Genomic DNA, 57671 nt, shown 5'->3' on the forward strand with positions numbered 1-57671 from the left:
GAGTAATCCCGCGCGGCCGCTTCCCGCGCAACAACCGTTACAGAGTTCTCACCTCCAGCGATACTTTTCATGACTCACTTTCCAAACGATCTGCGCTCAACCACCTGTGCAGAGGTTCCCTAGGTGGGCTGACAGATGCGCCTCAAGGCAATTCTTGCAGCGGTCTTGAGTGTCCCGCTGGGCGTGTTGCTTGCGTCGTTGGGGCACGCGCAGCAATCCTTGCCGGTGCAGGCAACGACGGCAGGCACCGAATCGCTACAAGATCTCGCCAAGGACACTCTGAATCCGTTTGCTGAATTCCTCAAGGTGCCACTTCAATTCACGACCGGGTTCGGCGTCGGTTCGCATGACAGGGTGGGAGAGAGCCTGAATATCGAGCCGCTCCAGCGGTTCGTGCTCAATGCGGACTGGGATATCTTCGCACGACCGAGTTTGAACGTGACCTACGCGCCCGGCCCGAATGAGCAATTTGGATTTCAAGATCTGCAGAGCTCTTTCTTTCTGAGCCCGGCAAAGGCCAAGACATGGATCTGGGGTGTCGGGCCGATCTTTCAGTTCCCGACCGCCAGCAGTGAACGATTGGGCACCGGCCGCTGGTCGGCCGGACCAACTGCGGCGCTGGTTTACGAGCAAGGTCCGTGGTTCGCCGCAATCCTGAGTTACCAGATGATGTCGTTTGCAGGCGATCGTGGCCGGGGAAGCGTCAACCAGACCTATATCGAGCCGGAAGTCAGCTACAGCTTGGACAGCGGCTGGTACGGACAGTGGGATCCCGCTATCACCTACAACTGGACGGCCGACACGGATAACGCTTGGACGATTCCAGTTGGCGTCGATATCGGCAAGGCATTCCGGATTGGAGAGCAGGCGATGAGCCTGCAAGTCGGCGGATACGACTATCCAATGCATCCGGATGGCGCGCCGCAGTGGATAGTTCGCACACAGATGACGTTTCTGTTTTCTAACAGGCGTTGAAAAGTAATTTTCAACGCCTGCTGGCCTTTGCTGACGAACCAGCCGGCTATGCGGCGGCCTGATTGCCCCAAGCACTCCAGCCTTCACGCTGTTCACTGCCCACGGGCGAATAGTTCAAGCTTGGGCAATGCCGGGTACATGCGCTCAATGATTTCGTAGACCAGTTGGGGCTTTTCACTATGCGCCCGGCGGCGCGACCGAATGACAGAGGCGACCCGATCCGACGACGCTGGCGCCGGCGGAGAGCCTCGCGCCGCCAGCAGCAAGAGTTCGTGCTGCTGACGGAAAAATTAACAGGGCCGATCACCTCTTTGTCCCCTACCGCGCAAGTGCGACGACGCCCGAGCAGGACTGATGCCGCTCGCCGGTGGGCGCTGAGCCGGACATCGAGGTCGAATACGCTCCCCACGATTACGCGTCCGGCCGCGATCTGCAACTCGAGCGCGCAGTCGCAGATCTCCCGTGAGCGCAAATCGCGCGCACACACGCGGATTTCGAGCGATTCTCCCAGATGTCCGAAAACTTAGAGACTGAATGGTGGATGTTTTGGGGCGCGCCAAAGGTGCGCGTTTGTGATAGGCTTGCCGGAGCAGAGGCCTCATCTCGCAGGAGGTCACCCGCCAATTTGGGGACGTTTTATTTTCACCGTGAATTTGATTTGATGGATCAGTTGGCAGGGACTTTGACCAGGCGGCGCGGACGGCAGGTGTTTAGGCGGGTGGCTGAATTTCGGCCGAAATTTATCGTCCGATAGTTTAGTATGGTCCGGCACTTGTCCTGCCTCATGACGCAAGAGTTTCGCTACATTCCAGGAGGAATGCATGGTTAAGAAGATCGCCGCCGTGGCCGGCGGCGTTTTCATCGGCCTTATCATTGCTTTTGCGCGCGTCGGCGCGTTCCCTTTCTGGGGTTCCGGCTCGGACGCTTCCAAGGCGCCACCTGCGCAGCAAGCACAGGCAGTGCCGGCGGAGCCCCTGCCGGCGCCTCCGGTGCCCGGGGTGCACGTGGCGCCGGCGCAGCCGAATACGCCTGAGCCGAACGAAAAGATCGGAGTAATTACCTCGTTCGCGCCGCTGGTCAAGCGAATGATACCGGCGGTCGTCAGCGTCAGGGTCGTTCAGGATGTGAAGCTTTCGGGAATCCCGTTTGGTGGCCCGCAAGCTGGACCCGGCGACGACAATGGCGGCGATAACGACAACGGCGGCGGTGGGGGTGAAGGAGGCGGCATGCCGCCTGGCGGCGATCCGTTCGACCAGTTGCGCCGCTACTTCGGCCAGGGCGGTCAACGCGAATTCAAACAGCGTGGGCTCGGATCGGGCGTGATCGTATCGGCCGACGGCTACATCCTGACCAACAATCACGTGGTCGGTAACGCCGAACAAATCCGCGTTACGCTGGAGGACAAGCGCGAGTTTACGGCCAAGGTAATCGGCAAGGACACCAAGACCGATCTCGGGCTGATCAAGATCGATACGAAGGACGCATTGCCGGTCGCGCTGCTGGGGGATTCCAATTCCACTGACGTCGGCGACTGGGTAATCGCAATCGGCAACCCGTTCGACGTCGGCATGACCGTGACGGCGGGAATCGTCAGCGCCAAGGGACGAATCCTCGGCGGCGACTACGACGATTTCATTCAGACCGACGCGTCGATTAATCCCGGCAACTCAGGCGGCCCGTTGATCAATACGCGCGGCGAGGTCATCGGAATCAACACCGCAATCTACAGCCGCACCGGCGCCAACAATGGCATCGGCTTCGCCATCCCAATCGACATGGCGCGCAACGTGATGGATCAGTTGAAGGCGCACGGGCGCGTGGTCCGCGGATGGCTGGGCGTCGAAATTCAGGAAGTGACGCCGGACCTGGCGCAATCGTTCGGATTGCCGAAGCCCGAGGGCGCGCTGGTCGCCAGCGCGGACAAGGATGGGCCTGCGGGCAAGGCTGGAATCGAACGCGGCGATATCGTGCTCAGCTTCAACGGCCATCCGGTCAACGATGAGCATGAGCTGCCCGCGCTGGTCGCGCAGACACCCATCAATCAGAAGGTGCCGGTCGAGGTGGTGCGCAACGGCAAGCACATGACCATCGAGGTCACGATTGGCGAGCGCAAGGAACCGCAGGTGGCGTCGGCCAAGTCCGAGGAGCCGGGCGGCAACTGGGGTATGCAAGTCGGGGACATCACACCCGAGATCGCGCAGGAGTTCCATCTCGAGAACACCAAGGGTGTGGTGATTCAGAAGGTGGCGCCGGACAGTCCTTCGGCGGAGGCAGGTCTTCAGCCGGGCGACGTCGTGTTGGAAGTGAATCACGACAAGGTCGCCGCGGTTTCGGATTTCGTCGCCAGGGCAAGAGAAGCGCAGACCAAGAAGAAGCCGGCGCTGCTGCTGGTTCAACGCGGCGGCGCGACGCTGTACACGGTGATCAAGCCGGCCGGCGAGGCGCAGGGCTGATCGAAAAGTAAGTCACATGCAGTCAACGCGCGGCGCATCGAGCATCTCGATGCGCCGCGCCTGTTTTGGACATTGCCGAGAGAGTCTCGGTGCGCTTTCGCGCGCGGAATCCGGATGCTAGGCGTTGAAGCGAGCGATGGAATGCTGGCGAAAATGCGACGTGCTGATCGCCGGCGCCGGTCCCGCAGGGCTGGCGACCGCGCTTTTTCTGGTGAAGAATCGGCCCAGCCTGGCGGGCCGAATCGTCGCGATTGAGAAATCGGCGCATCCGCGCTTCAAGGTCTGCGGCGGCGGCCTGATTCCCAAAACGATGCTCGCGCTCGACGAGCTTGGAATCCCGCTCGAGGTGCCCGCCGTCGAAGTGACTCGCGGCGAAGCCGCAACTCCCGTTGGCGGCGTCGATTTGTCGCGTGGTGGCGATGTCCTGTGCACGGTGATTCGCCGCGACCGGTTCGACGCGATGCTGGCGCGGACAGCAAGCGAGGCGGGAGTCGAAATAGTCCAGCGCGATCGTGTGCTCGATGCGGCTCAGGGCGCTGGCGGTGTGCGCGTCAGCACCGAGCGGGGCATTTACGAAGGGCAAGTGCTGGTCGGAGCCGACGGATCGGGCAGCCGGGTCCGTCGAGCGGTATTCGGCGCGCGCAAGGAAACAATCGGGCGCGCATTGATGACGGACATTGCGGTCGATCCCGAGCGCACGCCCGAATTTACCGGGAAGCGTTACCGGTTCGACTTCCGATGCGTGAGCGGTGGAATCAACGGCTACAGCTGGTCGTTCCCATGCCTTATCGGCGGCCGACCGCATCTGAATGTAGGCATCTATGATCAGCGCCCGCGCGAATTCGCCGAAAAGAGCGGCGAGCAATCGCGAATGATAGCGGAACTCGTCGCGGCCTTCCCCGAACTTCCACTCGACGGCCTCAAACGCCACGCGACGCGATGGCATTCGTTCCCGATTCGATGGTTCGACGCCAGGGACAGCTACGCATCCGGACGCGTCATTCTCGCCGGTGACGCGGCAGGTGTTGATCCGCTGATGGGCGAAGGCATCTCGTGCGCATTCGAGCACGGCAAGCTGGCGGCGAATGCAATCTGCAAGTATCTGGACGGCGACGGCAGCGCGCTGCAAGCCTACGATCGCGCCCTGCACGAAGGTGCGGTGGGGGCAAAGCTCGGCAAGCTCGCGTTTGCCGCGCGGCATTTTTACGGCCCGCACTACAGGCTCTTCTTCCGGCTCGCGCGGACGAGCCGCCGCGCACAGGAGATCGCCGTGGATTGGTACAACGGCGCGCGCCATCTCGACGAAGTACCCACTCGACGCCTGATCACTCGATGGGCTCGCGCGGTTCTATTAGGTGAGCCTGTGCGATAGCATTTCTGTTAGCGCTCGCAGTGGAGGGGAATCAGGTGGCGGATCGAGTACGAGTGGGGCCAGCGCAAAAGCGCGCAAGTGCGAGACGGCCGGCGAGAAAGAAGACGATGCGGCGGCCGGGAATCCTCGTGCTGGCCGCGCTTGGGGCGCTGATTTTGGGATTTTTGGCGAGACGACTGATGATCCCGTCGGCCGTCCATTACATCGCATATCGACCCCCTGATCAGCCGCAACCGATGAGAGAAGCAAATCCGCCCGCCGTTGCGGAAGGGGCTGGCAACGCGGATGACTCGGCGGCGGCGAACGGGAAGTCAAATGCGGATGCGCGCACCGGCTCGGAACAACTGACGCCGGCCGATCGCAGCGAGCTGGACGCGATTATCAAACGCAAGGCCAAGTGACGAATGGAGAGGGTAGGGTAGGTCACTTCTCAGGAACAATTCGATGGCGGCCCCGATGCAAATAGCGGACGACATGGGCTTTCGCGTCGAGCTCGAGCGCCCGCCGTCGCGAATCGTATCGTTGGTGCCGAGTTGGACGGAGACACTGTTCGCGCTGGGGTTCAATTCCGAAGTCGTGGGTGTAACAAAATTCTGCGTCGAGCCGGTCGCGGCGGTTGCGTCGATTCCAAAAGTCGGCGGGACCAAGAACCCCGACATCGGCGCGATCGTGAAGCTCGCGCCCGAGCTGGTGATCGCCAACGCCGAGGAGAACCGGCGCGAGGATGTGGAGCGGTTGCGCGCAGCGGGAATCCCGGTGTTCACGACTTATCCACGCACGGTGCCGGGTGCGGTCGAATCGATCATGCGGATGGGCCGGGCGCTCGGTCGCGAGGCGGCCGCCGCCGCGCTGGCCAAGGAGATCACGCTCAGCGTGAGCGGAATTGAGGCGGCGCTCGGAGTATGGGGCAAACTTCGCCTGCGCGTTTTCTGCCCGATATGGAAGAAACCGTGGATGTCATTCAACGCCGACACCTATGCGCATGACGTGCTGCGGATGCTCGGCTATAACAATATCTTTGCGTCGGCGGGCGAGCGGTATCCCATGACGACGCTCGAGGAGGCGGTCGAACGCCGCCCCGATATCGTGATACTTCCCGACGAGCCGTATGAATTCGATGAATCCGACGTCGCCGAGTTGAAGACTCTGCTCCCGCCCGCGCTCAGCCGCCGCCTGCTGACAGTCAGCGGCCGCGACCTGCACTGGTACGGCGTTCACATGGTGCGGGGGCTCAAGTCGCTGGCGGAGAGAATGGCGCGCGTGCGCGCCGCGATTCTATAATCCAGTCGTGCACAACGACGCCGTGCGGTGGATCAAGGTGAATGGGAGATTGGCATGACCGCACCACTGGACGGAATCAAAGTACTCGACCTGACCAAGCTCGCGCCGGGACCGTTCTGCACGATGCTCCTGGCGGACCTTGGCGCTGAAGTGATCAAGATCGAGGAGCCGGGACCTCCGACCGGAAGACGCGCACAGCAAGCCGGCGCCGCCGGCACACGGGGGCCGGCCAACAGCTTCAGCAGCTCGCCGTACAACGCGCTCGGCCGCAACAAGAAGTCGATCGGAATCAATCTCAAGAGCGGCGCGGGGATGGAAATCTACTTTCGGCTCGCCCAGCGCGCCGACGTGATCGTCGAGGAATACCGGCCCGGCGTCGCCAAGCGGCTCGGGATCGATTACGAGACACTCTCGTCGCGCAACCCGCGGCTGATCTATTGCGCCATCACCGGCTTCGGACAGACCGGGCCGTATCGCGACCTCGTCGGCCACGATATCAACTACATCGCGACCGCCGGCGTGTTGTCGCTGTTCGGACGGCCCGGCCAGCCGCCGACAATTCCGCACAACCTGGTCGCGGACTACGCCGGTGGCGGGATGCATGGTGCGATCGGAGTGCTCGCGGCTCTGGTCGCGCGCAATCAAACCGGACGGGGACAGTATGTCGATATCTCGATGATGGACGGCAGCCTGGCGCTGCTGGCGCAGTCGTTCTCGTCATTTTTTGCCACCGGGAAGGTGCCGCAACGCGGCGAGACGATATTTGACGGCGGGATACCGAACTACAATGTCTATCTGACCAAGGACGAAAAGTACATTACGATCGCGGCGATCGAGCCGTGGTTCTTCGCCAACCTGTGCCGCGCGCTCGGGCGCGAAGATTTTATTCCGCACGAATTTGATTCGAATAAACGAGCGGAAATAGCACGCGTGTTCACTGAAAAATTCAAAACCAAAACGCGCGATGAATGGTTCGCGATTCTAAGCAAGAGCGACATCTGCGCCGGCAGGATGCTCACGCTCGACGAGGTGCCGGGCGATCCGCAGGTGCTCGCGCGCGATATGATCGTCGAGATCGAGGGTCCCGGCGGCCAGAAGATCAAGCAGGTGGGCGTGTCGGTAAAGTTCTCGGATACGCCGGGATCGATAAGGTCGCTCGCGCCGCAACTCGGGCAGCATACCGACGAAATTCTGGGCGCGCTTGGTTACGGCAAGGACGAGATCGATCGCTGGCGCGAGGCGGGCGCCATCAAGTAGCGCGTCATCCGGCGGCGGCGCAAGGTTGGTCGCGTTGCCCGCGGCATCGAATCACGGTTAAGATTCCGCTATGCCACAGCCACCCCCGATGTTCATGCGCGGCCCGCACGACCCGCTTCGTATCGAGCGCGCCGAAGGTCCATGGCTCTACGCCTCCAACGGCCTCAAGATCCTGGACGCAGGCGGCGGCGCCGTGGTGGTGAACATCGGGCAAGGGCGCCGCGAAATCGCCGAGGTCGCCGCGCGCACGATTGCCAACCTCGATTACATCGTGCCGGTCTGGACCTCGCCCGAGCGCGAGAGGCTGGTCGAGCGGCTCTCGCGGTGGACTCCGGCGGGGCTGACGCGGTTCTTCTTCACCAGTGGTGGATCGGAGTCGGTCGAAGCGGCGCTGAAGTTCGCGATTCTCTACCACCACGCTCGCGGCCAACCATTGAAGAACAAGATCATCGGGCGGCGCTTCTCTTATCACGGCAACACCATCGCAGCGTTGTCGGCGGGTGGGAGCGGGCGGCGTGCGGACTACGAACACATTTTATTGGACTGGCCGAAGATCGATCCGCCCTACTGCTACCGATGCCCGTGGGGCAAAACCTATCCATCATGCGAGATTGACTGCGCGACGGCGCTTGAAAAAGAGATCCTGAAGAACGGCGCCGACTCGATCGCCGCGTTTATCGCCGAGCCGATGATGGGCTCGAGCGGCGGTGTGGTTCCGCCGGTCAAGGAATACTGGCCGAAAATCCGCGAGATCTGCACGCGCCACAACGTGCTGCTGATAGCCGACGAAGTGATGACGGGCTTCGGCCGCACTGGACGGCGCTTCGGCGTCGATCATTGGGACGTCGTGCCGGACATCCTGGTCGGCGGCAAGGGACTCACCGGCGGATACATGCCGATGGGAATGATCGCGGTCAAGGAATCGCTGGTCGAGGAACTCGAGCGCGCCAAGGCCGACTTCATGTTCTACACCTACAGCTCGCATCCCGTGGCGTGCGCGGTCGCCGACGAGGTGCTGGCGATCATGGAGCGCGAGCGGCTGGTGGAGCGCTCGGCAGAAGTCGGCGCCCGGCTCGGTTCCAGTTTGAAGGAAGAACTGTCGGGGCATCCGATGGTTGGCGACATCCGCGGCGCCGGGATGTTCTGGGGGATCGAACTGGTGCAGGACAAGGCGAGTCGGATGCCTTTTGCGCCTGAAAAAAAAGTGACCAATCGCGTGCTCGGCGCGTCGGTTCGAAGAGGGATGTTCTTTTATCCGGCGACCGGGATGGCGGGGAAGGCGGGCGGCGACGCGATGATGATCACGCCGCCGTTCATCATCGGTGACGCCGAAATCGAGTTCATCATTCGCACGGCGCGCGCGGCACTCGACGAGATACAGCCTAACCTGTAGCGTCTGACGCAGCACGTACTGGATTCGTGGAGAGACCGGCACATGGCCGATAGCATCATCGGGCCGACTTCGCATTACTTTTATTCGCAACGCCTCAAACTGCACTACGTCGATTGGGGCAATCTCGACAAGCCGCTGCTGGTGTTGGTGCATGGCGGTCGCGACCATTGCCGCAACTGGGATTGGGTCGCGCTCGATCTGCGCCGCTACTACCACGTTATCGCGCCCGACCTTCGCGGCCACGGCGATTCCGACTGGGCCGTGGGCAGCGGCTATTCGATGATCGACTACGTGCTCGATCTCGCACAGCTGATGAGCGCGGTGGGCGGCGAGTCCGCGACGCTTATCGGCCACTCGCTCGGCGGCGGAATCGTTTTGCAATACACCGGCACGCATCCCGACGCGGTCAAGCGCGTGGTTTCGATCGAGGGGATGGGTCCGCCGCCCGGAATGATCAAGGACTCGCCGGCCCACGATCGGATGAATAACTGGATCGGCCAGATGCAAACGCTCGCGCGGCGCAAGGTGCGCGAGTATCCCTCGATCGAGGAGGCTCTGGCCCGCATGATCGAGGCCAATCCGCAGCTGAGCCGCGAGCAGGCGCGCCATCTCACGATTTGGGGAATTCGCCGCAACGAGAACGGCACTTACTCCTGGAAGTTCGACAACTACGTTCACGCCACGTCGCCCTACATGTTCAACAACCGCGACGCGCGCGAAATATGGGGCCGCATCGCCTGCCCGACCCTGCTGATTCGCGGCACGGAATCGTGGGCGGGCGATTGGGTCAAGGATGGGCGCATCCAGGCCTTCAAGCATGCCGAATCGGTGACGATCCAAAAGGCCGGCCACTGGGTGCATCACGATCGCCTCGACGAATTCCTGGCAGTCACGCGCCGTTTCCTTGGCGTGTAGCGGCGACCGGCGGTGGAGAGCGCGTTCATGCGACGGTTTTGCTGATGCGACGACCTTCTCTTGCGCTGCGCGTCGACCAGTTCGAATACGTTCAGCTGATTATCCTCGCCGTGACGGTGGGCGTGCTCGCGGCGCTGGGAAATCTCGGCTTTCGTAAACTGATCGAATTCTTCTCGTGGCTGTTTCGCGTGCTTGAGTGGAACGCGCTCGGAATCGGGCTCGGCGGAACCCGTCGCGCACTGGTCCCGTTGATCCTGCTGAGCGGCGGCGTCGCAATACTGCTGCTTAACCGGATCTTTCCCGGAGACGTGCTCGGCTACGGCTTTCCGAATTTCCTGGAGATGGTCAACCTCGGCACCGCGCGACTGAAGCGCCGCTGGATCTTCGTCAAAGCTGCGGGCGCCGCGCTTTCATTGGGCGCCGGCGCGTCGGTCGGCCGCGAAGGTCCTATCGCCCAGGTCGGAGGCGCGATCGGATCGACTGTCGCGCAACTCAGAAAATTGTCGCCCGATCGGGCCAAGATGCTGGTCGCGGCCGGAGCGGGCGCCGGTATCGCGACGACGTTCAACGCGCCGATCGGCGGCCTGATGTTCGCGCAGGAAATCGTCCTGCTCGGCCACACCGAAATCGCCAACCTCACATTGCTGATCATCGCCACCTTCACCGCCGTGATCACCTCGCGTGCGATCGTGGGCAACGCGGTCGTCTTCGTCGTGCCTGAATTCGTGCTGCGCAGCTACTGGGAGATGGCCACGTATGCGCTCATGGGGGCGGCGCTCGGCGTCCTCGCGGCAGGCTACATCCGGTTTTTCAACGCAACCGAGGCATGGTTTCGCAGGCTGAAGCTCCCGGTTTGGGTCAAGCTCGAAGCGGGGCTTGCAGTCGTCGGTGTGATTGCGATTTGGCTTCCGCAAAACTTGTCCGACGGATATCCGGTGATCAACAGCGCGATGGCGGGCGAGTTCGGCATCGGAATGCTGGCGGCCTTGACCTGCGCGAAGTTTTTCGCCAGCAGCGTGTCGCTCGGATGCGGCGCGCCGGGAGGGTGCTTCGGCCCGACCTTTTTCATCGGCACGATGGCGGGCGGGTTTTTCCAGCGCCTGTCGGCGATGCTGATTCCCCACCTTACGGGGCCGCGCGGATCGTACGCGCTGGTCGGGCTCGGCGCGTTTCTGGCCGGCACCACGCACGCGCCGCTGACGGCGCTGTTCCTGCTCTGGGAGATGACGCACAGCAACACGATCGCATTGCCTGCGATGATCGCGACGATTACGGCGCTGATCGTGGCGCGTGCGATCGAAACCGAATCGATCGACGAGTTCGGGCTGGCGCGCGCGGGCAAGACGCTGCAGATCGGCCGCGAGCGCCTGGCGCTCGCGCTCATACCGGTCAGCGCCGTCGTAACCAGGAACGTGACCATGGTGAACGAGAACACTTCGCTGTCGGAAGTCCTGCGCACCGCGGGTGAGACGGCGCAATCGACCCTGCCGGTGGTCAACAGCGAAGGCGAACTCGCGGGGATGATCATAGTCCGCGATTTGTTGTCCATGATCAGCGGAGGACAGGAACTCGGTCCGCTGGCCAACGCATTCGACATCTGCAATGCGCATGGTCCTACCGTGCCGCTCGATGCGAATCTCGATGAGGCAAGCCAGTTGATGGAGCATGACGGCCTCGACGAGATTCCGGTCGTCGATAGCACCACCCGGCGCTTTCTCGGCCTCGTCACCGGCCAGCATATCGCACAGGCCCTCAACCGCGTGACGGTTTCTCTCTCGACGCTTGCGACGCGCGACCCGAATATCTATTGGGCGACCGGTTATCGAGTGACGCGCATCACGGTCCCCGCCAACGCGGCGGGAAAAACGGTACGTCAACTCGACCCGCGCGCGCGATTCAGCGTGACGGTTTTAGCCATTCAGGACGCGGGCAATCCGGGTGGTGGATTCGCGCCCATCGTGCCCGATCGCCCGCTGAAAGAAGGCGACGAGCTGATCGCGGCAGGGCGTCCGCAGGACATCCGGCAGTTCACGCACGAGTTGGAAGGCGCGGAACCCGCCGGCGCGGCGCGGGCCCCGGCTCAGTCCGAACCCGGAAAGACATAGGGACGAGCGCGTCCGGCGCGGATTTCAGCGCACAGTTGCTCCACCGCGTGCACGTCGCGCTCGAACTCCGTCGCGATCGTCATGAACCATTTTGCAGTCGCGAAATGAGCGTCGCTGCCGCCAACCGCCGTCAGCCCGAGCTTGAGCGCCGCGTCCTGCGCGCGCCGATTCTCCTCGATCGAGTTCTGGCCGTTGAGCACTTCGACCGCGCCAAGCGCCGCGCCATGGCGGCTGAGCAGTGCGTCCAGGCGCGAGCCGTAACCGGAGCCGCGAAACGGATGCGCTGGAATTGCGACGCCGCCTTCATGATGCAGCACTTCGATCAGGCTGTCGCTCTTGAGCATCCGCGCCGTCAGATCGAATCGGCGCATCACTTCATCGGTCACGCCGAACAGCAGCAGATGACCGAGATCGGTGTCGGCTTCGATGCCCTTGAAGATGGCAATTTGAAATTGCTCCGCGAGTTCCTCGTATAGCCGGCCGACTTCGCGATCGCTCGGAAACAGGCGATGCTCGGTGAAGCAAATCGCGCCGAGTCCGTGGCCGGAGCTTTTCGCGAATTCGAGATACTGCTCCGGCGCGGCGTTGGAGTCGGACGAAAGTCGCGTGTGGACGTGGAGGTCGGCGATCATCAGATGGATGCTACGGCGCGGCGAACGTGTAGCGCACTTGGATATGGTCTTCGATCGAGGAAATTCGCGCGAACATGAAAACCTGCGTCTGCACGATGAGACGATCGGCTTCCGTCGGCACCATGCCCCACAGCACGATCGTGTCACCCTCCATCCTGAAATGCACCGACGAGTAGCCCTGCGCGTTGAGCATGCGGCGCAGCGCGATCTCGCGCGGTTCCGTATGCACCGGTTCGGACGCATCGGGAGCGCCGCCATTCGGCGCCCCTGGCACCGCGCCGTAGTCGGGTCCGCTGTCGCCGTCGGAAGGCTGCGGTTGCGGCGAATGGAACATCAAGTATCCGATGAGAAAAAATCCACCGGTCACCAGCGCGAGCGTCCGCGCGCGATGCCGCCTGCGGGCGTGGGGATGAAAGATCGGACCCGGATATCCCCCCGGCGCAGCAACGTCGTCGAGCACGATCGTCTGCGCCTCATGCGCGCCGCGATCCGGCGCCGACAATCGTCCCGTTACGTCGGCGGCGCAGAACGAGCAGTAGTTCGAATCCACCGGGATATTTCGGCCGCATCGCGGACATTCCGTATGGATCTGGTTGCTCAGCATCGTCGGCGCCGATGCGTGCTGCTCTCCGGACCTGACCCCGCCGCGCGGCAGTTTGAGTTGTGGGCGCGCCGCCGGCCCGGTTGACGAATTGCGCTGCGGTATCGTCGCCGGCGAGACGCCCGACTTGATCGCCATCAGCCTCTGCTTGAATTCCGCGGCGTCGGCCATCCGCAAGACCACGTCGTACTTGAGCGCCTGATCGACCAGGTCGGCAAGCGCGGGAGTAATTCCAGGGCATAGCGGGCGCAACGGTGGAAAGCTGAAAGGCGGCTCGAGCGCTGGGTCGCGGCCCGACAGCGCATGATGCATCGTGGCGCCGAGCGCGTACAGGTCCGAGCGGAACTCGACCTTGCCGCGATATTGCTCGGGCGGCGCGTAGCCCTGCGTGCCAATCATCGTCGCGTTGCTCAGCGGTTGGAACAGGCGCGCGATACCGAAGTCGATTAGCTTGGCTTGCCCCGACGGCGTGAGCATCACGTTCGACGGTTTCAGGTCGCGATAGATCACCGGCGGCTCCAGGTTGTGCAGGTACTCGAGCGTGTCGAGCACTTGCAGGGCCACATCGATAACGGCTTCCTCGGGAAGCTTGCCGCCGGCGTCTTTGAGTTTCTGTTCCAGCGTGATCCCGTCGATGAACTCCATGACGAGATAGTGATGGTTCTGGTCGCTGAAGCGATCGAACACGCGGGGGATATGTTCGTTGCTGAGTTGCGCGAGCATGTCAGCCTCGCGCTGAAAAGCCGCCACCGCCTGCTTTTGCGTATCCGGGCTGGTGAAACTATCGACCATCTCGGCCAGCGCACACGGCCGCGCGGCAAGCCGCAAGTCCTCGGCGAGATAGACGAGTTTCATCCCGCCCCCGCCCAGAGGCTTCATCACGCGGTAACGGCCGCCGACGATGGTGTTCGGCGCGATCATGCGTTCAGTGAGAATTTAAGCATTTCTTCCAAGTTTATCGCGCCAGCATGTCCTCGTGCATCGTATCCGAGAAGGCTGCATTGGCGGCGCATATGAGATGAATCAGGACGCCGAGCGGCGGTCCCGCGCTGTACGCCAACGATACGCCAAAAAACCACAAGATTCCCCGGATCGGTTTGCCTCGATAAATCTGGCCGAGGCCCGGAATAATGCTTAGCACGAGCGCCAGGATCGGGCTGAACCCCCGATCTTTGCGCAGCAGCGGGAAACGAGTTACCGGCGCGCCGCACGATTTGCAGAAGCTCGCTTCGGCGACGACGATCGGCTGACCGCATCGCGAGCAAAACCTCGGCTTCTCGAACTCCGCTTCAGCCACGGAAGGTAAACTGCGCGTCGCCGAACCTTACGGCGTCGCCGTCGCTCACGCGCGTCGGTTCGGTCACGCGCCGGTTGCCGACGAACGTTCCGTTCTGGCTGCTCAAGTCTTTTACCGCGAACACGCCGTTGGAATTTTCGATGCTCGCGTGATGGCGTGAGACCGAGGAATGGCTGACCACGATTTCGTTGTCGAGCGCGCGCCCGATGCGGGTAACCGCACCGGAGCGGACGGGGTAGGGCTGCCCCGACGCATCGACCAGGCTCGGCGCGCCGATCTTCGCGTTCGCCCCGGCCAGCCGGCCGGCGACGTGCGCTGGATTCATCGCATCGACGGCGAGCGACGACTGTTGGCGGGCAGGCGCCGACATCCCGCGCAGATGGAACCTCATTTCGTAGCCGCCAATGTTGATTTGATCGCCGTCGTGCAGGTCAACGCTCTCGATTCGATTACCGTTGACGAAGGTGCCGTCCTGGACCGCGAGATTCCTGATCGCGTAGTCGGCGCCGCGCCGTTCGATTACGGCGTGTCGCGGCTGCACGGCCGGATCGCCGAACAGGCCGACCGGATTTTCCTCGGCGCGCCCGATCGACGCGTGCGCGCCTTCGATCCGGTACTGGCGTCCGCGCAGCCGGCCCTGCTCGACCGTGACCCACGCGGCCTTGGTCAGCTCTTGTACCAGCCCGATGAACAATCCGATCGCAAGACCGGTGACCGCTTCGCCGAAGAACCTTGAAGCCAGCCCGCCGCCGACGATCGCGCCGATCAAATCGAAGCCGATTCCACCGACTGCTCCGCCCACCAGTCCGCCCAGCGCTCCCTTGGGAACATTTTCCATCGTGAGCGTCGCCAGTCCCACGCCGCCGCCCACCAGCGCTCCGTCAATTGCCCATCCCAGGAGTCTTGCGATGACGAGAGTTACGATCGAGCCCGAAACCAGCTCGCCATTTGGGCTGAAGCCGACTCCACCTGCCGTGAGAACCAAGTTGAACACATAATTTCCGAAGTAAGTGGAGACCAGCGAGAGCAGCGCGCATATCGCGAAGCCGCGAATGAAGCGGCGCTTGGACTCCGGCGTCACGCGAACGTCGGATGTGTCCACGGCCGTGATGAATGCGCCGATCGCGCCCGCAGCAAACGCCATCGAGATGTAGTACGCGGCCATTTCGCCCGTCGTCTGTGCCTCGCCGAGATGAGCGTTGTGGGAAGCCAGCTCGACGGGGAGCCATCCGATCGCGCCGCCGAACAGGCCCGCAAGGGCCTTGAACGTCAGTTCGCGCCGGTTCAGAGAGTCGCTTTTGAATAGAGCTAGAGGTGAATTCACGCCGCCCCCGGCACACGCATCCAGGTTGGAAATATAATAGCCCGCAGCGGGCCGCTGGAAAACGCTCTCCGCAAACGGCCCGCGTTCGACGGTCGAGCGATGGGGCATCCGGTTTCCCGCGATTCGCGAACTTGATATTGAAGGGGTTGACGTCGGCGATATCGCCGCCGAGGACATTATCCCGGTGTTCCAGCAGGCTGTGAAGCCACGCAATTGAGGCGACGAAAAAATCAAGTCAGGACATTACCCTGGCCCGCGAGGAGGCCCCCCATGTCACCATTGCTATTGATACTAATCCTGTTGTTGCTGTTTGGCGGCGGCGGCGGCTATTACGCCTACGGACCCGCAGGCGGAATCGGTATCGGCGGAGTTATTTTGATCATTCTAATCGTCATGCTTGTCAGCCGACGACGAATATGAGCGTCGATTTGTCGGTCGAAAGCGGCCTTGCGGAGATTGTTCTCAACCGGCCTGACCAGATGAACGCGTTGAACGACGCGATGGCGGCCGAGCTCGATGGATGCCTGGAGCGCGCGGCGTCGCAAGGCGTGCGGGCGATGATGATCCGCGGTGAAGGGCCGGCGTTCTCGGTGGGACGGGACCTCGCGGAGGCCGAGGCTGGTATCGAGGACATTGACGCGATAATCGAGAACACCTTCAATCCGCTGATCAAACGAATCGTCGCGTTCCCGGCGCCTACCTTTGCCGCCGTTCACGGTGCGTGCCTGGGAGTCGGACTGGGGCTGGCGCTGGCATGTGACGTGGTCTATGCCGCCGACGACAACGACACGAAGATCGGTTCGCCGTTCGCGCGTATCGGCGCAGTGCTGGACTCGGGCGGCCATTCGTTTTTCGTGTCGTGCCTGGGAACCCATCGCGCGCTCGAACTCATCTACACGGGACGACTGCTCTCGGGCGCCGAAGCGGCCCAGCTCGGACTCGTGAATCGGAGTGTCGCGAAGGAATCGCTGGTCGCGGAGACGCGCAAGCTGGCCGCGCAGGTGGCGCTCGGTCCGACCGCGGCGTTTATGCAATCGAAGCATTTGGTACGCAGGATAGACGAGGAGGCGATGGGCCTGTTTGCGGTTATGAAATGCGAGGCCCAGGCGCAAGGCGCGGCGGGGCGGACGGCCGACTACAAGGAAGGCATCGCGGCCTTTCAGCAAAAACGCGCGCCGAGGTTCCGCGGGAAATAGCAGCGGCAGAGAGTGAAACCCACACTGGTTTCGCCTCTTCCTATGGCAGGGGCCAGTCCCTGCTTAGGAGCGGCGGCGCGAGGTGCCCGGCGCGGCCTTTGCCTCATTCCATAGAGCGTCGATTTCAGACGGCGTCATCGCTTTGAGATCGAGTCCGCGCGACGCGGCGATTGCCGCGACTTCGTCGAATCGCATGACAAACTTGTCGCAGGCGGCGCGCAGCGTCTGTTCGGCGTCCATCCCGATGAAGCGGGGCGCGTTGGCGACCGCGAGCATCAGGTCGCCGATCTCCTCGGCGGCGCCGGCGGTGTCGCCGCGATCGAGCGCATGCTCTATCTCCTGGATTTCTTCGCGAGCCTTTGCCAGCACCTCACGAATATCGCCCCAATCCATGCCGGCGCTGCGCGCCTTCTCGCCGAGTTTCTCCGCGCGCATCGTTGCCGGCAGCCCGCGCCCGACGTGCGCGAGACTCTTCGCGCCGTGCGGGTGCTTGCGCTCGCGTTCCTGCTGTTTGATCTGATCCCAATTTTCAAGCACTTGCTCGATCGTATCGGCGCGTGTTTCGCCGTAAATGTGCGGATGGCGCCGAATGAGTTTTTCCGCGGCGTTTTGCAGGCCGGTGGCGATGTCCAAATGTGACTGTTCGGCAAGAATCAAGGCAGCGAACAGGCTTTGCACCGTGAGATCGCCGAGTTCCTCCGCAACGTCGGGAAAGCTGCCGCGGGCGATCGCGTCGGCTACCTCGTACGCTTCCTCGATCAGATGGCGCGGTGTGTCGGCGAGTTTCTGTTCGCGATCCCACGGGCATCGAGCGCGCAGTTCGGTAACGACCGCGAGCAGTTTCGCAAACGCTTGCGTTGAAGTGGTGTCATCGCTCATGGCGCTACGCCTGGACGATCGGTTCGAGCACCTTCGAGGTCAAAAAGCTTGACAGATCGTTCAGGCCCTCGGCCGTTATCTCGTGACCGCAATCGTACTCGCGATAAGTCAGCGGTACCTTCAGCGCGCGCAGCGATTCCAGCGACGACCTCGCGCGAGCGATCTCGATCATCTCGTCAGCGCGGCCATGCTCAACGAGCGTCGGCAGCGCTTCGAGAGCGGCGGGATCGCTGACCTCATCCTTCAAGTCGGGCGGAAAGTATGTGGAGAGCGCCACCAGCGCCGCGAACTTCGAGGGATTTCTGAGCGCGAGCCGATAGGCGATCATGCCGCCCTGGCTGAACCCCAGCACCACCAGTTTTTTTCGATCGACCGGATACTTTTGCAGCGCGGCGTTGAGAAACCCGGTCACCATTTTGTTCGCGTCGTCGATCGCGCCGCGATCGGGTGAAGCGCCCATCCGAATCGGAAACCATGCGTAGCCGCGCGTGGGACCGATCGGCACTTCCATCGGACCCTGCGGACAAATCACCATGAAGCGGCCGTCGGCAATATACGGCGCGAGTCCCAGGAGGTCGAGCGCGTTGGCGCCGAACCCGTGCATCGCGATTAGCGTCGGATGAGGTCCTTCACCGGCGGGCTCATAGACGGTATGGATCAGTCGCATCGATGCGTTCTCCTTGGGGGCAGTCTCGCATCATAGACTGCGCCGCAACGGCGTCGCCAGCCAACTTGCGAGCCGCGCTGGCCGCCCGTTGCCCGGCCGGGCCTGACGCCGCGGGTGTTCATCGCAGCCCCAATAACCGCTATCTTAGCGGCGCGCGATATGGGCAATAGCAGGAAGATCGAGCGTTGAAGGTCGCGGGCGACAGGCATCGGCGGTGGATTACGGGGGCGCCATTTTTGCGGTGGGGCGCTGCCGCGTTGTCGGTATTTTCGATCGCGGCCGCATCGGCTCCCCAAGCGCCCAGCGGGAAATTGCCGGGGTTCATTGCCGGCGCGATTCTGATCGCGCTGGTCGCCTACGCGTTGATTGACTACCTCCGCCCGCTTGCCGGCGAGCGCGACTCCGGGCTTACAGGCGCGCTGCTGGTGCTCGCCGTTTTGGCCGCCGTGAAGCTCGCGGTGATGCCGTTCTTTCCCGGCTTCGGCCCCGACGTTGGCAGTTACCAGGCGTGGGCGGGCCAAATCGCGACCCTCGGTCCCGCGCATACCTATCAGGAGGGATATTTCCTCGATTATCCGCCCGGCTATCTGTACGCGCTGTGGGTCGCGGGTCTCGTCGCGCGTGCCGTGGGCGCTTCGGGAGATGTTTACCGAATCATAATCGAGAGTCCCGCGATCGTCGCCGACTTCGCTCTCGCGCTTCTGATGTACGCGTTCGTGCGCCGTGGCAGCCGGCCCGGGATGGCCTTTGTCGCGATGCTGATGGTCGCGCTGAATCCGTCGCTGTTGTTCGACACCGTCGTCTGGGGCCAGAGCGACTCGGTGCTGACGTTCGTCACCCTGCTCAGCATCGTGGCGATGCTCGGTCGGAAATACGAAATCGCATGGGGACTCGCTGCGATCGCGGTACTGGTCAAGCCGCAGGGGTTGATGATGCTTCCGGTGCTCGGCGTGTGGACGATGCTCGAGGCCGACTTCGCGACGTGGATCAGGTCGGGAGTCGCGCTGATTGCGGTCGCGATCATCGGCATCGCGCCGTTCCAAGTCGGCCATGAGTGGAACTGGATTATCAAGCTCTATACTTCCACCGCGGCGTACTACCACGAGACTTCGGTCAACGCATTCAACCTGATGGCGCTGATCGGCGGGCTTCGCCAGGCGGATTCGGCGACGCTTGCGGGAGTATCGTACTTTGCGCTCGGGATGAGCCTGCTGGTACCGCTTTACGGATTCGTGGCGTGGATCTTGTGGCGCGGCCGCACGCCCTCGCGCCTCCTGTTCGCCTCGTTCGTCGCGATTTTTGGATTCTTCATGGTTGCGCCCAGGATGCACGAGCGGTACCTTTACCCCGCGATCGTGCTTGCGGTGCCGTTGGCTCTGGAAGCGCCTGAGATGCTTGCCGTCTTCGTAGTTATCTCGATCACCGGCTTGATCAATTTGGCCTATGTCCTGCACACGCTTAACACCGTGGTGTTCCTGGACGCGCGCGATGGGATCGCGATGGCGACTTCGGCGCTCAACGTGGTCGCGCTTGGGCTGGCCGTTTACTACGGCGCAACGCGGCTGCAGGGCGCAAGCGGTGTGACCGACGCCGTCGGTGCGTTCTTCAGGAGATTCGCCATGCCCCGGCAGGTCGAGGATTACGTTGAAGAACCGGCCGCCGCGCCCGCGTGGATCGCCACCGATACGATCATCATCTCGGCTCTGTTGATCGCCGCCGCAATCACGCGCTTCTGGCACCTTGGGCATCCCGCCGAGATCGTTTTCGATGAGGTCCATTTCGTCGCGCAGGGACGCCATTATTTGCATGGCGAGTCCTTCCTCGATCCTCATCCGCCGCTGGCCAAGCTCGTGATCGCCGCAGGCATCCTCATTTTTGGCGATCATCCGTGGAGTTGGCGGGTCGGCAACGCCACGCTTGGGACGGCACTGGTGGGAATCACCTACCTGCTCGGGCGCCGGATGTCGGGCTCGCGGCTGGTCGGTGCGATCGCGGGCGCGATCATCCTTTGCGACGGGATGTACCTGGTCGATTCGCGCTTCGCCGTCATCGACATCGTCTATCTCACCTGCGCGGCAGTCGCGTACTTGCTCTTTTTCAAATTCGCGCAAACGCCCGATGCGGGCGCGCGCCGGCGCATCCTGCCGTGGATTGGTCTGGCGCTGGGTCTGTGCCTGGCCAGCAAATTCTACATCCCGGCGATAACCTTCTTGCTGGTGATGGGTTTCATTCTCTATGTGCTTGCGAGGGACCGTCCCAAGGCGGCGCCGGCCGCGCCGGCGGTCGTCGAGCCAAAGGCGCCAATCGACTCCAAGGCGAAGAAAATCAAAGCGCCCGCGCCGGTCCCGAACGCAATCAACCTCTTCGATCAAGCTTCGGTGCTCTCCATTGCAACGACCTGTATTGTCCTCGGATTGCTGCTTTTCCTGATCGGCGAAACATTCGCGCACATTCTGGTGACCGTTCTCGCAGTGCTGGCGATCCGCGTTGCAGAACTTTTCTGGCGCAGCCGCTCGTCATCGGCGGCGCCGCCGTGGCGGATGCCATCGCTGGCGAGCGTGCTGGAACCGATGAGCGTTGGCGCAGTCGCGCTCGTTGGATCGGTCGCCGCGATTGCCTACATCGCGGTGTTCTTTCCGCATTACTGGCTCGGCTGGTGGGGCGGAATCGCGGATCTGTTCAAGTACTACAGCGACGTCGTCGGGTACGAGAAGAGCGTCGCGTCCGCCACGCATCCGTACGCGTCGCCTTGGTGGAGCTGGCCGTTTATGCTGCGCCCGATCGCGTACTGGCAGAACTTCCCCAAGACGGGTGACGTGCAAACCGTGTGGGGCGGAGGAAATCCTCTCCTATGGTGGGGCGCGCTGACCGCGATCACGATCACCTTTATCAATGCGATCGAGCGCCCGAGCCTGACCCGCTCGTTTCTCGTCATCGGCTATATCAGCTTTCTCTTGATCTGGGCCTGGATCGGCCGCACGCTCTTCCTCTACCACTACATGGCCTCGGTTTACTTCGGATACCTCGCGCTGGCGATTTTGCTCGCCGAATGTTTCAAGGAGCGCGCTGAGCCGTGGGAGCATTCCGCGCTGTTGCTGACGATGATGCCGGTCTTTTTTCTCGGGATGCCGGCGACATGGGGATGGATCACTTTCATCGTGGTAATCGGCGCGTACGGATTTTTCCTGCTCAAGACTTCGTACGCGGGCCGATACGTTGCCGCCGTGTTCGTGCTCGCCGCGCTGGTTCTGTTCGTGTACTACTTTCCGATTTGGGTCGGCATGCCGATCAGCCGCAGCGGATATTACGCGCGGATGTGGCTGCAAGCCGCGGGACTGAGTAGTTGGATATGATCGCTTACCTGCATTCATATCGTGGCCGCCGCGCGATTTTGCTCTGCGCAGTTTTTCTGTGCGCGACGCTTGCCGCCGTATTCGCACCGCGTCGCGCCGCCGCCGCCGATCAGAAAAATCTGCTGCTCAACGGCGACTTCGCCAAAGGCTCCGAGGATCAGCCCGATTTGTGGCGTACCGAGGCCTGGATCAACAACCCCGACTCGTTCCAGGCCCATTGGCATTCCTACACCGATAAGCCCAGCGAGCTCGAGGTCGATAATCTCAAGGCCAACGACGCGCGATGGATGCAACCGCTGACCCTGGCGGCGGGATGGTATCAGCTCAGCGTCGATCTCCGCACCGAAAACGTCGGCGCCAAGGAAAGCGGCGCGACGATCTCAGTGATGGAAGACGGCATCATGTCGGCCGACATCCACGGCACCACCGACTGGCAGCGCGTGACGCTGTACCTCAAGGTGGGGGGACACGGCGCGGACATCGACGTAGCTCTGCGAATCGGCGGATTCGGCAGCCTCAACACCGGCAAGGCATTCTTCAGAAATGCGTCGCTGGTCCGGATTGACGCGCCGCCCCCCAGCGCGGCCCCCACTTACGACTTGAATGTGATTCGGCAACAGGCGGCGCCGGCGCCGATCGGCTCGCCGATCTCGCTGGCGTTCACGTTTGTGGCGCTGGCGGCGATCGCATGGGCGGGTTGGCGCATATTCGGCGACGACGACTTTCGCATCTTCAACACCTTTCGCGCCGCCATGTCCGGGCGCTCGAGCAAGCGATGAAGTGGGCCGCCGCCAACTCTCCTCGCGCGATCGCCCCGGAGGATCGCAGCCGGCAAATCGAGACTGCGATCTTCATGATCCCGTTCATCACATACGCCTACTTTTATCAGGGCTCCGACCAGAGCATCGCGTGCCGCTTCGACCTGCTGCGCTCGATGATCGAGAAAGGGGTGCTCTGGATCAACGACTTTTGCGGCTTCAACACCGCCGACATCGTCACCTTCCACGGCCGCATTTATTCCGTTAAGGCGCCTGGCACGTCCTACACGGCGCTCATCCCGTGGCTGATTTTCCGAATCGGGCTGATGCCTCTGAGCGCGGCTCACGAGCCGGCGTACTGGGCCTTTGTAACTTACCTGACCACCGTGTTCACGACCGGCTTGCTGATCTCGGCGCTGTGCGTCGTCATGTTTCGCTTTGCGCGATTTCTCGGCGCGTCGGAGGGCCGCGCGGCCGGCGTCGCGCTGATCCTTGGCCTTGGGACGATCGCGTTTCCGTACGCGACGGAACTCACCGGCGAACCCGTCGCCGCGGTATGCGTTTTCACCGCATTCTACCTGCTGGCGACGTTCGAGACTCTTCCATCCTCCACGCGCGCGTTTGCGGCCGGGTTTCTGGCGGGATGGGCCGTGCTCAACGATTATCCGGTCTTCCTGGTTGCCGCCGCGATCGGAATCTACGCCTTGTTCAAACTGCCCCGATGGACGCAGCTGGCGGCGTTCTCCGCCGGCGCCGCGATCACTGTCGCGATCATGCTTGCCTACAACTGGGGCGCCTTCGGAAATCCGCTCTTCTTCAGTTACCAGGCGTTCAAGCTCTCGCCCGCCGAGAATCGTCAATTTCCCGAGCAAGCGGTCGGATTCGTCGGTCTGACCTATCCGAAGGCCCGAATTCTCTGGAACGTGCTGGTCGATCCGCAGCGCGGATTGTTTTTCTGCAACCCTGTACTGTTGCTGTCGATCTTCGGCGTGGGTTATTTCGCGCGGCTGAAACGATGGCGCGCCGAATTCATCGTCACGGTTTATTCGTTTGTCGTGCTGGTTCTGTTCAACGCCTCGTACGGCGAATCGATTGTATCGTGGGGAGGCGGCACCGCGACCGGTCCGCGGCAAATTGTCGCCTCGATTCCATTCATGGTCCTCGCGCTCGCTTTTCTTCCCGCCGCCTGGGACTGGCTGCTGGGCGCGGTGGGCGCGCTGTCAGCCGCCATCATGCTGATGGCGACTGCGACCAATCCGCATTTCCCCTACGAATATGACAACCCGGTGCGCGACTTCGCCCTTCAGCAATTCATGCGCGGCGACTTCGCCACCAACCGCGACGCATTCTTCGGCGGCGGAATGGTCGTCGACGACTCGGTCGCCTTCAACCTCGGCAAACTCATCGGACTGCCCGGCCCGTTTCAGCTCTGGCCGCTCGCCGTGTGTTGGATCTTCGGCTCGTTCGATCTGTCGGAATCGCTCGGGCTATGGGGAATTGGCGCGTCGCGCCGCCTGACGCAAATCGCCGCGACGATGGGGATCGCAGCCGTGTTCCTGCTCTCGATGAATCAGCGAGTCATGCAGGGGTTCGTGGGTATCGGCGACCACGGATTGCTGGGCAGGTACTACGTGGGCGAGCAGTGCGGCAATAGCGCGCCGCATATAGTGCGAATCGATCGGCAGATCGACTTCTATGACATCGCCAGCATGGGCGCGATGCCGTTTCCGTCGTGCGACATCTGGCGCGGCAATCTGATCGCGCCAGCGACCGGCGACTACGAGTTTACGATCGACGTGGACGATTCGGGATGGGTCACGGTGGATGGCACGCAGGTGATTCACGATCCGGGCCTGGTAAGCAAGCCTCACGACGCCGGCAGTATCTACCTCACCGAGGGGCCGCATCGGATTGAAGTGGGCGAGCGAAATATCGCCGGCGGCTCGTACCTGCACCTGTATTGGAAAATCCCCGGCACAACCGACAACCTAATCGTGCCTGCTGAAGCCCTAATCCCCGACCGCCCCGGCGCCGGATAGCGACACCGCATTTTGTGGATTTGACTCTCAAACCGCCCCCTGCCACCCATTGCGCCGTCTTCTTGGAAATTGCCATCGGATAGGTCTAGTCTCTATCAGCCTTTGAGCAGCACCTGGTTTCTGAACATTCCGGGCGCGGTCGTTCCGCAGCAGCCCGGTTTAACAGCGGAGGGGACTTAAATGGACAGTCAGATCTGTGCCTTGGACGAGCGGGTCGCGCGGCTTGAGAAAGCTAATCGGGCGATGAAGGTGATCGTTGCGGTCACGGTGCTTGCCATGGCCGCGATGACCTCGACTCCGCAGTCGCTGGCGAAGGCGGTGAAGAAGTTGGTGTCACTCGACGCCGGAACTATCACCGCACAAACTATCACCGCACAAACTATCACCGCGCAGCAGATCGACCTGGTAAACGCAGCCGGTCAGGTTGCCGCTGTGCTCGGCACCAGCAGCAACGGCGCCGGGTTGGTGTTCATCGATAAAGGCAAGTGGTTGCTCGCGCTGGGTGTCAGTCAGAATGGAGGCACGTCAAGCGCCGGGCTGGCGCTGTATGACGGCAATTCCGTCCTGCCTGGAAACGGTGTGGTCCGCGCCGCCGTCGGAATCAACAGTCAAGGCGCGGGGCTGACGGCGCTTGATGGCAACGGAAACACGGTGCTGGTAAGCGGCGTCAGCGCGGACGGCGCCAGCGCCGGCTCAGATGTTATGGACAGCAACGGGTACTCACGTGCCGGTTTCGGAAATGCCGCCAACGGTTCGGGTTTCTTTGCCGGCGATTCGAACAACGTGACCCGCTATGTGGCTGGCGTAGCGCCTAATGGAACCGCGGCTGGGGCGGTTACCTACGACGCAACCGGCAAGCCGCAACTCGAGTTGGGCGGACTCGGCGACGGTTCCGTCAACGGGATGCTCGCGCTCGACGCAACCGGACAAGATCGCTTCGATGCGGGCTACTCGAGCACCGAGGGCGGTGGCGCGTTGGTGAAAGATTCAAGCGGAAATGTGATCTGGTTTGCGCCGCCCGCAGAGTGATCCGTCTTCGGTTTCAAAATGAACTGAAGGCGAAATTTCGCCATTGGGCCCGCATCAGCTGCCGCCGAACGAAATCTCGGCGGCAGCTTGTTCCTGCGCGCGTGACTTCGCGGCGTTCGCTTTTGTCCAGCGCCTCGCCGCGCGCGAGTGTCAAACCCGCGCGGACCTTGGGCATCAATTCGGCGGGGGCGCAGGCAGATTGGGCATATTGGAACGCCCGTTGAGCGAAAACCCCCGCATCGACGGCGGCACGTCGCTCTCAGCTTTATCGATCGAGGACGGGAGCTTGGGTTGATTGCGCACCGTCGCCGGCGCTGACGATCTGGCGCTGGCTGACGACGGAGCTGGTCGCGGCGAATTGGCGAACACCGGGCGATGGGTCTTCTTCGCCTGGACCAATACCTCGCGCAGCAGATCCGATTCCTGCACCCCATGCGATACGCAATCGACGTCGGTGGCCGGATGCAACGGGACCTTGACCGACGAATTGAACGTGGCGCGCACCTTGACGATACTCGCCTCAGGACCCCGTGGCCGCACCAGGAAATTGTACACCGACGACGAGTTCTGCTCCGGCTGGGCCGTGTAAGTGCCGGCGATACTCTTTATCTTTCCGCAATCGGCGTCGTGCAGCGTGAAGCGCGGACCGACCGCCTCGATAATCCCGTTGGTCATGTCCTGCGCCTGCACGTGGAACGAGTTTTCGGTGATGACCGCGTTCACCGCATCCCACGCGAGGTCGTACGGCAGCGGAATCACCACTTCCTGCTGTTCGTCCGGCGGCGGCTGTGTAACCGGCGGATAGAAGCATCCAGCGGCAAACAGCGCCGCAATCACGCCCAAAATCGAAACTCTCACCCCAAACATTGGCCCATTCATCGGATCGCTCGCCCCAGCATGATAACAGAAGCGGGCGGTGGTTAAGCCAAGTTTTTCACACTCGCCCGCCGCGACGCTATCGCCTCCGCGCCATTCCCCCTTGGGCGAATCTTTATGATAATCTCCGCTTCGTCGGGACCTGCCCGCCAAGGCGGCCCCGGAGAAGGTATTGGTCATGTCTGGTCATTCGAAATGGAGTTCGATCAAGCATAAGAAGGCGATTACCGACTCCAAGCGCGGACGCGCCTTCACCAAGCTGATCAAGGAAATCACGATCGCGGCGCGACTCGGCGGCGGCGACCTCAATTCCAATCCACGCTTGCGCACCGCCGTGACGGTGGCCAAGAAGCAATCGATGCCCAACGACAACATCGATCGCGCCATCAAGAAGGGTACTGGCGAAATAGCCGGCGCCTCGCTCGAGGAAATCACTTACGAGGGCTACGGCCCGGGCGGCGTCGCGATAATGGTTGACGTGCTCTCGGACAATCGCAATCGCACCGTCGCGGAGTTGCGCTTCATCTTTTCCCGGCGCAGCGGGAACCTGGGCGAGGCGGGATGCGTCGGTTGGATGTTCAAAAAGCGCGGCGTGATCGGAATCGAAAAATCCGCCATCGACGAGGACAAGCTGCTCGAACTCGCGCTCGACGCGGGCGCCGACGACGTGACCAGCGACGGCGATACCTTCCAGGTCCTGACTTCGCCCGACAAATTGAACGTCGTGCGTGACGCGCTGGAAAAAGCCGGCCTTGCGATCGCGCATTCGGAACAAACGCGGATTCCCGAAAATACGGTTGCGGTTTCCGGCCATGCGGCCGAGCAGGTGCTCAAGCTGATGGAAGAATTGGAGGATCATGACGACGTGCAGAACGTCGCCGCGAACTTCGACATCAGCGACGAAGAGATGGCGCAGTTCTCGGCAGCCTAGCGGCGCGCGGGTTCTGCTGCGGAGGTGGGGTATGCGGATACTCGGGGTGGATCCCGGGAGTGCGGTATGCGGTTACGGTGTCGTCGAAGGTCCCGGCGAACGTTACGTCACCGCCGGTACGATCCGATGCGCATCGCTCGCGCCGGGACCCGGGCGCTTGCGCCGCATCCACGAAAATCTTCTCGCCATCATCGATGAGTTCTCTCCCGAAGCGCTGAGCCTCGAGCGTCATTTCGTCGCCGTCAATGTGCAGAGCGCGTTTCGCATCGGCGAGGCCCGCGCGATGGCGATGCTCGCGGCGGCGGAGCGCGGCCTCGCGATGTTCGAATATCCCCCCAACGAAGTTAAGCTCTGCGTCGCCGGTCACGGACACGCCGACAAGGCGCAGGTGAAATACATGGTGCGCAAGACGCTGAAACTCGACCCGGCGATCGATCTCGCCGACGACGCCGCCGACGCGCTCGCGCTGGCGCTTTGCCATCTTGGCCGCGGACGCGTCCCCAACCTGGTCGAGGCGATCGAGCGCATTCGCCCGCGCGCGCCGCGCCGAAGCAAGCCCCGGATGGCGCCGCAATGATCGCGTCGCTGACGGGCTCGCTGGCGGTTCGCGATGCGGGCCGGATCGTAGTCGAGACCGGCGGCGTCGGCTACGAAGTGCTGATTCCGCTGAGCACCTACTATCGATTGCCGCAACTCGGCGACCCCGTCGCGCTCGAAATACGCCAGGTCGTGCGTGAGGATGCGCTCACGCTTTACGGATTCTCCAGCGCCACCGAGAAACGCGCCTTCGACCTGTTGATGAGCGTGCAGCACGTCGGCCCGAAACTCGCGCTCGCGATCCTGTCGGCGCTTGCGCCCGAAGAACTGGCCGCTGCAATCGGCAAAGGCGACGTCGACAGAATCGACGCGGTGCCTGGGGTCGGTCCCAAGGTCGCGGAGCGGGTCGTGCGCGAACTGCGCGACAAAGTCGCTGACTTGAAGATGGCAGCGCCGTCAACCGCCGCGCCCGACGGCTATCTCCGGCCCGCGCCGGATGGAGCCGCAAGACCGGCCGGCCCGGCCGACGAAGCAGTTTCAGCGCTGGTGAACCTCGGCATGAAACCCGTTGAAGCCAAACGCACGGTTGACGCGGTCGTCGCCGCGGACGCCGGCGCGGCGGAAAATCCCGAAGTGATAATTCGTAAGTCATTGGCGGTGCTGCTTGGCGAAAAATAAGCCTCGCGAAGATGCCGGCCCGGCTGCGCCCGCCCAAGGACGGCCCACCGCGCGCGTCGGTCACGAAGAAGAACGCCGGCTCGATCTCGCGCTACGCCCGCGCGCGCTTGCCGAATTCATCGGTCAGGAGCGCACCAAAAAAATTCTCGGCATGTCGATCAAAGCCGCCCGCGGACGCGCCGAAGTGCTCGATCACGTGCTCTTCGCCGGACCTCCCGGCCTCGGCAAGACCTCGCTCGCACACATCATCGCCCGCGAGCTCGGCGTCAATGTCCACGTCACCTCGGGTCCCGCTATCGAACGCGCCGCCGACCTGGCTGCAATCGTGAACAACCTTGAAGCGCACGACGTGCTCTTTATCGACGAGATTCATCGTCTCCAGCGGGTCGTCGAAGAGCGGCTCTACTCCGCGATGGAGGATTTCGAGTTTCATATCGTGGTGGGCGAGGGGATGGGCGCGCGCACGATGAAGCTGTCGGTCAATCCGTTCACTCTCGTGGGCGCGACCACGCGCTCGGGGTTGCTGAGCTCGCCGCTGCGCGACAGATTCGGCCAGCATTACCACCTCGACTTCTACGATCACGCTGAACTGGGCGAGATAGTGCGCCGCTCCGCCGACTTGCTGAAGGTGGCGATCGACGAGAAAGGAGCCACTGAAATAGCCTCGCGCTCGCGCGGCACGCCCCGCATCGCCAACCGCCTGCTGCGCCGCGTGCGCGACTTCGCGCAGGTCGGCGAAGCGCCGGTCGTGACGCGCGAAATCGCGCTGGCCGCTCTCGATCTGCTCGAAATCGACACCGCCGGCTTCGACAAGATGGACCGCGCGATTCTCGGCGCGATAATCGACAAGTTCGACGGCGGACCGGTTGGCGTCGAGAGTCTTGCCGCTGCGGTCGGCGAGGAATCCGACACCATCGAGGAAGTTTACGAGCCCTACCTGCTGCAGGAGGGGTTTCTGGCGCGCACTTCGCGCGGCCGCGTCGCGACCCAGCGCGCCTATACGCATCTCGGCCGCATCCGCCGCGGCACGATGCTTTAGCGATTTGTTTCGATCACGTCGAAGAGTGAAAAGGCATTTCGGTCGATGGCGAAGATTTATGTTTTGCAGCATCACCCGGTCGAGAATCTCGGCGCCATAGCTCACGCGCTCGAAGGCGCCGCGCTCGCCTGGCAATACGTGCGCGTTTACGACGGCCAGCCCGTACCCGCGAGCATGAAGGGCGCTGGCGGCTTGATCGTGATGGGCGGTCCGATGGGCGTCTATCAGACTGACCGGCATCCGTGGCTGCGCGACGAGATGCGCCTGATCGAGGACGCGATGAAATTGAATCTACCCGTGCTCGGCGTATGCCTGGGCGCGCAGATTCTTGCGGCCGCGCTCGGCGCGAAGGTAGATCGCAACCCCAACGGCAAGGAAATCGGATGGCATCCGATCCGGCTCGACGCTTCGGCCAAACACGACCGTCTAATGCGCGATTTGCCCGCGACGCTGACGCCGTTTCATTGGCATGGCGACATCTTCGATCTGCCTCCGGGTGCGGCCTTGCTCGCGTCGTCGGAGAAGACGCCGTGCCAGGCGTTTCGTCACGGCGACAAGGCGTACGGCTTCCAGTTTCATTTCGAGGTGACCCGCGAAGGGGTCTCCGCGATGGCCGATGCGTTCGCGAAGGAATTAAATCGCGAGAATATCGCGGCCGATCGAATGATCGCTCAGGCGGCGGAGTTCATGCCGTCGCTGGAAAAAATTTCCGATACCGTCTTCTCACGCTGGGCCTCCCCGATCCAGGGCACGTGATAAGCGCTCCCTTTTTTGTGTCCTCCTCAGCCTCAGTCACTTGCAGACACGCTGGAGAAATGGCCGGGACGCCGGAATCGCGCGGGCTCCTCAACCCTTGGGCAGCTTGAGGACCCGCTCGCCAATGATGTTGTGCTGAATCTCGCTTGAACCCGCCGCGATCGTAAGCCCGCGCGCCGCCAGCGTCCGATGCATCCAGCGGCCGCCCTCGACCGCGCCGAGGCTGCCGCCTTCGACGTTGGCGAACGCACCAAGCATCTCATCGGCGAACATCGCGACTCTCAAGTTCAGTTCGGTGGCGAAAAGTTTGCCGAATGAACTCTCCACGCCGGGCACCTTGCCCTTGAGCTGCGCCGACAGCGAGCGGTAGCGCGACAGGCGCAGGCATCGCGCCTCGGTCGCGAACTGCGCGAGTTTCTGGCGCACGTAGGGATGCTTCCACGCGGGGCCGCCCTGGAAATCCACTTTCTTCGCGAGCTCGAGCAGCTCGCCGATCGTGCGTTCCACCGGATGCCGCGTGCCGCCGGAAACTCGTTCGTACATGAGCGTCGCAATCGACACCTGCCATCCCGCGTTCAGCTCGCCGACCAGGTTTTCCTTGGGCACGCGCACGTTGTCGTAAAAGACCTCGTTGAATCCGGCGTCGCCCGTGATCTGAACCAGCGGACGCACCGTGATTCCGGGGCTATGCATATCGACCAGCAGGTAGGAAATCCCCTTGTGCTTGGGCGCCGCCGGGTCGGTGCGGACCAGCAGCACCTGCCAGTCCGCGCGATGCGCCAAACTCGTCCATACTTTCTGCCCGTTGATGACGAAGGTGTCGCCGTCGAGCACCGCGCGCGTCTGCAAGGCCGCGAGATCGGAGCCCGCGCCGGGTTCGGAATAACCCTGGCACCAGATTTCCTCGCCGGTCAGCATCTTGAGCAGGTAGCGCTTCTTCTGCTGCTCGGTGCCGAGATGCATGATGGTCGGGCCGATTCGATCGATCGCCAGCTGATTGGCGCCGTAAAGCGGCAGCGCGAGCCGCAAGACTTCGTCCTGGTAGATGGCCTGGTCGATCATGCTCGCGCCGCCTCCCCCCCATTCCTTGGGCCAGTGCATCGCCACGTAACCGGCCTGGTAGAGCCGGCGATGGTAGTCGAGCAGTTGATTCCATCGCCCGTCGTCCCGAACGTCGAGCAGGCTGGCGGTCGAGCCGCCGAGACCCTCGCCCTTGCGCCCGAAGGCTTCGGCGGAGTTCTTTTCGAGCCAGCGCCGCAGTTCGGCGCGAAATTTTTCCTGTTCCGGCGTGTAGGTGAAATCCATCGGATGCTCCGCTTGATTTGCCCGCGCAAAGTATAGCGCGTTCGAGGCGCTCGCGTTAACCGCGGCTGCTTGGCGGGTCGGGAGCTGGACCTGGAAAGGCTTTCCGCGAGGCAATAATTAACTAAGGTCAACGAAGTTTCGGGTTCTGGCCGCGAGCATTGATGCCAACGCGTAGTGTATCGGATTGATACACTACCGTTCACCGCTGGCACTGGCGTCGCAAACCCATTGATGTATGATGGCCGGATAAATCCGAGTGGCTGCGCGACGCCCCGTAAAGTGGAAATGTGGAAATGCGCGTCGCGTCCGCGCTCAATCACTCAACATAAGAGAGGCTAAACGAGAGACCGATGGCATATCAGCACATCAAAGTTCCGAGCAACGGCGAAAAGATTACTCTTGGCGCCAATCACACCCTGAAAGTTCCTGACCGCCCGATCATTCCGTTTATCGAAGGCGACGGCACCGGCCCTGACATCTGGCGCGCGTCGCAGTACGTCTTTGACAACGCGCTGAAGAAAATCTACGGCGGCAAGCGCCAGATCGCGTGGATGGAAGTGTACGCGGGCGATAAGCCGTTCAAGAATTGGAAGACCTGGCTGCCCGACGAAACCGTCGAGGCATTCCGCGAATTCCTGGTCGGCATCAAGGGCCCCCTCACGACTCCTATCGGCGGCGGCATCCGCTCGCTAAACGTCGCGCTGCGCCAGATGCTCGATCTCTACGTATGCCTGCGCCCGGTGCGCTACTTCGCGGGCGTGCCGAGTCCGGTCAAGCATCCCGAGAAACTCGACGTCGTAATCTTCCGCGAGAACACCGAAGACATCTACGCGGGAATCGAATGGCCGGCGGAGTCGCCCGAGGCAAAAAAGGTCATCAAATTTTTGCTCGAGGATATGGGCGTCAAGAATATGCGCTTCCCAAATACCTCGGGAATCGGAATCAAATGCATTTCGCGCGAGGGTTCCGAGCGCCTGATTCGCGCCGCGCTTGATTACGCGATTAGCCACAAGCGCAAGAGCGTGACCTTTGTCCACAAGGGCAACATCATGAAGTACACGGAGGGCGCCTTCCGCGATTGGGGCTACGAACTCGTAAAACGCGAATACAAAGGCAAGGCCGTGGGATGGGACGATTGCAACGGCAAGCCGCCTGCCGGCCAACTGCTGGTCAAGGATGCGATCGCGGATATCACCCTCCAACAGGTGCTGACGCGCCCCGATGAATTCGACGTCGTCGCCACGATGAACTTGAACGGCGACTTTCTCTCCGATGCGCTCGCGGCGCAGGTCGGCGGACTCGGAATCGCTCCCGGCGCCAACATCAACTACCTGACCGGCCACGCGATCTTCGAAGCGACCCATGGCACCGCGCCCAAGTACGCCGACCAGGACAAAGTGAATCCGGGCTCGGTTATCCTGTCGGGTGTGATGATGTTCGAGCACATGGGATGGCAGGAAGTTGCCGACGGGATCGTTCGCGGCCTCGAGAAGACCATCGGCAAGAAAGAGGTGACCTACGACTTCGAGCGGCTGACGACCGGCGCGAAGCTGCTCAAGTGCTCGGAGTTCGGCAAGGCGATCGTGGACAATATGTAGCGCTCTTGCCTCTCCCTAAGCTCGAATCCTTGACGGGGCTGCCGCGCGCGATGCGCGACAGCCCCGTTCTCTTTTGCGGCAATCCGGCGTAATCATTCAATCGTTGACTCCAACTGTCGAACTGCTCCGGGTCCGAAAGTCGTACGGCGGCTTTACCGCGGTTGACGATCTCTCGTTCGAGATTCCGCCCGCGCATATTTTCGGCCTGCTCGGACCCAACGGCGCCGGCAAAACCAGCACCATCCGCATGATGATCGGCATCATCGCCCCCGACTCGGGATGCGTGCGGATATTTGGCGAGCCATTCCGCCGCCGCGTGCTACGCCGGGTCGGTTATCTGCCGGAGGAACGTGGCTTGTACCGCCGGATGACCGTCGGCGACAACCTGATTTTTCTCGGGCGGCTTGCGGGGCTGTCGGTCGCCACCTCGCGGGAGCGAATCGGCGCATGGGCGCGGCGGCTCGAGATTGCGGACTGGATCGATCGCCGGGTCGAGGAGTTGTCGAAGGGGATGCAGCAGAAGATTCAGTTCATCGCGGCGCTGTTGCACGATCCCGGCTTGATCGTGATGGACGAGCCGTTCGCCGGCCTCGATCCGGTCAACACGATGCAGCTCAAAGATGTGCTGGTCGGGCTTCGCACGGCGGGAAAGTCGATCCTGTTCTCGACCCATCGGATGGACCAGGTGGAAAGGCTGTGCGACTCGATTTGCCTGATCGATCGCGGCAAATCGGTGCTGCAAGGGAGCCTGAGCGAGATCAAAGCCGGTAACGGCCGGCGCTTCGTGCAAATTGACTATGAAGGCGATGGCGGATGCCTTTGCGGCCATCCGCTCATCGATTCCTTGAATGACTACGGCAACCACGCCGAAATTCGCTTGAAGCCGGGCGCCGACCCGCAGGAACTGCTGCGCACGGCAGCGGCCGGGTTGCGCGTGATCCGATTCCAGGTGATGGACCCGTCGCTCGAACAGATTTTTATCGATCGAATAGCCGGCACAGATGACTGAGTTCTCGATTCGCAAAGTCTGGATCATCGCAAAACGGGAATACCTCGAGCGGGTCAGGACGCACTCGTTTATCCTCTCCACGTTCGCTACTCCGCTGTTGATGGCGTCATTTTTGATCCTGCCCGCGATGATCGGCGCATCGACGGCGCGCGGTATCGTGCGCGACAGCGAGCGCCCGGCGCGAATCGTGATCGCATGCGACAATCGCGCGCTGGCCGAGCTTGCGCGCGGCGAATTGATTCGCCAGCGGGGTGCGCGCTACGAGCCATCGGTCGTTTCTCCCGCGTCGCCGGCCGAGCACGAGCAACTCGACAGGCGGCTCGATGCGGGCGACATCGAGGGCTACGTGTGGCTCGACGGCCCGGCGCTCGCTTCCCGCCGCGTCGTCTTTGCGACCGCTCGCACCGGCGATTTCCTTCTTCAGCGCCGGCTCGGCGACGCGCTGTCGTACGCATTCGCCGCGCAACGCATGGTGAAGCAGGGCAGCAGCGCCGGGGACGTGGCCGCGACGCTACAGCCCGTCGATCTCACCGCGGTCCGCGGGGGCGAGACGTTTTCGGTGTACAACGCGGTACGCGGCGCCGCGGTCGTGTTGATTCTCATGTTCGTGATGCTTTTTTCGTTGCTGTCTTACGGCGTGATGGTGATGCGATCGGTCATGGAAGAGAAGAGCTCGCGCATTACCGAGGTGTTGCTGTGCGCGGCGAGCGCGCAGGAACTGATGACTGGCAAGATTCTCGGCACCGGCAGCGTCGGCCTGACCCAGATCGCGATATGGCTTACGATGGCGGCGTTCGGTGTGTCGCGAAGCCTGTACCTCCGCACCGCGATCGAGGTGCTCGGCGTGGGGCCATCGCTGATCGTCTACTTCGTCATCTTCTACATATTGGGTTACCTGCTCTACAGCGCGATCTTCGCCGGCGTCGGCGCGATCTTCAATTCGATCGACGAAGCGCAGCAATGGACCTTCGTGGTCATCCTGCCGTTGATCGCTGCGTCGGGGATGATTCTGCCGGTGGCTACGTCGTCGGATTCGCCGCTCTCGGTGCTGGTTTCGCTATTTCCGTTCTGCTCGCCGATCCTGATGTTCGAGCGCCTCGCTGTCCACGATCCGCCGCTATGGCAGCTCGCGCTGTCGTTGCTGTTGCTGGTCGCGACGATTGGCGTGGTGATGTTCATCAGCGGGCGAATCTACCGGACCGGAATTTTGATGTACGGCAAGCGCCCCACGATTCGTGAGCTCTCGCGATGGCTCCGCCACGCTTGAGTACCGGCGGGGCGGGCATCCCGCCCGCGCCGTCACAAACAGCCCGATCCGATTGCTTCACAATCTCAACCAACGCTGCTATCTATCGCACGTTCGGGCGGCCCGCATGATGAGTTCACGGTGCCGTTCCGGGCGCCTCATCATTTTAGTATTGCTCATTAGGAAAGATGCACATATAAGGTAGGCTTCAGGGAGTGACCGGAAGGAGGTAGCAAACTGTGGCTCGAAAAAAAATTGCGTTCATCGGGGCGGGTAACGTCGGCGCGACCTGCGCCCATCTATGCTTCCTGCGCGGACTCGGCGATATCGCGCTCTACGACATCATCGACGGACTGCCGCAGGGCAAGGCGCTGGATATGCTCGAATCGGCGCCGGTGCTCGGCATCGACGTCAACGTCACCGGCGGCATCGACATCAAGCTCATCGAGGGCGCCGATTGTTGCGTCGTCACGTCGGGCTCGCCGCGTAAACCCGGCATGAGCCGTGACGACCTGCTCAAGATAAACGCCGCGGTGATGACCGATGTCGGCGCCGCAATCAAGAAACACGCGCCCGGCGCTTTCGTGATCGCGGTGACCAATCCGCTCGACGCGATGGTTACGCAGCTCAAGCGCGTGACCGGTTTCGCGAAAAGCCGGATAGTCGGGCAGGCGGGCGTGCTTGACTCGGCGCGCTACCGCGCCTTTCTGGCGTCGGAGCTGGGCGTGTCGGTGGAAAGTGTTTCCGCGATGGTGCTCGGCGGGCACGGCGACGACATGGTGCCGATTCGCAGCTACACTACCGTCGGCGGACAGCCGGTCGAACGCCTGGTCGGGGCGAAGCGGCTGGAGGAAATTGAGAAGCGCACCCGTGGCGGTGGAGGCGAGATCGTCCAGTTGATGAAGACTTCATCGTATTACGCTGCCGGAGCCGCGGCTTACATAATGGTCGAGGCGTACATGCTCGATCGCAAACAAGTGCTGCCGTGCGCCGCGTTTCTTGACGGCGAATACGGCGTGAAGGGACTCTTCGCCGGGGTTCCGATCGTGATCGGCGCGGGCGGCGTCGAGCGCGTCGTCGAAATCCAGCTGAGTGCCGCCGAAAAGGCAGCCTTTGACAGTTCGGTGGCGCATGTGCGCGAACTGGTCGAGGCGATGGACAAAGTAATCGCGGCCGGAAAACAGGGCTAGCGATTCAGGAAAGGCTTATGGCTGAAGCAGATGCAGTTGCGGCGCCGGCGATTGCGGCCGGGATGACGGCAGACGAGAGGCACTGGCTGCTGCGCAGGTTGCACTCGCTGTCGGGAATCATTCCCATCGGCGGATTTTTATTCTTCCATTTCTTCGAAAACGCCTTCGTCCTGAAGGGCGGCGCGATGTGGTGGAAGGAAACCGAGTTCACCCGCAATATTCCGTTTCAGATCGCGGTCGAAGCGTTGGTCCTGTGGATTCCGATTCTCTACCATGCGATTTACGGATTGGTCATCACGGTCGGCGCGCAGCCCAACGACTACCCGTACCAGCGCAACTACCAGTACACTCTGCAGCGCATCACCGGGATAGTCGCGTTCCTGTTTATCGGCTTTCACGTCCTCTCGACGCGCGGGCTCTACTACGCCACCGGCGTCGAGACGAACTATCTGCGGATGCATAACTTCATGATGAATCCGCTGATTCTGACGGCCTACCTGGTCGGGACCCTGGCCTGCGTCTATCACCTGACCAACGGCATTTTTACGTTCACGATCACCTGGGGAATTGCGGTCGGGCCGAGGGCGCAAACGCTGGTGAACCGCTTGTGCGTTGTGCTGTTTATCATCCTGGCCATCGTCGGCGTTTCAATTCTGGTCGCATTTCGCGCACCCGCCTGAGGAGAAAACCAATGCCAGGGCATCACATAATCGTAGGCGGCGGGCTGGCAGGTTTGACCGCGGCGATGAAACTCGCGGAGCAGGGCGAGCAAGTCGATCTCTTCTCCATCGTCCCGGTCAAGCGTTCGCACTCGGTGTGCGCGCAGGGCGGAATCAACGGCGCGGTCAACACCAAAGGCGAGGGCGACTCGCCGATGATTCACTTTGACGATACGATTTACGGCGGCGACTTCCTGGCGCATCAGCCGCCGGTCAAGGCGATGTGCGAGGCGGCGCCGGCGATCATCTACCTGTTCGATCGGATGGGCGTGATGTTTAATCGCACGCCCGAAGGTCTGCTCGACTTCCGCCGTTTCGGCGGCACCAAGCATCATCGCACCGCATTCGCGGGCGCCACCACCGGGCAGCAGCTCCTGTACGCATTGGACGAGCAGGTCCGCCGCTACGAGGCGGCGGGCCTGGTGCGCAAGTTCGAAGGCTGGGAGATGCTGAGCATCGTGCAGGACGAGTCGGGGAACTGCCGCGGGATCGTTGCGATCGACACGCGCTCGCTCGAGATGCGCGCGTTTCCCGCCGACACCACGCTTGTCGCGACCGGCGGCCCGGGCCTTGTCTTCGGTCGCTCGACGCAGTCGCTGGTCTGTACGGGATCGGCGGTCAGCGCCTGCTACCAGGCGGGCTCGACCTACGCCAACGGCGAGTTCGTCCAGGTGCATCCCACCGCAATGCAGGGTGAGGACAAGAATCGGCTCATCTCGGAGTCGATTCGCGGCGAGGGCGGGCGCGTGTGGACCTATCGCGACGGCAAGCCGTGGTACTTCCTTGAAGACATGTACCCGGCGTACGGGAACCTGGTGCCGCGCGACATCGCGACCCGCGCGATTCACAAGGTCGTGTTCGAGATGAAGCTCGGCGTTGACGGCAATCCGGTGGTTTACCTCGACGTGAGCCATCTGGACCCCGTAGAACTCGAGCGCAAGGTCGCAGGCGTGCTCGAAATCTACGAGAAGTTCGCCGGCCAGGACCCGCGCAAGGTCCCGATGAAGATTTTTCCGGCGATGCACTACTCGATGGGCGGTCTGTGGGTCGATTACCATCAGCAGACCAACGTCCCGGGGCTGTTCGCAGCGGGCGAGTGCGACTTTCAATATCACGGCGCCAACCGGCTCGGCGCGAACTCGCTGCTATCGTGCATACACGCCGGAAACATCTGCGAGCCGGCAATGATCGGCTATGCCAAGTCGCACACGAGCGCGGCCAGTTCGCAGATTTACGATCAGGAGCTGAAGCTTCAGCGCGAATCATTCGACAAAATTTTCAAGATGAGCGGTCCGGAGAACGCCTTTACGGTGTGGCGCGAGCTCGGCGAGATCATGACCGAGAACGTCACCGTCGTGCGCTACAACGACAAGCTCAAGGCGACCGACGACAAGCTGCTCGAGTTCAAGGATCGATGGGGCCGAATCGGGCTCAACGACAAGGGCAAGTGGGCGAACCAGGAAGTGTTATTCGTCCGCCAGCTATGGAACATGCTCGAGATCGCGCGGCCGATGACGCTCGGCGCGCTCAATCGCAACGAATCGCGCGGCGCGCACTACAAGCCGGATTTTCCCGAGCGCGACGACGTGAATTTCATGAAGACCACCATGGCTGCGTGGTCGTCCGACGGCCCGCGTTTCAGTTGGGAGCCGGTTGACGTGAGCCTCATCAAGCCGCGGCCGCGGCGCTACGACATCGAGAAATCCGCCGCGTAGTCCCGCAGGAGCATCCCAGTGTCAGAACAGACGCAAGTATTGAGAATCAAGCGCCAGGAAACGTCGAACTCGGAGCCCTATTACGAGGAGTTCGAGTTGCCGTATTTGCCGCATCACAACATCGTCTCGATGCTGATGGAGATTCGGCGCAACCCGGTCACTCGCCAGGGCAAGCGCGTCGCGCCGGTCGTCTTCAACGCCAACTGTCTGGAGGAGGTTTGCGGCGCGTGCACGATGGTGATCAACGGGCGCGTCCGCCAGGCGTGCTCGCAGCTTGCCAACGGGCTCAACGGGCCGGCGACGGTCGAGCCGATGACGAAGTTCCCGGTGGTCCGCGATCTATGGGTCGATCGATCGAAAATGTTCGACTACCTCAAGAAGGCGCGCGCGTGGATTCCGATCGACGGCACTTACGACCTGGGTCCGGGCCCGCGAGTCGCGGCCGACGCCCAGCAGTTCGCCTACCCGTTCTCGCGATGCATGACTTGCGGATGCTGTCTCGAGGCGTGCCCGCAGTTTAACTTGCACTCGAAGTTCATGGGCGCGTCCGTGATCGGGCAGGTCTATCTGATGAGCCAGCATCCGACCGGCAAGATGAACCTCGACGAGCGGCTCGCTGCGATGATGGGGGAGGGCGGTATAGCCGACTGCGGCAACGCGCAGAACTGCGTCGAGGTTTGCCCCAAGGATATTCCGCTCACGAGCGCAATCGCCGCGGTCGGCCGCCAGACGACGATCAAATGGCTCCGCGATTTGTTCATGAAATGACCTTGCCGCCGCGCTAATGTCGTCGTGAGCGAGCGGGTCGATTCGAGGGATTCCCGATCCTTATCCAAAATGAGGTTGATGCCTGGGTAACTGAATGAACATCCACGAATATCAAGCCAAGCAGGTGCTGGCGCGCTTCGGCGTTCCCGTTCCCAAGGGGCAGTTCGCGACCACACCTGACGAGGCTGCTGCTGCATTCACGGCGCTGGGCCAGCCAAAAGCTGTGGCCAAGGCGCAGATCCATGCCGGCGGCCGCGGCAAGGCCGGCGGTGTCAAACTGCTGACTGCTGCCTCCGAGGTGCGCGATTTCGCCGCCAAGCTGCTCGGCAAGCCGCTGGTGACTCATCAGACTGGCCCCGAGGGCCGGGTGGTGCGCCGCGTTTACATCGAGGAAGCAAGCGACGTCGCTCGCGAGCTTTACCTTGGGATGCTCGTCGATAGAAAGGCGGGAATGGTTTCCGTGATCGCGAGCACCGAGGGCGGCATGGATATCGAGGAAGTCGCCGCCAGGACGCCCGAAAAAATCTTCACCGAGTCGATCAATCCCCTGCTCGGTGTGGCCGGCTTTCAGGCGCGCAACATCGCATTCGCGCTCGGCCTCAAGGACAAGCAAGTCGGCCAGTTCGCGGCGCTGCTCGCCTCGCTCTATCGGGCGTTCATCGAAACCGACGCGTCGCTTATCGAGATCAATCCGCTGGTGGTGACGACCGACGGCCGCCTCATCTGCCTCGACGCGAAAATGTCATTCGATGACAACGGCTTGTTCCGCCATCCCGACATCCGCGAGCTGCGCGACGCCAATGAGGAAGATCCCGCCGAGACCGAGGCGGCGAAGTACGATCTCAGCTACGTGCATCTCGACGGCAACATCGGATGCATGGTCAACGGCGCGGGTCTCGCGATGGCCACGATGGACATCGTCAAGATTTACGGCGCCGAGCCGGCCAACTTCCTCGACGTCGGCGGTGGCGCCAGCACCGAGAAGGTCGCCGCTGCATTTCGCATCCTGCTCGCGGACAAGCGCGTCAAAGGCGTGCTGATCAACATCTTCGGCGGCATTATGCGATGCGACGTGCTGGCGCAGGGCGTCGTCGAGGCTGCCCGGCAGGTCAAATTGAACGTGCCGTTGGTGGTCAGAATGGAAGGCACCAACGTCGTCGAAGGCAAGAAGATCCTTGCCGACTCGGGGATCAAGGTGGTTACCGCCACCGACATGGCCGACGCCGCCCGGCGCATCGTAAAAGAAATCGGAGCCTAGAATTTTCAGATGAGTATTTTAGTCGACAAGAACACCCGCGTCCTGACGCAGGGAATTACCGGCGCGACCGGCCAACTCCATACGCGCGCGTGCAAAGAGTACGGCACCAAAATGGTCGGCGGCGTCGTGCCGGGCAAGGGCGGTACCGACTTCGAAGGCATCCCGATCTTCGACACCGTCGAGCAGGCGCGCAAATCGACCGGCTGCAACGCGACCGTGATCTACGTGCCGCCGGCGTTCGCCGCCGACGCGATGCTGGAGGCCGCCGCCGCCGGCATCGAGCTCGTCATCTGCATCACCGAAGGCGTTCCGATCCTTGACATGGTCAAAGTGAAGGCCTACCTGGCGGGAACCAAGTCGCGCCTGATTGGTCCCAACTGCCCGGGAATCATCACGCCGGGTGAATGCAAAATCGGCATCATGCCGGGCTACATCCACAAGCCGGGCGACATCGGCGTCGTGTCGCGTTCGGGCACGCTGACATACGAGGCGGTGTATCAGCTGACCCAGCTTGGAATCGGGCAATCGACTTGCATCGGAATCGGCGGCGATCCGATCGTCGGCACAACCCATATCGACGCGCTCAAGCTGTTCAACGAGGATCCCAAGACGCGCGCGGTCATCATGATTGGTGAAATCGGCGGAACGGCGGAGGAAGAGGCCGCCAAATACATAAAGCAATACTTTAAGAAACCCGTGGTCGCGTTTATCGCCGGCCAAACCGCGCCCAAGGGGCGGCGGATGGGTCACGCCGGGGCGATTATCTCAGGCGGACGCGGCACTGCGGCCGATAAAATCGCGGCGCTCAAGGCGGCGGGAATCACGGTCGCGATGAGCCCGGCTGACCTCGGCTCGACGATGAAATCAGTACTGGCAGGCAAGAATTAATTCGATGGAACGAACCCTGGCAATCATCAAACCCGACGCGGTGCGGCGCGGGCTCACCGGCGACATACTCAAACGCATCGAAGCTTCGGGGCTGGCGATCGTCGCGATGCGCAAGATTCATCTCTCGCGCGCCGACGCCGAGAAATTTTACGACGTGCACAAAGCGCGGCCGTTTTTCCGCGGGCTGTGCGACTATATGAGTTCCGGCCCGGTGATTATTGCGGTGCTGCAGGGCGAGAACGCGATCAGCAAGTGGCGTCAACTGATGGGCGCAACCGATCCCAAAAAGGCCGACGCCGGCACGATTCGCAAGGACTTCGGAATCGACGTCGAGCAGAACGCCACGCACGGCTCGGATGCGCCCGCGACGGCGGCCGAGGAAATCGCCTTCTTTTTCCCCGCTCGGGAAATTCTTTCCTGAAAAAACCGTCCTGCTTTCACGGCGACGTTTCGATTAGAATAAGTGGCTGTGAACGCGAATAGCCAAACCTCGGCCGAGCCTGCCCCCACCGGCGCGGATTTCCGCGATTTGACGCTCGATGAGGTCGAGCAAATGGTCGCCGGCGCGGGTGAACGTTCATATCGCGCCCGCCAGATTCTGCATTGGGTACACGCTCGCGGCGCTGAGTCATTCGACGAGATGCGCGATCTGCCGGCGGCCCTTCGCAATTATTTGAAGCAAAACTTCACTATCGGGCATCCGGTGTCGTCGTTCGTCTCGCGTTCGTCGGATGGCGCCCGGAAACTGCTCATTCGGCTCGACGACGGTGAAGCAATCGAATCGGTGATAATCCCCACCGAAAAACGCGTCACACTTTGCATGTCGAGCCAGGTGGGATGCGCGATGGCCTGCGAATTCTGCGCGACGGCCCACATGGGACTGCATCGCAACCTCACCACTTCCGAGATGCTGGTGCAGATCCCTGCCGCTCGACGCGAGCTGGCCGGAGGCGAGGAACTCACGAACTTCGTTTTCATGGGGATGGGCGAGCCGCTGGCAAATTACCCGCGCCTGGTGCGCACGCTCACGATAATGACTTCCGATTGGGGGATGGGCATCTCACCGCGGAGGATCACGGTCTCCACCGTTGGTTTGGTCCCGATGATGGAGCGGTTGCTGGGCGAGACTCCGGTCAATCTGGCGGTCTCGATCCACGCCACGACCAACGAGCTTCGCGACCGCCTCGCGCCGATCAACCAGCGCTATCCGCTGGAAGTTTTGCTCGACGCATGCCGGAAGCTGCCGATCAAGCGGCGCAGCCGGATCACCTTCGAGTACGTGATGCTCGCGGGGGTGAACGATTCGCTGGCGGACGCGCGGCGGCTGGTGAAGTTGCTTGCGCCTTTGCGCGCCAAAGTGAACCTGATTTTTTACAATCCGCTGGCGGGCTCCCCGCTTCGGGGCAGCTCACGCGCCGCGGTGGAGGCCTTTCAAGCGATCCTGAACAACGGTAATTTGACCGCAACAATCCGCGAAAGCCGGGGGCTCGATATTGCGGCGGCATGCGGCCAGCTTTACGCCGAACAGCACAATCCGGCCTGACCCCGGTTCAGAATTAGCGCCAGAAGAAAAATGCTACAAAACATACTCGGAGTGATCGGAGGCAGCGGCTTCTACCAGATGAAGGGCCTGGACAAGGTCGAGCCGATAGAGCTCCAGACACCGTTCGGGCCTCCGTCCGATCCGTTTTACCAGGGACGAATCGGAGACATCGGGGTCGTTTTTCTCGCGCGACACGGGCGCGGCCATCGATTGTTGCCGTCCGAAATAAATTATCGCGCCAATGTGTTCGGGATGAAGCGGCTCGGCGTGACCCATCTCGTTTCGGTATCGACGGCGGGCAGCCTGAAAGAGGAAATTCATCCGGGCGAACTGGTAATTCCAGATCAGTTTATCGATCGCACGATCAAGCGTCCGATGACATTCTTCGGTGACGGTCTGGTGGCGCACGTTTCGATCGCCGATCCCGTGTGCGCAAATCTCGCGAGCGATCTGGCCGTCGCAGCGCGCGCGGGCGGCGCGGTCGTTCACGACCGCGGAACCTATCTATGCATGGAAGGTCCGCAATTCTCGACGCGCGCCGAGTCGAATCTTTTCCGGAGTTTTGGCGCCAGCGTCATCAGCATGACCGCGATGCAGGAGGCGCGCCTCGCTCGCGAGGCGGAGATGTGTTACGCGGCGCTGGTGCTGGTGACGGATTACGATTGCTGGCACGATACGGCCGCCGCGGTGGATATCGGCGAGATCCTGCGCGTGATGAAGCTGAACGTGGACAAGGCGCAAAGCGCCGTGTCGGCGCTTGCGCACGCGCTTGGCAATCGTGCGCGGACGTGCAGATGCCAGGACGCGCTCAAGAACACGATAATTACCGATCGCGCGGCAATTCCGCAGCGCCTGATCGACGACTTGCGGCCGCTGATAGGCAAGTATCTCCAGGATCATCGAAATCCGGGCGCGCTGAAGGGGCAATAGATGAGTATCGTTGTGGTCGGATTTCTAGCCTACGACACGGTCGAAACGCCCAACGGAAAAGTCGAGGAAGTGTTGGGCGGCGGCGCCAGCTATTTTTCGATAGCAGCGCGATTTTTTTCCCCGGTCAGCATAGTCGCGGTGGTCGGTACGGATTACAGGCCCGAGGATCTCCAATTGTTCACCGATCGGAATATCGATGTGCGCGCAGTAGTCAAACGCGAGGGGCTGACCACGCGATGGCACGGCCGTTATCACGAAGACCTGAACACGCGCGACACGGTCAAGCTTTCGCTGAACGTCCTGGAGAACTTCACGCCGGAATTGCTGCCTGACCAATGCCGCGCAGACTACCTTTATCTGGCGCCAAACGATCCTGCGCTTCAGGAACACGTGCTGGACCAGGTGCTTAGTCCCAAACTAGTCACGGCCGATCTCTATGACTATTGGATCCAGAACACCCGCCCCGGCCTGGCCAGGGTGCTCGAGCGAATCCAGATACTGCTTTGCAGCGATAGCGAGGCGCGTACCCTTACGGGCGAGCACAACCTCGTCAAGGCGGGGCGCGCGATCCTGAAAATGGGCCCGGCCACCGTTCTGATCAAGCGCGGCGAGTATGGCGTGCTTCAGTTCAGCGAGGAAGGCATGTTCGCGGTGCCCGCGTATCCGCTGGAAGAGGTGGTCGATCCTACCGGAGCGGGCGATACGTTTGCGGGCGGCATGATGGGGTTTCTGGCGCGACACGGGCGGGTAACGGAATCCTCGCTGCGCACGGCGGTCGTGTACGGCAGCGTGATGGCGTCGTTCGTAGTCGAGCGTCTTTCGCTGGAGAGGCTATTGGCTCTGACTTGGGAAGAGATAGATAATCGCTATCGGGAGTTTATCAATCTGATCGACTCTCATCATTCAAGATGGACTACTCAGTAGTTATTCCGCTCTACAACGAGCGGGATAGCCTCGCCCCGCTGCATGCAGAGTTAAGCCGCGTGATGCAGGCGTTGGGACGCGCCTACGAACTTGTGTTCGTGGACGACGGCAGTACCGACGGGAGCATCGAGGTACTGCGTCAGATTAAGTCCGCGGACCAAAATGTGCGCGTGATCTCGCTGGCGCGCAACTCCGGACAGACGGCCGCGCTGGCCTGCGGCTTCGCGCACGCCACCGGCGACGTGGTAATCGCGATGGACGCCGACGGACAAAACGATCCCGCCGACATCCCGCGGCTGCTGGCCAAGCTCGACGAAGGCTACGACTTGGCCAGCGGCTGGCGCACTGAGCGCTGGCAGGCGGAACGGTTTACGCGCCGGCTGCCTTCAATGGCGGCAAATTCACTGATTTCGGCCATGACCGGCGTCAAGCTTCACGACTACGGCTGCACCTTCAAGGCCTACCGGCGGGAGCTTGCACGCAGTCTGCAGCTCTACGGCGAGATGCATCGATTTGTCCCCGCGATTGCGGCGGAGCAGGGTGCGCGAATCGCGGAAGTCGAAGTCGGATTTCGGCCGCGCCGCGCGGGCGCCTCCAAGTATGGACTGTGGCGCGTAGTGCGCACCTTGCTTGACCTTATCACCGTCAAATTTCTTTCCGGTTATTCCACCGCGCCGATACAGGTGTTCGGCCTGATCGGAATCGTGCTGGGCGGACTCGGCGGTCTATGGACGTTCATCCTGGTGATGGAGAAGATACTACTGGGACGCGAACTGGGTAATCGGCCCGCGTTGCTATTGGCGGTTTTGTTGGTAGTCGTCGGAGTACAGTTTGTGAGTATCGGACTGCTGGGCGAGATGCTCGCGCGCACCTATCACGAATCGCAGGGAAAGCCGATCTACGTAATCAAGGAAGAATTCTAGAGGCTATCGATGAACATCGCAGTCGTGGGGAGCGGATATGTCGGACTGGTGAGCGGCACCTGCTATGCCGAAAGCGGCAATGAAGTATTCTGCGTTGACATCGATAAGCAGCGAATCGCCCAGCTTTGCGAGGGCAGGATTCCGATCTATGAGCCGGGACTCGAAGAACTGGTGCGCCGCAATCTGAAGGAAGGCCGGCTTCATTTCACCACCGACATCGCCGAAGCGGTCAAGCAATCGATGGTGTCGTATATTGCCGTGGGCACTCCGATGAGCGCGTCGGGCGCGGCGGACTTGACGGCGATTTTCCAGGCGGCCGAGGATATCGCAAAAGCGATCACCGGCTATCACATCGTGGTGATCAAGAGCACCGTTCCGGTCGGCACCAGCGACCGGGTGCGGGAAATCGTCGGCCGCTTCGCCAAACATCGCGCCGACGTGTGCTCGGTCCCGGAGTTTCTCAAAGAAGGCTCCGCCATAGAAGATTTCATGCGGCCGGACCGGGTCGTGATCGGAAGCCTGAGCGAGCGGGCCACGGCTATCCTCAAGGAAATTCACAACCCCTTCGTGCGCACTGACAATCCGATCCTCGTGATGGATCCGCGCTCGGCGGAGCTGACCAAGTATGCGTCCAACGCGATGCTCGCGATGCGCATCTCGTTCATCAACGAGATGGCGAATCTGTGCGACGCCGTCGGCGCCGACATCAACGCCGTCCGCCGCGGACTCGGCACCGACAAGCGCATCGGCTCGTCGTTCTTGTTTCCCGGTGTCGGTTATGGCGGTTCGTGCTTTCCCAAAGACGTGCGTGCGGTGATTCACACGGCCGGCGAGCACAATCTTGATTTCGCGCTTTTGCGCGCGACGGAAGAGGTGAATTCCCGCCAGAAGCGGCTGATCCCCGCGCGCGTGAAACAGCATTTCGGACAAAACCTGAGCGGCCGCGCGTTTGCGATTTGGGGGCTGGCCTTCAAGCCGCGCACCGACGACATGCGTGACGCGCCGGCGCTGGTGGTGATCGAGGAACTTCTGCAGGCGGGTGCGAAATGCCGGGTGCATGACCCCGAAGCGCTGGAAAATGCGCGCAAGATTTTTGGCGATCGCGTCACCTACCACAAAACCAACTACGAGGCGCTCACGGGCGCCGACGCGCTGCTGATTCTGACCGAGTGGAACGAGTTCCGGCATCCCAACTTTCAGCGCATCAAGGCCGAGCTCAAACAGCCGGTGATATTCGACGGCCGGAACCTGTATGATCCGGATCTGATGAAGGCGCTCGAGCTGCGGTACTACTCGGTCGGACGCCACCCGGTTTAGGACGGTTTTGGACAAAGACGCTTCGATGAGAATTCTGGTGACCGGCGGCGCCGGCTTTATCGGCTCGCACACGGTGGATGCGCTGGTCGCGTCCGGCGCCGGTGAAGTGTCGGTGCTGGACGATTTGTCCACCGGCAAGCGCATGCAGGTGAACGCGAAAGCCGCGCTCTATCAAACCGATCTGCGCGACGCCGCGGCAGTTGCGTCCGTCGTCGAGCAGGCGCGCCCCGAGATTATCTTCCATCTCGCGGCGCAGATGGACGTGCGGCGTTCGGTCGCCGATCCTGCGTTCGACGCGCAAGTGAACCTGGTCGGATTTCTCAACCTGATCGAATCGGCGCGCAAACACGGCCTCAAGCGCGTGATCTTTTCTTCGACCGGCGGCGCGATTTACGGCGAGCAGGACGAGTTCCCGTGCACCGAGGACCATCCGCGCCGGCCGGTAAGTCCCTACGGCGTCGCCAAGCTGGCGACCGAAGCCTATCTGTTTTTCTACAAGGTCGAGTACGGAATCGACTACCTGGCGCTGCGATTCGGCAACGTTTACGGCCCGCGCCAGGATCCGCACGGCGAAGCCGGCGTAGTTGCGATCTTCTGCGGACGAATCCTCGACGGCAAGCCCGTGACGATTTACGGCGACGGCACGCAGTCGCGCGACTACGTTTACGTCGGCGACGTGGTGCGGGCCGTGGTCGCGGCCGGGAAATCGAGCGCGTCGGGAATCGCGCTCAACATCGGCACCGGCATCGAGACCAACGTGAACGATCTTTATTCCACGCTCGCGGGCATCGCCGATTTCCCGACCCGGGCGGAGCACGCGGCAGCGCGTCCCGGCGAGCAAAAGCGCTCCGTCATATCGCCGGCGCGCGCGGAGCGGGAGCTTGGCTGGCGTCCCGAAAAGAAGCTCGCAGACGGACTCGAAGAGACGTTCAAATATTTCAAGCAGCAGCGCGCCCGTTCGAGTTGAAATGACCGAAGCCGCCTCGATTCGCAATTTTTCGATCATCGCGCACATCGATCACGGCAAGTCCACGCTGGCCGATCGAATCCTCGAGCGCACCGGCGCGCTCACGATGCGCGAGTCGAAGGATCAGTTTCTGGACTCGATGGACCTCGAGCGCGAGCGCGGAATCACGATCAAGGCGCGCTCGGTGCGGCTGAACTACACGGCCAAAGATGGAAAGGGCTACGTGTTGAACTTGATCGATACGCCCGGTCACGTCGATTTCGCCTACGAAGTTTCGCGCAGCCTGGCCGCGTGCGAGGGTGCGCTGCTGGTGGTCGATGCGAGCCAGGGCGTCGAGGCGCAAACGCTCGCCAACGTCTATCTCGCGCTCGATCACGGGCTCGAAATTATTCCAGTGATCAACAAAATCGATCTGCCCAGCGCAGATGTCGAGGGCACCAGGCATCAGATCGAGGAAATCATCGGGCTCGATGCCTCCGAGGCGGTTCTTACCAGCGCCAAGGAGGGCGTGGGGATCGACGATGTCCTCGAAGCGATTGTCGCGCGAATCCCCGCGCCCAAACCCACCGGCGAGGACGCCGTCCGCGCGCTCATCTTCGACAGTTGGTACGACGTGTACGAGGGCGTGATCGGTCTGGTCCGCGTCTTCGGCGGCGAAATCCGGGTGGGGATGAAAGTTCGCCTGATGGGCACCGACAAGCTGGGCGAAGTGATGCGCCTGGGGCATTTCACGCCGCACGAGCGGCCCACCGACGCACTCGGTCCGGGCGAGGTCGGCTTTGTCGTGGCGGGGATCAAAACCGTCGCGGACATGCGGGTGGGCGACACGATTACCGATGCGGACAATCCCGCGGTGGCGCCGCTGCCGGGCTTCAAGACATTGAAGCCGATGGTGTTCGCGGGCCTGTATCCGACCGAGGCGAATCAGTACGGCGCGCTGCGCGACGCGATCGAAAAGCTGCGGCTCAACGACGCGAGCCTCATCTGCGAACCGGAGACCTCGCAGGCGCTCGGCTTCGGCTTTCGCGCCGGATTCCTGGGCTTGCTGCACATGGAAATCGCGCAGGAGCGCCTCGAACGCGAATTCGGAATCAACCTGATCGTAACCGCGCCGACGGTCGCCTACCAGGTGCGCACGGTTTCGGGCGAGCTGACGACGGTGGACAATCCCGCGCATCTGCCCGATGAGAACACGATCGAGGCGATCGAGGAGCCGTTCATTCTCACTTCTATCCACATGCCCGAGGAGTATCTGGGCGCGGTGATGAAGCTGTGCGAAGACCGGCGCGGCCTCCAGCGCGATTTGCGTTTCCTGGGTGAAAAGCGCGTGATCCTGCACTACGAATTGCCGCTTGCCGAGATCGTCTTCGATTTTTACGATCGGCTGAAATCGGTGAGCCGGGGCTACGCGTCGTTGGACTACGAGTTTCTGGACTTCCGTGCCGGGCCTCTGGTTAAATTGGATATTCGAATTAACGGCGAGGTGGTGGACGCGCTTTCGATTATCGTGCATCGCGACAAGTCCTACGAACGGGGCCGGGCGTTGTGCGAAAAGATGCGCGAGCTGATTCCCCGCCAGATGTTCGAGGTCGCGATTCAAGCCGGGATCGGCTCCAAGATTATCGCGCGGGAAACCGTGAAGGCGCTGCGCAAAAACGTCACCGCCAAGTGCTACGGCGGCGACATCACGCGAAAACGAAAGCTGCTCGAGAAGCAAAAGGAAGGCAAGAAGCGGATGAAGCAGGTGGGACGGGTCGAGATTCCGCAGGAGGCTTTCCTGGCCCTGCTCAAGGTCGGGGAGTAGGGACTGCAGTGGCCGAACCAGCGCGCAACATTTCCAAAGCACAGCCGCAAAACGCCGGCGAGATTGCCAATCACGCGCCGGCGCAGAAGTCCGTCGCGCGCGAGTATGGCGAGGCGATGCTCATCGCGCTCGTGCTCGCGATCTTCATCCGCACGTTCTTCATACAGGCGTACAAAATTCCGTCGGGCTCGATGGAACCGACGTTGCTCATAGGCGACCATATTTTGGTCAACAAGATTGTTTACGGGCTGCGGATGCCGGACTCGATTTTTGGCCTCGAGATCCCCGGCCTCCGATTGGGCGAGTACGTCTTTCATCTCGCGCCGGTGCATCGCGGCGACGTCGTGGTGTTCGTCTTTCCGCCCGATCGCAGCAAGGATTTCATCAAGCGCGTGATCGGCGTCGCCGGCGACACGGTTGCAGTGAAGAACGGCGTCGTCTGGCTCAACGGTTCCGAGATGCCCGACCCGCACCGGCACTGGGAGGTCGCCGCGCAGGATCGATCGCCAGTCTCGCCGCGCGACAACTTCGGACCCGTGACGGTGCCGCCGGGCAAGCTGTTCATGATGGGCGATAACCGCGATCGCAGCTACGACGGCCGCTTTTGGGGCTTTGTCGATCTGAACGACGTTGAGGGACGCGCCACGGTCATTTATTTGCCGTGGAATGAGGAGAAGGCGGACGGCGCCTCGGCACTGAGCGAGGTCCCGTTGTGGTTCGAGTACATCAGATGGGATCGAGTCGGCATGCTCGTGCACTAGACCGGAAACCGAAAAGGGAGCATCAGGTGGCGGACGAAGCCGTGAACAGGATTGGCGGGATCCTCGAGGAGCTGGGGGCGCGATTCGATCTTGTGCTCGAGGCGGTGTCGGGTTTCGGCGGACGCCTGGACACGTTGCGCGATGAGATATTCGGGCAGTTCGCGGAAGTCGGCGGCCAGATTCGCTTCCTGTCCGAGCAGATTGCCGAGAATCGGCTGGGCATCGTCGCCGCGCGGGACGATCTCGGCGCTGAGATCGTGCGGCTGGGCGAAGCGCTGGGCAAGGCGCGCATCGAGTTCCGCGACGAGCTGGCCGCCGCTGAGAAGGGACTTCGCGGCGAATTTGCCGCCCGCGCCGCCGAGTTCCGCGAAGAAGCGGTACGCGCAGTGGCCTCCACCAGCGAGCGCGCCGGGAGGCAGGCGGCGCTCTCGGGCGGCGAGCTCGGACGCGAAATCGGCGAGAGCGCGAAGATTCTCAAGCGGGAAATTGCGGCGTCGGCGGAGCTCGCGGCGAAAAAACTCGGCGCCGAACTCAAGCAAACCGGCAAATCGCTGGCCAATCTCGCGCGCAAGTTCGACCGCTTCGACGACCGGATTACGGTTCAGACCCGCGACCAGGATCAACGCCTGCGAAAACTCGAGCGCAAGCGCGGCGCATGACTCGCGTCGCGCCGGAGAGCGGGATTGATTGCGGGGGTTGACCGCAATCTTTTGCGATCATAAATTCTAGTCACCTTTAACCCGCTACTGAGATAGCGAAAAGGGACGACAATGAAAGTGTATATTTCCGGACCCGGCTGTTTTCGCAGTCGGGATTTTTTTTGGCCGGCGCGATGAGCGCCGCGGCCAACGTCGCACTCGACGCCGCTCAGCTCGGGCGATCGCTCAAGCGGATCGCGATGGAGATAGCCGAGCACAACGGCGGCGCGGACAACATCGTGCTGGTGGGAATCGTTCGCCGCGGCGCCACGCTGGCAGAACGGATCGCCGATGAGTTGCGGGCCAATGGCAGGCGCGAAGTCCCCGTCGGTACGCTGGACATCTCTTCCTACCGCGACGACGGCAAGGGCTTGCCCGGCGATCCCCGGCTAATCGGCCGCGACATTCCTTTTTCCCTCGACGCCAAGCGGGTGGTGCTCGTTGACGACGTCCTATACACCGGGCGAACCGTGCGCGCCGCGCTCGACGCGATCTCCGATCTGGGCCGGGCGGAATCGGTGCAGCTCGCCGTTCTGGTCGATCGCGGCGAGCGCGAGCTTCCGATTCGCGCGGACTACGTGGGCAAAAACGTCCAGGTCCCGCACGGCCAGCGCATTTACGTGCGGCTCACCGAGATCGACGGCGCGGACGCGGTTGTGGTTGGCAACGCAAATGCAAAATGAGGTCGAACAGCCGCGCTCGAAGCGGGACGAAGGATACAGTGTCACGGCTGGCAAAATTTGACGTCGTTTCGATCGAGGATCTCGAGACCTCGGACATCGAACGCGTGTTTGCGCTCGCCGACGGCTTTGCCGCCCAGCTCGAGCGCGGCGAGCAGATCACGACCGCTGCCGGACTGATCATGGCGACGCTGTTCTACGAGCCTTCGACGCGCACGCGGCTCAGCTTCGAGTCCTCGATGCATCGCCTCGGCGGCGCGGTGATCAGCTCGGCCGATATGCACGCGAGCTCCGCCGCCAAGGGCGAGAGTCTCGCCGATACCGTGCGCGTTGTCGCCGGCTATGCCGACCTGATCGTGCTGCGCCATCCGCATGACGGCGCGGCGCGCGTGGCCGCGGAGTACGCGCCATGCCCGGTGCTGAACGCGGGCGACGGCAGCCGCGAGCATCCAACTCAGACGCTTTGCGATCTCTACATTCTGCGCAAGAAAAAGGGCCATCTGAAGGGACTCACGGTCGCGCTATGCGGCGACTTGAAGTTTGGCCGCACGGTGCATTCGTTGATCTACGCGCTGGCACGTTTCGGCGCGAACATCGTCGCCGTGCCGACCAGCGGGATGGACGTTCCGGACTACGTGCTGGAACGGCTGGCCGCGGAGCGCAATTACAGCTTTTCGACCGTCACGATGGATGAACTCAAGTCGTTGGCGGGCGGCCTCGACGCTCTTTATCTGACCCCTAGCGCGCCGCATCAGATGGCGCTCTTTACCGACGACGGGGAGCTACGAAAATTTCCCGCGGCCGAGCCTCCGGCCGCGCTCGATGCATTCTACGTCACGCGCCTGCAGAAAGAGCGCATGTCGGGGAAGGAGGCCGGTCTCGCGGAGTACGTCCGCTTCGACGCGCGCGCTCTTCGCACCAGCCGCACGCAGGAAGCCGTCGTGATGCATCCGCTGCCGCGCCTGGGCGAATTGGCGTACGAGCTCGATGCCGATCCGCGTGCGGTTTACTTCGAGCAGGCCGCTGCCGGCGTGCCGGTCCGGATGGCGTTGATCGCATTGCTGATGGAGAAAGCTGCCGGCGCATCCGCCGGTCAGCGGCCGACGGCCGGGGCGATTCGCTTCAAGGCCGAGCCGCCGCCGCGATGCTCCAATCTGAACTGCGTGACGCGATTCGAGGGCGCCTACCTGGCCCCGCGATTCACGCTCGGGCGCGGCACGGATGCCACCGTGCTCGCGCTGAAGTGCGGCTTCTGCGAACGCGAACTGAAGATTGAATACGTCGGTCATGCGCGATCGCATCGCTATTATCGCTTCGACGAAAACCTGCAAGGCTATGTCCGCCAATGGATCGAAGAAGGCTCGCTGGCGGTATTCGACAGCGTGAAGCAGGCCGAAGAGGCCGGCTACGAACCCTACCGGCGCGGGCCTCAGCGCGAAATTATGAATGAAGAGGAAGTCGTTCGTGCGATCGAATCGCTCGCCGACCAGGTGATTGCCGACGTTCACGATATGCCGGGAGTGTCGATTGTGGGCGTCGTCAGTCGCGGCGCGATGCTCGCGCTTCGGCTGCGCGACCTGATTGGAGCGAAGACCGGAGTTCTTCCTCCGTGTGCGTCGCTCGATGCGTACCAACCGGCTGACGGTTTGCATCCGATCGACGGCACCGAGAATTTCAACGTCGAAGACCGCACAATAATTCTTGCCGATGACGTAATTAACAGCGGCTGGACCGTGCAACGCGCGATGGCGACGATCTGGCAGCGCGGCCGTCCGGCCGCGGTCAAACTGGCGGTGTTGATCGATCGCGGGCATCGCGCCGTCCCGATTCGGCCAAACTATGTCGGCAAGAATATCCCGACCTCACGCGGCGAGCGCGTGCAGGTGCGCCTCGCAGCGGCCGGCACGGAGAGCAAGTCGCACGATCGCGTAATGATCTATTCAATCGTCGAACCGCTGAAAGAACCCGAGGCGGCGCATTGAACTCAATCCTGCTCAGAGGGGGACGGGTGATCGATCCCGCAAGCGCACTCGATGGACAGTGTGACTTGCTGGTGCGCGACGGCAAGATTGCAGCGGTGGAACGGGCCGAGGCTCGGACAAATTTGGACGATGCAACTTTGGTGGATGCGAGCGGATGCTGGATCGTGCCCGGCCTGATCGATCCGCATGTACATTTGCGCGATCCCGGTTTCCCCGAAAAGGAAACGATCCTGACGGGTTTGCGGGCAGCGGCGGCGGGCGGTTTCGCGACCGTGGCGGCGATGGCGAACACGTCGCCGGTCAACGACAGTCCCGCGATTACGCGTTACATGCTCAAGCGCGCCGGGGAAGCCCATTGCGCACGGCTGGCGCCGGTTTCGGCGGTCACGCAAGGGCTGCGCGGGATCGAGCCGGTGGATTTCGCCGCGATGCTTGATGCGGGTGCGCGATTGTTTTCCGACGATGGAATCCCGATCGATGATGCGGCGGTGCTGTCGCGCGCGTTGCATGAAACCAGGCGGCTTGGATTTGCGGTTGCGCTGCATGAAGAGGATCGCGCGCTGTCATGCGATGGAGCGTTGAACGCCGGCGCGGTATCGGAGCATCTGGGCGTCAGCGGTTATGCGCATTCGGCGGAACCGCAACGCGTGCGCCGCGATCTCGCGATAGCGATCGGCTCGGGCGCGGCGGTTCATGTCGCCCACGTGTCCACGGCCGAGTCACTCGAACTCATCCGCGCCGCGCGCCGGCATGGCGCGCAAGTCACCTGCGAGGCGACGCCGCATCATTTCACGTTGGACGAAAGCGCCGCGCTGACTTGGGGGCCGAACGCCAAGATGAACCCTCCGCTTCGCAATCGCGATGATGTCGAAGCGCTCCGTGCGGCGATTCGCGATGGCACCGTTGACATGATTGCGACCGACCACGCGCCGCACGATCCGAAATCGAAGCGGATGGAGCAACTCGGCGCCTTTTTCGGTCCGGGGCACCAGGCGGCGCATCTCGATCACGACGCAGCCGAGATATTCGCGCACGCGGCAAACGGAGTCGTGGGTCTTGAGACATCGCTCGGACTTGCGCTCGACCTGGTGCATCGATCTTTGATCGAACCGGCGCGTCTAGTCGAGATGATGTCGCTCAATCCAGCGGCACTGCTGCGGCTGGAGGCAGGTACGCTTGCGGTTGGCGCGGTCGCGGATATCACGGTGATCGATCCCAATCTCGAGTGGACCGTTGCGCCGGAAAAATTCCTGTCAAAGAGCCGCAACACTCCGTTCGCAGGGATGCGGCTGAAGGGCAGGGCGGTGCTGACTATCGTTGCGGGCGAAATCGTTTACGACGGGAGGAAGGCGTAACGGATCGATGAGCAAAGGGCGCGAAGCGATACTGGCGCTCGCCGACGGGCGAATTTTCCGCGGCCGCGCATTCGGCGCGATGGGCGAGGCGGTGGGCGAAGCGGTCTTCAACACCGCGATGACCGGCTACCAGGAAGTGCTGACTGACCCGTCGTACAAGGGCCAGTTGGTCTGCATGACTTATCCGGAAATCGGCAACGTTGGAATCAACGCCGAGGACGCAGAGTCGCGGCGCTTGTACCTGGAGGGTTTCATCGTCAAGGAATACTGGGAGCGGCCGTCGAACTGGCGCTCGGAGATGGCGCTTGGAAAGTACCTGGAAGAGGCGGGCGTGGTGGGTATCGAGGGTATCGACACGCGCGCGCTGGTCCGCCATTTGCGCACGCGCGGCGCGCAGGAAGCGGTGATATCGAGCGTCGATCTGGACGCCGAGTCGCTGGTGCGCAAGGCCAAGGCGTCGCCGGGACTGGTCGGCCGCGATCTCGTGAAAGAGGTTACATCCGCTGAGGCTTACGATTGGGACTTCGGGGATTGGAAATTAGGGCGCGGCTACCTCCGCATGAGCCACGAAGCGATGCGCGATGCGCCCGCGATTGTCGCGCTCGACTACGGAATCAAGCTGAACATTTTGCGCCGGCTGGTGGCGACCGGCTTTCGCGTGAAGGTGGTCCCGGCGGCGTCGAGCGCAGAGGAGATACTCGCGCACAACCCCGACGGAATTTTCCTGTCGAACGGACCCGGCGATCCTGCGGCGCTGCCGTACGCTTACAGAGCTATCGCGGGCGTGTTGGGCAAGAAGCCGGTGTTCGGCATCTGCCTTGGCCATCAGTTGATCGGGCTGGCGCTGGGCGGCAAGACTTACAAGCTCGACTTCGGCCATCATGGCGCCAATCATCCGGTGATGGACTTGCGCACCCGGCGGGTCGAGATCACGGCGCAGAACCACGGCTTCGCGGTCGATGACGAGTCATTGAGAAGACGTGCGAAGCTTTCGCATCTGAACCTGAACGACAACACCGTCGAAGGCCTGCAGGGAACCGGAGTGCCGTTCTTTTCCGTGCAATATCATCCCGAGGCCTCGCCCGGGCCGCACGATTCGAGCTACCTGTTTGCGCGATTCAAGAAACTGGTTGAAGCGTTCCCGCGTTACGGCGCGGAGGCGCTGGACCGAATCCTTGCCGCCGAGGCATCGGCGCGATGACCAGATCAACGCATCGACTCGATCCAAGTTCGACATATCGGGACTACCAAGTTGCCGCTTCGTAAAGATTTGAAATCGGTGTTGCTGATTGGCTCGGGGCCAATCGTCATCGGGCAGGCGTGCGAGTTCGATTACTCGGGCACGCAGGCGGTCAAAGCGCTGCGCGAGGAAGGGCTGAGACTCGTCCTGGTCAATTCGAACCCGGCGACGATAATGACCGATCCGGACCTGGCGGATCGCACCTATATAGAGCCGATGACCGTGGCGGTGCTGACGAAGATCATCGAGCGCGAGCGTCCGGACGCGATCCTGCCGACGGTCGGCGGGCAGACCGCGCTGAACCTGGCGATAGAGCTTGCGGAGGCGGGCGTACTCGATCGATTCAAGTGCGAACTTATCGGGGCGAAGCTCGGGGCGATCAAGAAGGCCGAGGATCGCGACCTGTTCAAGCAGGCGATGTTGAAGATCGGGCTCGAGGTGCCGCGTTCCGCCATTGCGCATTCGGCGGCCGACGGCGAGCGGGTGCTGGGCGAGCTTGGCCTGCCGG

General features: G+C 62.2%; 52 protein-coding genes and 1 pseudogene (1 of these 53 running past the window's edge). 44 read left to right on the plus strand and 9 right to left on the minus strand.

Translation table 11 applies throughout. The annotated features are described in order from the left end of the window. Positions 1-135 precede the first annotated feature (135 nt). The gene (locus ABR989_RS08345; RefSeq protein ID WP_428127494.1) at positions 136-975 is read left to right on the plus strand and encodes a transporter; all 840 of its coding nucleotides are present in this window, start codon (positions 136-138) and stop codon (positions 973-975) included. A 92-nt stretch (positions 976-1067) separates the two neighbouring features. On the opposite strand, the pseudogene ABR989_RS08350 reads toward ABR989_RS08345, so the two are convergent. After that, positions 1068-1250: pseudogene (locus ABR989_RS08350) on the minus strand (MT-A70 family methyltransferase); the annotation flags it as partial. A 546-nt stretch (positions 1251-1796) separates the two neighbouring features. On the opposite strand from ABR989_RS08350, the gene ABR989_RS08355 reads away from it, so the two are divergent. The 8 genes from ABR989_RS08355 to ABR989_RS08390 all read left to right on the plus strand — a co-directional run bounded on the left by ABR989_RS08355 (position 1797) and on the right by ABR989_RS08390 (position 11751). Beyond that, positions 1797-3428 (plus strand): DegQ family serine endoprotease, encoded by a 1632-nt coding sequence (locus ABR989_RS08355; RefSeq protein WP_428127495.1) that lies wholly within the window; start codon positions 1797-1799, stop codon positions 3426-3428. A gap of 136 nt (positions 3429-3564) precedes the next feature. Further along, positions 3565-4800, plus strand: coding sequence for an NAD(P)/FAD-dependent oxidoreductase (locus tag ABR989_RS08360; RefSeq protein ID WP_428127497.1), 1236 nt, complete (start codon positions 3565-3567; stop codon positions 4798-4800). A gap of 128 nt (positions 4801-4928) precedes the next feature. Then, positions 4929-5201 (plus strand): hypothetical protein, encoded by a 273-nt coding sequence (locus ABR989_RS08365; RefSeq protein WP_428127499.1) that lies wholly within the window; start codon positions 4929-4931, stop codon positions 5199-5201. Between the two features lie 43 nt (positions 5202-5244). After that, positions 5245-6081, plus strand: a complete 837-nt coding sequence (locus ABR989_RS08370) for a helical backbone metal receptor (RefSeq protein WP_428127500.1) — start codon at positions 5245-5247, stop codon at positions 6079-6081. 54 nt (positions 6082-6135) lie between these two features. After that, a complete protein-coding gene (locus tag ABR989_RS08375) occupies positions 6136-7338 on the plus strand; it encodes a CaiB/BaiF CoA transferase family protein (RefSeq protein WP_428127501.1) in 1203 nt (400 codons plus the stop codon). A 70-nt stretch (positions 7339-7408) separates the two neighbouring features. Beyond that, positions 7409-8731, plus strand: a complete 1323-nt coding sequence (locus ABR989_RS08380) for an aminotransferase family protein (protein ID WP_428127503.1) — start codon at positions 7409-7411, stop codon at positions 8729-8731. Positions 8732-8773: 42 nt separating this feature from the next. Then, positions 8774-9646, plus strand: coding sequence for an alpha/beta fold hydrolase (locus ABR989_RS08385; protein WP_428127504.1), 873 nt, complete (start codon positions 8774-8776; stop codon positions 9644-9646). A gap of 44 nt (positions 9647-9690) precedes the next feature. Beyond that, a complete protein-coding gene (locus ABR989_RS08390) occupies positions 9691-11751 on the plus strand; it encodes a chloride channel protein (RefSeq protein WP_428127506.1) in 2061 nt (686 codons plus the stop codon). On the opposite strand, the gene ABR989_RS08395 is transcribed toward ABR989_RS08390, so the two are convergent. Genes ABR989_RS08395 through ABR989_RS08410 form a run of 4 tightly spaced genes read right to left on the minus strand, consistent with a single transcriptional unit; the run spans position 11727 to position 15713 of the window. Continuing rightward, positions 11727-12383 carry a PHP-associated domain-containing protein gene (locus ABR989_RS08395; protein WP_428127507.1) on the minus strand — a complete coding sequence of 219 codons (657 nt, stop codon included), beginning with the start codon at positions 12381-12383 and terminating at the stop codon, positions 11727-11729. The genes ABR989_RS08390 and ABR989_RS08395 overlap by 25 nt on opposite strands. 10 nt (positions 12384-12393) lie before the next feature. Further along, positions 12394-13905 carry a protein kinase domain-containing protein gene (locus tag ABR989_RS08400; RefSeq protein WP_428127509.1) on the minus strand — a complete coding sequence of 504 codons (1512 nt, stop codon included), beginning with the start codon at positions 13903-13905 and terminating at the stop codon, positions 12394-12396. Positions 13906-13939: 34 nt separating this feature from the next. Then, positions 13940-14281, minus strand: coding sequence for a hypothetical protein (locus ABR989_RS08405; RefSeq protein ID WP_428127511.1), 342 nt, complete (start codon positions 14279-14281; stop codon positions 13940-13942). Beyond that, on the minus strand, positions 14274-15713 hold the full coding sequence (locus ABR989_RS08410) for an FHA domain-containing protein (RefSeq protein ID WP_428127512.1): 1440 nt from the start codon (positions 15711-15713) through the stop codon (positions 14274-14276). The genes ABR989_RS08405 and ABR989_RS08410 overlap by 8 nt, the downstream gene beginning before the upstream one ends. A 162-nt stretch (positions 15714-15875) precedes the next feature. Between ABR989_RS08410 and ABR989_RS08415 the strand changes: the two genes are divergently transcribed. Together ABR989_RS08415 and ABR989_RS08420 are read left to right on the plus strand one after the other, a co-directional pair. Then, complete coding sequence (locus ABR989_RS08415) at positions 15876-16025, plus strand: hypothetical protein (RefSeq protein WP_333648915.1); 150 nt, start codon at positions 15876-15878, stop codon at positions 16023-16025. Continuing rightward, the gene (locus tag ABR989_RS08420) at positions 16022-16801 is read left to right on the plus strand and encodes an enoyl-CoA hydratase/isomerase family protein (protein WP_428127514.1); all 780 of its coding nucleotides are present in this window, start codon (positions 16022-16024) and stop codon (positions 16799-16801) included. The genes ABR989_RS08415 and ABR989_RS08420 overlap by 4 nt, the downstream gene beginning before the upstream one ends. 63 nt (positions 16802-16864) lie before the next feature. Here ABR989_RS08420 and mazG read toward each other — a convergent pair whose 3' ends face one another. Both mazG and ABR989_RS08430 read right to left on the minus strand, forming a co-directional pair. Next, a complete protein-coding gene (gene mazG, locus ABR989_RS08425) occupies positions 16865-17680 on the minus strand; it encodes a nucleoside triphosphate pyrophosphohydrolase (RefSeq protein ID WP_428127516.1) in 816 nt (271 codons plus the stop codon). Positions 17681-17684: 4 nt separating this feature from the next. Next, positions 17685-18347, minus strand: coding sequence for an alpha/beta hydrolase (locus ABR989_RS08430; RefSeq protein WP_428127518.1), 663 nt, complete (start codon positions 18345-18347; stop codon positions 17685-17687). 185 nt (positions 18348-18532) lie between these two features. Between ABR989_RS08430 and ABR989_RS08435 the strand changes: the two genes are divergently transcribed. The 4 genes from ABR989_RS08435 (at position 18533) to ABR989_RS08450 (ending at position 25526) form a co-directional block, all read left to right on the plus strand. After that, positions 18533-21700: a phospholipid carrier-dependent glycosyltransferase gene (locus ABR989_RS08435; protein ID WP_428127520.1), complete on the plus strand. Its 3168-nt coding sequence runs from the start codon at positions 18533-18535 to the stop codon at positions 21698-21700. Further along, a complete protein-coding gene (locus ABR989_RS08440; RefSeq protein WP_428127521.1) occupies positions 21697-22479 on the plus strand; it encodes a hypothetical protein in 783 nt (260 codons plus the stop codon). Before ABR989_RS08435 ends, ABR989_RS08440 begins: the two co-directional genes overlap by 4 nt. After that, positions 22476-24497: a PA14 domain-containing protein gene (locus ABR989_RS08445; protein WP_428127523.1), complete on the plus strand. Its 2022-nt coding sequence runs from the start codon at positions 22476-22478 to the stop codon at positions 24495-24497. The genes ABR989_RS08440 and ABR989_RS08445 overlap by 4 nt, the downstream gene beginning before the upstream one ends. 180 nt (positions 24498-24677) lie before the next feature. Next, complete coding sequence (locus ABR989_RS08450) at positions 24678-25526, plus strand: hypothetical protein (RefSeq protein WP_428127524.1); 849 nt, start codon at positions 24678-24680, stop codon at positions 25524-25526. Between the two features lie 174 nt (positions 25527-25700). Here the strand turns inward: ABR989_RS08450 and ABR989_RS08455 are convergent, their stop codons facing one another. Further along, the gene (locus tag ABR989_RS08455; RefSeq protein ID WP_428127526.1) at positions 25701-26405 is read right to left on the minus strand and encodes a hypothetical protein; all 705 of its coding nucleotides are present in this window, start codon (positions 26403-26405) and stop codon (positions 25701-25703) included. Positions 26406-26580: 175 nt separating this feature from the next. Here ABR989_RS08455 and ABR989_RS08460 point away from each other — a divergent pair, with 175 nt between their 5' ends. From ABR989_RS08460 to ABR989_RS08480, 5 genes are read left to right on the plus strand one after another with little or no spacing between them, the layout of a single operon-like run. Beyond that, the gene (locus ABR989_RS08460) at positions 26581-27333 is read left to right on the plus strand and encodes a YebC/PmpR family DNA-binding transcriptional regulator (RefSeq protein WP_428127527.1); all 753 of its coding nucleotides are present in this window, start codon (positions 26581-26583) and stop codon (positions 27331-27333) included. Positions 27334-27364: 31 nt separating this feature from the next. After that, a complete protein-coding gene (gene ruvC / locus ABR989_RS08465) occupies positions 27365-27910 on the plus strand; it encodes a crossover junction endodeoxyribonuclease RuvC (RefSeq protein ID WP_428127529.1) in 546 nt (181 codons plus the stop codon). Continuing rightward, positions 27907-28548 carry a Holliday junction branch migration protein RuvA gene (gene ruvA / locus ABR989_RS08470; RefSeq protein ID WP_428127531.1) on the plus strand — a complete coding sequence of 214 codons (642 nt, stop codon included), beginning with the start codon at positions 27907-27909 and terminating at the stop codon, positions 28546-28548. The genes ruvC and ruvA overlap by 4 nt, the downstream gene beginning before the upstream one ends. Further along, complete coding sequence (gene ruvB, locus ABR989_RS08475; protein WP_428127533.1) at positions 28535-29587, plus strand: Holliday junction branch migration DNA helicase RuvB; 1053 nt, start codon at positions 28535-28537, stop codon at positions 29585-29587. Before ruvA ends, ruvB begins: the two co-directional genes overlap by 14 nt. A gap of 45 nt (positions 29588-29632) precedes the next feature. Continuing rightward, positions 29633-30343: a type 1 glutamine amidotransferase gene (locus tag ABR989_RS08480; protein ID WP_428127535.1), complete on the plus strand. Its 711-nt coding sequence runs from the start codon at positions 29633-29635 to the stop codon at positions 30341-30343. A 90-nt stretch (positions 30344-30433) separates the two neighbouring features. On the opposite strand, the gene ABR989_RS08485 is transcribed toward ABR989_RS08480, so the two are convergent. Then, positions 30434-31648, minus strand: a complete 1215-nt coding sequence (locus tag ABR989_RS08485) for an acyl-CoA dehydrogenase family protein (RefSeq protein ID WP_428127537.1) — start codon at positions 31646-31648, stop codon at positions 30434-30436. Between the two features lie 350 nt (positions 31649-31998). On the opposite strand from ABR989_RS08485, the gene icd reads away from it, so the two are divergent. From icd to carB, 24 genes are all read left to right on the plus strand, one after another. Then, complete coding sequence (gene icd, locus ABR989_RS08490) at positions 31999-33246, plus strand: NADP-dependent isocitrate dehydrogenase (protein ID WP_428127539.1); 1248 nt, start codon at positions 31999-32001, stop codon at positions 33244-33246. A gap of 103 nt (positions 33247-33349) precedes the next feature. Then, the gene (locus tag ABR989_RS08495; RefSeq protein ID WP_428127541.1) at positions 33350-34255 is read left to right on the plus strand and encodes an ABC transporter ATP-binding protein; all 906 of its coding nucleotides are present in this window, start codon (positions 33350-33352) and stop codon (positions 34253-34255) included. Next, complete coding sequence (locus ABR989_RS08500) at positions 34248-35522, plus strand: ABC transporter permease (RefSeq protein WP_428127543.1); 1275 nt, start codon at positions 34248-34250, stop codon at positions 35520-35522. The genes ABR989_RS08495 and ABR989_RS08500 overlap by 8 nt, the downstream gene beginning before the upstream one ends. A 218-nt stretch (positions 35523-35740) precedes the next feature. Beyond that, a complete protein-coding gene (gene mdh / locus ABR989_RS08505; RefSeq protein WP_428127544.1) occupies positions 35741-36691 on the plus strand; it encodes a malate dehydrogenase in 951 nt (316 codons plus the stop codon). A gap of 17 nt (positions 36692-36708) precedes the next feature. Then, a complete protein-coding gene (locus tag ABR989_RS08510; protein ID WP_428127546.1) occupies positions 36709-37371 on the plus strand; it encodes a succinate dehydrogenase/fumarate reductase transmembrane subunit in 663 nt (220 codons plus the stop codon). Between the two features lie 11 nt (positions 37372-37382). Beyond that, the gene (sdhA, locus tag ABR989_RS08515) at positions 37383-39125 is read left to right on the plus strand and encodes a succinate dehydrogenase flavoprotein subunit (protein ID WP_428127548.1); all 1743 of its coding nucleotides are present in this window, start codon (positions 37383-37385) and stop codon (positions 39123-39125) included. Between the two features lie 18 nt (positions 39126-39143). Then, a complete protein-coding gene (gene sdhB, locus ABR989_RS08520; RefSeq protein ID WP_428127550.1) occupies positions 39144-39893 on the plus strand; it encodes a succinate dehydrogenase iron-sulfur subunit in 750 nt (249 codons plus the stop codon). A 94-nt stretch (positions 39894-39987) separates the two neighbouring features. Continuing rightward, positions 39988-41151, plus strand: coding sequence for an ADP-forming succinate--CoA ligase subunit beta (gene sucC, locus ABR989_RS08525; RefSeq protein ID WP_428127552.1), 1164 nt, complete (start codon positions 39988-39990; stop codon positions 41149-41151). 9 nt (positions 41152-41160) lie between these two features. Next, positions 41161-42039 (plus strand): succinate--CoA ligase subunit alpha, encoded by an 879-nt coding sequence (gene sucD / locus ABR989_RS08530; protein ID WP_428127553.1) that lies wholly within the window; start codon positions 41161-41163, stop codon positions 42037-42039. 4 nt (positions 42040-42043) lie between these two features. Next, positions 42044-42460, plus strand: coding sequence for a nucleoside-diphosphate kinase (gene ndk, locus ABR989_RS08535; protein WP_428127555.1), 417 nt, complete (start codon positions 42044-42046; stop codon positions 42458-42460). Between the two features lie 48 nt (positions 42461-42508). After that, positions 42509-43582 (plus strand): dual-specificity RNA methyltransferase RlmN, encoded by a 1074-nt coding sequence (gene rlmN, locus ABR989_RS08540; RefSeq protein ID WP_428127556.1) that lies wholly within the window; start codon positions 42509-42511, stop codon positions 43580-43582. Positions 43583-43612: 30 nt separating this feature from the next. Further along, positions 43613-44512 carry an S-methyl-5'-thioadenosine phosphorylase gene (gene mtnP, locus ABR989_RS08545; protein WP_428127558.1) on the plus strand — a complete coding sequence of 300 codons (900 nt, stop codon included), beginning with the start codon at positions 43613-43615 and terminating at the stop codon, positions 44510-44512. Further along, positions 44513-45436: a PfkB family carbohydrate kinase gene (locus tag ABR989_RS08550; protein WP_428127559.1), complete on the plus strand. Its 924-nt coding sequence runs from the start codon at positions 44513-44515 to the stop codon at positions 45434-45436. Then, positions 45421-46359 carry a glycosyltransferase family 2 protein gene (locus ABR989_RS08555; RefSeq protein ID WP_428127560.1) on the plus strand — a complete coding sequence of 313 codons (939 nt, stop codon included), beginning with the start codon at positions 45421-45423 and terminating at the stop codon, positions 46357-46359. The genes ABR989_RS08550 and ABR989_RS08555 overlap by 16 nt, the downstream gene beginning before the upstream one ends. Positions 46360-46368: 9 nt before the next feature. Next, positions 46369-47676, plus strand: a complete 1308-nt coding sequence (locus ABR989_RS08560; protein ID WP_428127562.1) for a UDP-glucose dehydrogenase family protein — start codon at positions 46369-46371, stop codon at positions 47674-47676. 25 nt (positions 47677-47701) lie between these two features. Further along, the gene (locus ABR989_RS08565; RefSeq protein ID WP_428127564.1) at positions 47702-48643 is read left to right on the plus strand and encodes an NAD-dependent epimerase/dehydratase family protein; all 942 of its coding nucleotides are present in this window, start codon (positions 47702-47704) and stop codon (positions 48641-48643) included. A 1-nt stretch (position 48644) separates the two neighbouring features. Continuing rightward, the gene (gene lepA, locus ABR989_RS08570; protein WP_428127566.1) at positions 48645-50447 is read left to right on the plus strand and encodes a translation elongation factor 4; all 1803 of its coding nucleotides are present in this window, start codon (positions 48645-48647) and stop codon (positions 50445-50447) included. Positions 50448-50563: 116 nt separating this feature from the next. Then, on the plus strand, positions 50564-51208 hold the full coding sequence (gene lepB / locus ABR989_RS08575) for a signal peptidase I (RefSeq protein WP_428127721.1): 645 nt from the start codon (positions 50564-50566) through the stop codon (positions 51206-51208). Positions 51209-51234: 26 nt separating this feature from the next. Further along, the gene (locus ABR989_RS08580; protein WP_428127568.1) at positions 51235-51867 is read left to right on the plus strand and encodes a flavin monoamine oxidase family protein; all 633 of its coding nucleotides are present in this window, start codon (positions 51235-51237) and stop codon (positions 51865-51867) included. Positions 51868-52040: 173 nt separating this feature from the next. Continuing rightward, positions 52041-52589: a bifunctional pyr operon transcriptional regulator/uracil phosphoribosyltransferase PyrR gene (gene pyrR / locus ABR989_RS08585; protein WP_428127569.1), complete on the plus strand. Its 549-nt coding sequence runs from the start codon at positions 52041-52043 to the stop codon at positions 52587-52589. Positions 52590-52627: 38 nt separating this feature from the next. Beyond that, entirely contained in the window at positions 52628-54568 is a 1941-nt protein-coding gene (locus ABR989_RS08590) for an aspartate carbamoyltransferase catalytic subunit (protein ID WP_428127570.1), read from the plus strand. After that, positions 54565-55923 (plus strand): dihydroorotase, encoded by a 1359-nt coding sequence (locus tag ABR989_RS08595; protein WP_428127572.1) that lies wholly within the window; start codon positions 54565-54567, stop codon positions 55921-55923. Before ABR989_RS08590 ends, ABR989_RS08595 begins: the two co-directional genes overlap by 4 nt. Before the next feature lie 7 nt (positions 55924-55930). Next, a complete protein-coding gene (carA, locus tag ABR989_RS08600; protein WP_428127574.1) occupies positions 55931-57124 on the plus strand; it encodes a glutamine-hydrolyzing carbamoyl-phosphate synthase small subunit in 1194 nt (397 codons plus the stop codon). 51 nt (positions 57125-57175) lie between these two features. Then, positions 57176-57671, plus strand: the start of a protein-coding gene (gene carB, locus ABR989_RS08605; RefSeq protein WP_428127576.1) for a carbamoyl-phosphate synthase large subunit. The gene runs 2711 nt beyond the window's last position; only the first 496 of its 3207 coding nucleotides appear in the window; it begins with the start codon at positions 57176-57178; its stop codon lies off the right edge, out of view.

The organism is Binatus soli (SeqCode), from assembly GCF_050015535.1.
In the GTDB taxonomy this organism is placed as follows: Bacteria; Desulfobacterota; Binatia; order Binatales; family Binataceae; genus Binatus; species Binatus soli.

Bases quoted from the DNA above. Each gene is read 5' to 3' on its own strand.
- ABR989_RS08345 (WP_428127494.1), top strand. From the start codon at position 136: ATGCGCCTCAAGGCAATTCTTGCAGCGGTCTTGAGTGTCCCGCTGGGC.
- ABR989_RS08355 (WP_428127495.1), top strand. From the start codon at position 1,797: ATGGTTAAGAAGATCGCCGCCGTGGCCGGCGGCGTTTTCATCGGCCTT.
- ABR989_RS08360 (WP_428127497.1), top strand. From the start codon at position 3,565: ATGGAATGCTGGCGAAAATGCGACGTGCTGATCGCCGGCGCCGGTCCC.
- ABR989_RS08370 (WP_428127500.1), top strand. From the start codon at position 5,245: ATGGCGGCCCCGATGCAAATAGCGGACGACATGGGCTTTCGCGTCGAG.
- ABR989_RS08375 (WP_428127501.1), top strand. From the start codon at position 6,136: ATGACCGCACCACTGGACGGAATCAAAGTACTCGACCTGACCAAGCTC.
- ABR989_RS08380 (WP_428127503.1), top strand. From the start codon at position 7,409: ATGCCACAGCCACCCCCGATGTTCATGCGCGGCCCGCACGACCCGCTT.
- ABR989_RS08385 (WP_428127504.1), top strand. From the start codon at position 8,774: ATGGCCGATAGCATCATCGGGCCGACTTCGCATTACTTTTATTCGCAA.
- ABR989_RS08390 (WP_428127506.1), top strand. From the start codon at position 9,691: ATGCGACGACCTTCTCTTGCGCTGCGCGTCGACCAGTTCGAATACGTT.
- ABR989_RS08395 (WP_428127507.1), bottom strand. From the start codon at position 12,383: ATGATCGCCGACCTCCACGTCCACACGCGACTTTCGTCCGACTCCAAC.
- ABR989_RS08400 (WP_428127509.1), bottom strand. From the start codon at position 13,905: ATGATCGCGCCGAACACCATCGTCGGCGGCCGTTACCGCGTGATGAAG.
- ABR989_RS08410 (WP_428127512.1), bottom strand. From the start codon at position 15,713: ATGCCCCATCGCTCGACCGTCGAACGCGGGCCGTTTGCGGAGAGCGTT.
- ABR989_RS08415 (WP_333648915.1), top strand. From the start codon at position 15,876: ATGTCACCATTGCTATTGATACTAATCCTGTTGTTGCTGTTTGGCGGC.
- ABR989_RS08420 (WP_428127514.1), top strand. From the start codon at position 16,022: ATGAGCGTCGATTTGTCGGTCGAAAGCGGCCTTGCGGAGATTGTTCTC.
- mazG (WP_428127516.1), bottom strand. From the start codon at position 17,680: ATGAGCGATGACACCACTTCAACGCAAGCGTTTGCGAAACTGCTCGCG.
- ABR989_RS08430 (WP_428127518.1), bottom strand. From the start codon at position 18,347: ATGCGACTGATCCATACCGTCTATGAGCCCGCCGGTGAAGGACCTCAT.
- ABR989_RS08440 (WP_428127521.1), top strand. From the start codon at position 21,697: ATGATCGCTTACCTGCATTCATATCGTGGCCGCCGCGCGATTTTGCTC.
- ABR989_RS08445 (WP_428127523.1), top strand. From the start codon at position 22,476: ATGAAGTGGGCCGCCGCCAACTCTCCTCGCGCGATCGCCCCGGAGGAT.
- ABR989_RS08450 (WP_428127524.1), top strand. From the start codon at position 24,678: ATGGACAGTCAGATCTGTGCCTTGGACGAGCGGGTCGCGCGGCTTGAG.
- ABR989_RS08455 (WP_428127526.1), bottom strand. From the start codon at position 26,405: ATGAATGGGCCAATGTTTGGGGTGAGAGTTTCGATTTTGGGCGTGATT.
- ABR989_RS08460 (WP_428127527.1), top strand. From the start codon at position 26,581: ATGTCTGGTCATTCGAAATGGAGTTCGATCAAGCATAAGAAGGCGATT.
- ruvC (WP_428127529.1), top strand. From the start codon at position 27,365: ATGCGGATACTCGGGGTGGATCCCGGGAGTGCGGTATGCGGTTACGGT.
- ruvA (WP_428127531.1), top strand. From the start codon at position 27,907: ATGATCGCGTCGCTGACGGGCTCGCTGGCGGTTCGCGATGCGGGCCGG.
- ABR989_RS08480 (WP_428127535.1), top strand. From the start codon at position 29,633: ATGGCGAAGATTTATGTTTTGCAGCATCACCCGGTCGAGAATCTCGGC.
- ABR989_RS08485 (WP_428127537.1), bottom strand. From the start codon at position 31,648: ATGGATTTCACCTACACGCCGGAACAGGAAAAATTTCGCGCCGAACTG.
- icd (WP_428127539.1), top strand. From the start codon at position 31,999: ATGGCATATCAGCACATCAAAGTTCCGAGCAACGGCGAAAAGATTACT.
- ABR989_RS08500 (WP_428127543.1), top strand. From the start codon at position 34,248: ATGACTGAGTTCTCGATTCGCAAAGTCTGGATCATCGCAAAACGGGAA.
- ABR989_RS08510 (WP_428127546.1), top strand. From the start codon at position 36,709: ATGGCTGAAGCAGATGCAGTTGCGGCGCCGGCGATTGCGGCCGGGATG.
- sdhA (WP_428127548.1), top strand. From the start codon at position 37,383: ATGCCAGGGCATCACATAATCGTAGGCGGCGGGCTGGCAGGTTTGACC.
- sucC (WP_428127552.1), top strand. From the start codon at position 39,988: ATGAACATCCACGAATATCAAGCCAAGCAGGTGCTGGCGCGCTTCGGC.
- sucD (WP_428127553.1), top strand. From the start codon at position 41,161: ATGAGTATTTTAGTCGACAAGAACACCCGCGTCCTGACGCAGGGAATT.
- ndk (WP_428127555.1), top strand. From the start codon at position 42,044: ATGGAACGAACCCTGGCAATCATCAAACCCGACGCGGTGCGGCGCGGG.
- mtnP (WP_428127558.1), top strand. From the start codon at position 43,613: ATGCTACAAAACATACTCGGAGTGATCGGAGGCAGCGGCTTCTACCAG.
- ABR989_RS08550 (WP_428127559.1), top strand. From the start codon at position 44,513: ATGAGTATCGTTGTGGTCGGATTTCTAGCCTACGACACGGTCGAAACG.
- ABR989_RS08555 (WP_428127560.1), top strand. From the start codon at position 45,421: ATGGACTACTCAGTAGTTATTCCGCTCTACAACGAGCGGGATAGCCTC.
- ABR989_RS08560 (WP_428127562.1), top strand. From the start codon at position 46,369: ATGAACATCGCAGTCGTGGGGAGCGGATATGTCGGACTGGTGAGCGGC.
- ABR989_RS08565 (WP_428127564.1), top strand. From the start codon at position 47,702: ATGAGAATTCTGGTGACCGGCGGCGCCGGCTTTATCGGCTCGCACACG.
- lepA (WP_428127566.1), top strand. From the start codon at position 48,645: ATGACCGAAGCCGCCTCGATTCGCAATTTTTCGATCATCGCGCACATC.
- lepB (WP_428127721.1), top strand. From the start codon at position 50,564: ATGCTCATCGCGCTCGTGCTCGCGATCTTCATCCGCACGTTCTTCATA.
- pyrR (WP_428127569.1), top strand. From the start codon at position 52,041: ATGAGCGCCGCGGCCAACGTCGCACTCGACGCCGCTCAGCTCGGGCGA.
- carA (WP_428127574.1), top strand. From the start codon at position 55,931: ATGAGCAAAGGGCGCGAAGCGATACTGGCGCTCGCCGACGGGCGAATT.